This window comes from Bacillus sp. 22483 (genome assembly GCF_052044605.1).
Lineage (GTDB): Bacteria > Bacillota > Bacilli > Bacillales > Bacillaceae > Bacillus > Bacillus altitudinis.
Genome location: NZ_JBQENU010000016.1, coordinates 1 through 54,824 on the forward strand (window position 1 = coordinate 1; position 54,824 = coordinate 54,824).

The 54,824-nt window shown below is 41.6% G+C and carries 71 protein-coding genes, 1 pseudogene and 1 riboswitch (1 of these 73 running past the window's edge); of the genes and pseudogenes, 8 read left to right on the plus strand and 64 right to left on the minus strand.

All coding sequences use genetic code 11. The features are described 5' to 3' along the window. Positions 1-343: 343 nt before the first annotated feature. Positions 344-446, plus strand: a riboswitch (TPP riboswitch). 96 nt (positions 447-542) lie between these two features. After that, positions 543-1,118: an energy-coupled thiamine transporter ThiT gene (gene thiT / locus ACTJJQ_RS17570; RefSeq protein ID WP_060781330.1), complete on the plus strand. Its 576-nt coding sequence runs from the start codon at positions 543-545 to the stop codon at positions 1,116-1,118. A gap of 240 nt (positions 1,119-1,358) precedes the next feature. On the opposite strand, the gene ACTJJQ_RS17575 is transcribed toward thiT, so the two are convergent. After that, the gene (locus ACTJJQ_RS17575) at positions 1,359-1,913 is read right to left on the minus strand and encodes a GNAT family N-acetyltransferase (RefSeq protein ID WP_060781331.1); all 555 of its coding nucleotides are present in this window, start codon (positions 1,911-1,913) and stop codon (positions 1,359-1,361) included. 170 nt (positions 1,914-2,083) lie between these two features. Between ACTJJQ_RS17575 and ACTJJQ_RS17580 the strand changes: the two genes are divergently transcribed. The 3 genes from ACTJJQ_RS17580 to ftsW are packed head-to-tail and all read left to right on the plus strand — an operon-like array spanning position 2,084 to position 5,030. Beyond that, positions 2,084-2,722, plus strand: coding sequence for a DUF1232 domain-containing protein (locus tag ACTJJQ_RS17580; protein ID WP_169476055.1), 639 nt, complete (start codon positions 2,084-2,086; stop codon positions 2,720-2,722). Positions 2,723-2,736: 14 nt separating this feature from the next. Further along, positions 2,737-3,891: a rod shape-determining protein RodA gene (gene rodA, locus ACTJJQ_RS17585; RefSeq protein WP_050826536.1), complete on the plus strand. Its 1,155-nt coding sequence runs from the start codon at positions 2,737-2,739 to the stop codon at positions 3,889-3,891. A 5-nt stretch (positions 3,892-3,896) separates the two neighbouring features. Beyond that, positions 3,897-5,030, plus strand: a complete 1,134-nt coding sequence (gene ftsW, locus ACTJJQ_RS17590; RefSeq protein WP_440600449.1) for a putative lipid II flippase FtsW — start codon at positions 3,897-3,899, stop codon at positions 5,028-5,030. Between the two features lie 31 nt (positions 5,031-5,061). Here ftsW and ACTJJQ_RS17595 read toward each other — a convergent pair whose 3' ends face one another. Together ACTJJQ_RS17595 and ACTJJQ_RS17600 are read right to left on the minus strand one after the other, a co-directional pair. Further along, complete coding sequence (locus ACTJJQ_RS17595; RefSeq protein ID WP_008344044.1) at positions 5,062-6,609, minus strand: flotillin family protein; 1,548 nt, start codon at positions 6,607-6,609, stop codon at positions 5,062-5,064. Between the two features lie 11 nt (positions 6,610-6,620). Continuing rightward, complete coding sequence (locus ACTJJQ_RS17600; protein ID WP_440600450.1) at positions 6,621-7,151, minus strand: hypothetical protein; 531 nt, start codon at positions 7,149-7,151, stop codon at positions 6,621-6,623. Positions 7,152-7,356: 205 nt separating this feature from the next. Between ACTJJQ_RS17600 and ACTJJQ_RS17605 the strand changes: the two genes are divergently transcribed. Next, positions 7,357-7,836 (plus strand): DinB family protein, encoded by a 480-nt coding sequence (locus ACTJJQ_RS17605; RefSeq protein ID WP_327872274.1) that lies wholly within the window; start codon positions 7,357-7,359, stop codon positions 7,834-7,836. A 40-nt stretch (positions 7,837-7,876) separates the two neighbouring features. Here the strand turns inward: ACTJJQ_RS17605 and ACTJJQ_RS17610 are convergent, their stop codons facing one another. Together ACTJJQ_RS17610 and betB are read right to left on the minus strand one after the other, a co-directional pair. Further along, positions 7,877-9,085 carry an iron-containing alcohol dehydrogenase gene (locus tag ACTJJQ_RS17610; RefSeq protein WP_125589789.1) on the minus strand — a complete coding sequence of 403 codons (1,209 nt, stop codon included), beginning with the start codon at positions 9,083-9,085 and terminating at the stop codon, positions 7,877-7,879. A 27-nt stretch (positions 9,086-9,112) separates the two neighbouring features. Further along, positions 9,113-10,582: a betaine-aldehyde dehydrogenase gene (betB, locus tag ACTJJQ_RS17615; RefSeq protein ID WP_335364829.1), complete on the minus strand. Its 1,470-nt coding sequence runs from the start codon at positions 10,580-10,582 to the stop codon at positions 9,113-9,115. A 207-nt stretch (positions 10,583-10,789) separates the two neighbouring features. Between betB and cudC the strand changes: the two genes are divergently transcribed. Further along, positions 10,790-11,347 (plus strand): choline uptake/conversion transcriptional regulator CudC, encoded by a 558-nt coding sequence (gene cudC, locus ACTJJQ_RS17620; protein WP_045035275.1) that lies wholly within the window; start codon positions 10,790-10,792, stop codon positions 11,345-11,347. 553 nt (positions 11,348-11,900) lie between these two features. On the opposite strand, the gene ACTJJQ_RS17625 is transcribed toward cudC, so the two are convergent. Then, complete coding sequence (locus tag ACTJJQ_RS17625; RefSeq protein ID WP_216099057.1) at positions 11,901-13,007, minus strand: aspartate phosphatase; 1,107 nt, start codon at positions 13,005-13,007, stop codon at positions 11,901-11,903. 291 nt (positions 13,008-13,298) lie between these two features. Between ACTJJQ_RS17625 and ACTJJQ_RS17630 the strand changes: the two genes are divergently transcribed. After that, positions 13,299-13,634 carry a YolD-like family protein gene (locus tag ACTJJQ_RS17630; RefSeq protein ID WP_216099058.1) on the plus strand — a complete coding sequence of 112 codons (336 nt, stop codon included), beginning with the start codon at positions 13,299-13,301 and terminating at the stop codon, positions 13,632-13,634. Positions 13,635-13,672: 38 nt separating this feature from the next. Here ACTJJQ_RS17630 and ACTJJQ_RS17635 read toward each other — a convergent pair whose 3' ends face one another. From ACTJJQ_RS17635 to ACTJJQ_RS17715, 17 genes and pseudogenes are all read right to left on the minus strand, one after another. Then, positions 13,673-14,530, minus strand: coding sequence for a hypothetical protein (locus tag ACTJJQ_RS17635; protein ID WP_440600451.1), 858 nt, complete (start codon positions 14,528-14,530; stop codon positions 13,673-13,675). A 406-nt stretch (positions 14,531-14,936) separates the two neighbouring features. Further along, positions 14,937-15,743 (minus strand): peptidoglycan recognition protein family protein, encoded by an 807-nt coding sequence (locus tag ACTJJQ_RS17640; protein WP_216099060.1) that lies wholly within the window; start codon positions 15,741-15,743, stop codon positions 14,937-14,939. Between the two features lie 52 nt (positions 15,744-15,795). Then, positions 15,796-16,059 carry a phage holin gene (locus ACTJJQ_RS17645; protein WP_216099061.1) on the minus strand — a complete coding sequence of 88 codons (264 nt, stop codon included), beginning with the start codon at positions 16,057-16,059 and terminating at the stop codon, positions 15,796-15,798. 15 nt (positions 16,060-16,074) lie between these two features. Further along, entirely contained in the window at positions 16,075-16,287 is a 213-nt protein-coding gene (locus ACTJJQ_RS17650; RefSeq protein ID WP_034620157.1) for a BhlA/UviB family holin-like peptide, read from the minus strand. A 60-nt stretch (positions 16,288-16,347) separates the two neighbouring features. Continuing rightward, positions 16,348-16,491 carry an XkdX family protein gene (locus ACTJJQ_RS17655; protein ID WP_041506910.1) on the minus strand — a complete coding sequence of 48 codons (144 nt, stop codon included), beginning with the start codon at positions 16,489-16,491 and terminating at the stop codon, positions 16,348-16,350. Then, positions 16,488-16,862 carry a hypothetical protein gene (locus ACTJJQ_RS17660; protein ID WP_216099062.1) on the minus strand — a complete coding sequence of 125 codons (375 nt, stop codon included), beginning with the start codon at positions 16,860-16,862 and terminating at the stop codon, positions 16,488-16,490. Before ACTJJQ_RS17660 ends, ACTJJQ_RS17655 begins: the two co-directional genes overlap by 4 nt. 5 nt (positions 16,863-16,867) lie before the next feature. Further along, positions 16,868-17,998: a hypothetical protein gene (locus tag ACTJJQ_RS17665; RefSeq protein WP_046343273.1), complete on the minus strand. Its 1,131-nt coding sequence runs from the start codon at positions 17,996-17,998 to the stop codon at positions 16,868-16,870. A gap of 17 nt (positions 17,999-18,015) precedes the next feature. Beyond that, entirely contained in the window at positions 18,016-18,399 is a 384-nt protein-coding gene (locus tag ACTJJQ_RS17670) for a phage tail-collar fiber domain-containing protein (protein WP_046343271.1), read from the minus strand. 495 nt (positions 18,400-18,894) lie between these two features. Next, positions 18,895-19,335, minus strand: a pseudogene (locus ACTJJQ_RS17675) (YmfQ family protein); the annotation flags it as partial. Then, positions 19,322-20,368 (minus strand): baseplate J/gp47 family protein, encoded by a 1,047-nt coding sequence (locus ACTJJQ_RS17680; protein ID WP_336737376.1) that lies wholly within the window; start codon positions 20,366-20,368, stop codon positions 19,322-19,324. The gene ACTJJQ_RS17680 and the pseudogene ACTJJQ_RS17675, both read right to left, overlap by 14 nt. Next, entirely contained in the window at positions 20,361-20,789 is a 429-nt protein-coding gene (locus tag ACTJJQ_RS17685; RefSeq protein ID WP_336737638.1) for a DUF2634 domain-containing protein, read from the minus strand. Before ACTJJQ_RS17685 ends, ACTJJQ_RS17680 begins: the two co-directional genes overlap by 8 nt. Beyond that, positions 20,789-21,070 carry a DUF2577 family protein gene (locus ACTJJQ_RS17690; protein WP_212049104.1) on the minus strand — a complete coding sequence of 94 codons (282 nt, stop codon included), beginning with the start codon at positions 21,068-21,070 and terminating at the stop codon, positions 20,789-20,791. Before ACTJJQ_RS17690 ends, ACTJJQ_RS17685 begins: the two co-directional genes overlap by 1 nt. Continuing rightward, positions 21,067-22,164 (minus strand): XkdQ/YqbQ family protein, encoded by a 1,098-nt coding sequence (locus ACTJJQ_RS17695; protein ID WP_440600452.1) that lies wholly within the window; start codon positions 22,162-22,164, stop codon positions 21,067-21,069. The genes ACTJJQ_RS17690 and ACTJJQ_RS17695 overlap by 4 nt, the downstream gene beginning before the upstream one ends. Before the next feature lie 11 nt (positions 22,165-22,175). Further along, a complete protein-coding gene (locus ACTJJQ_RS17700; protein ID WP_410685460.1) occupies positions 22,176-22,838 on the minus strand; it encodes a LysM peptidoglycan-binding domain-containing protein in 663 nt (220 codons plus the stop codon). Next, on the minus strand, positions 22,831-27,795 hold the full coding sequence (locus ACTJJQ_RS17705) for a transglycosylase SLT domain-containing protein (protein WP_440600453.1): 4,965 nt from the start codon (positions 27,793-27,795) through the stop codon (positions 22,831-22,833). Before ACTJJQ_RS17705 ends, ACTJJQ_RS17700 begins: the two co-directional genes overlap by 8 nt. A gap of 3 nt (positions 27,796-27,798) precedes the next feature. Then, positions 27,799-27,945: a hypothetical protein gene (locus ACTJJQ_RS17710; RefSeq protein ID WP_106156954.1), complete on the minus strand. Its 147-nt coding sequence runs from the start codon at positions 27,943-27,945 to the stop codon at positions 27,799-27,801. Between the two features lie 29 nt (positions 27,946-27,974). Next, entirely contained in the window at positions 27,975-28,424 is a 450-nt protein-coding gene (locus ACTJJQ_RS17715) for a phage tail assembly chaperone (protein ID WP_106025143.1), read from the minus strand. Between the two features lie 164 nt (positions 28,425-28,588). Here ACTJJQ_RS17715 and ACTJJQ_RS17720 point away from each other — a divergent pair, with 164 nt between their 5' ends. After that, positions 28,589-28,696, plus strand: a complete 108-nt coding sequence (locus tag ACTJJQ_RS17720) for a putative holin-like toxin (RefSeq protein WP_235340267.1) — start codon at positions 28,589-28,591, stop codon at positions 28,694-28,696. Positions 28,697-28,937: 241 nt separating this feature from the next. Here ACTJJQ_RS17720 and ACTJJQ_RS17725 read toward each other — a convergent pair whose 3' ends face one another. The 41 genes from ACTJJQ_RS17725 to ACTJJQ_RS17925 all read right to left on the minus strand — a co-directional run. Next, a complete protein-coding gene (locus tag ACTJJQ_RS17725; protein ID WP_440600454.1) occupies positions 28,938-29,381 on the minus strand; it encodes a phage tail tube protein in 444 nt (147 codons plus the stop codon). Between the two features lies 1 nt (position 29,382). Further along, positions 29,383-30,729: a phage tail sheath family protein gene (locus ACTJJQ_RS17730; protein ID WP_046343258.1), complete on the minus strand. Its 1,347-nt coding sequence runs from the start codon at positions 30,727-30,729 to the stop codon at positions 29,383-29,385. 2 nt (positions 30,730-30,731) lie between these two features. Next, a complete protein-coding gene (locus ACTJJQ_RS17735) occupies positions 30,732-30,914 on the minus strand; it encodes a hypothetical protein (RefSeq protein ID WP_234833592.1) in 183 nt (60 codons plus the stop codon). 25 nt (positions 30,915-30,939) lie between these two features. Continuing rightward, a complete protein-coding gene (locus ACTJJQ_RS17740) occupies positions 30,940-31,395 on the minus strand; it encodes a phage tail terminator family protein (RefSeq protein WP_436483131.1) in 456 nt (151 codons plus the stop codon). A gap of 4 nt (positions 31,396-31,399) precedes the next feature. Further along, on the minus strand, positions 31,400-31,906 hold the full coding sequence (locus ACTJJQ_RS17745) for an HK97 gp10 family phage protein (protein WP_096881275.1): 507 nt from the start codon (positions 31,904-31,906) through the stop codon (positions 31,400-31,402). After that, the gene (locus tag ACTJJQ_RS17750; RefSeq protein ID WP_436483129.1) at positions 31,903-32,259 is read right to left on the minus strand and encodes a DUF3599 family protein; all 357 of its coding nucleotides are present in this window, start codon (positions 32,257-32,259) and stop codon (positions 31,903-31,905) included. Before ACTJJQ_RS17750 ends, ACTJJQ_RS17745 begins: the two co-directional genes overlap by 4 nt. After that, positions 32,256-32,648: a protein YqbG gene (gene yqbG / locus ACTJJQ_RS17755; RefSeq protein WP_436483127.1), complete on the minus strand. Its 393-nt coding sequence runs from the start codon at positions 32,646-32,648 to the stop codon at positions 32,256-32,258. The genes ACTJJQ_RS17750 and yqbG overlap by 4 nt, the downstream gene beginning before the upstream one ends. Positions 32,649-32,653: 5 nt before the next feature. Further along, the gene (locus ACTJJQ_RS17760; RefSeq protein WP_435028331.1) at positions 32,654-33,019 is read right to left on the minus strand and encodes a YqbF domain-containing protein; all 366 of its coding nucleotides are present in this window, start codon (positions 33,017-33,019) and stop codon (positions 32,654-32,656) included. A gap of 5 nt (positions 33,020-33,024) precedes the next feature. Beyond that, positions 33,025-33,948 (minus strand): phage major capsid protein, encoded by a 924-nt coding sequence (locus ACTJJQ_RS17765; protein ID WP_008361939.1) that lies wholly within the window; start codon positions 33,946-33,948, stop codon positions 33,025-33,027. A gap of 23 nt (positions 33,949-33,971) precedes the next feature. Further along, positions 33,972-35,135, minus strand: a complete 1,164-nt coding sequence (locus ACTJJQ_RS17770; RefSeq protein WP_440600455.1) for an XkdF-like putative serine protease domain-containing protein — start codon at positions 35,133-35,135, stop codon at positions 33,972-33,974. A 35-nt stretch (positions 35,136-35,170) separates the two neighbouring features. Further along, entirely contained in the window at positions 35,171-35,818 is a 648-nt protein-coding gene (locus tag ACTJJQ_RS17775) for a hypothetical protein (RefSeq protein ID WP_242730408.1), read from the minus strand. A gap of 42 nt (positions 35,819-35,860) precedes the next feature. Then, positions 35,861-36,778, minus strand: coding sequence for a phage minor head protein (locus ACTJJQ_RS17780; protein ID WP_330545924.1), 918 nt, complete (start codon positions 36,776-36,778; stop codon positions 35,861-35,863). After that, on the minus strand, positions 36,775-38,304 hold the full coding sequence (locus ACTJJQ_RS17785; RefSeq protein WP_440600456.1) for a phage portal protein: 1,530 nt from the start codon (positions 38,302-38,304) through the stop codon (positions 36,775-36,777). Before ACTJJQ_RS17785 ends, ACTJJQ_RS17780 begins: the two co-directional genes overlap by 4 nt. After that, on the minus strand, positions 38,301-39,605 hold the full coding sequence (locus ACTJJQ_RS17790; protein ID WP_440600477.1) for a PBSX family phage terminase large subunit: 1,305 nt from the start codon (positions 39,603-39,605) through the stop codon (positions 38,301-38,303). Before ACTJJQ_RS17790 ends, ACTJJQ_RS17785 begins: the two co-directional genes overlap by 4 nt. A gap of 11 nt (positions 39,606-39,616) precedes the next feature. Then, entirely contained in the window at positions 39,617-40,501 is an 885-nt protein-coding gene (terS, locus tag ACTJJQ_RS17795; RefSeq protein ID WP_440600457.1) for a phage terminase small subunit, read from the minus strand. A gap of 98 nt (positions 40,502-40,599) precedes the next feature. Next, positions 40,600-40,845: a hypothetical protein gene (locus ACTJJQ_RS17800; protein ID WP_216099076.1), complete on the minus strand. Its 246-nt coding sequence runs from the start codon at positions 40,843-40,845 to the stop codon at positions 40,600-40,602. Between the two features lie 91 nt (positions 40,846-40,936). Then, the gene (locus tag ACTJJQ_RS17805) at positions 40,937-41,179 is read right to left on the minus strand and encodes a hypothetical protein (RefSeq protein ID WP_216099077.1); all 243 of its coding nucleotides are present in this window, start codon (positions 41,177-41,179) and stop codon (positions 40,937-40,939) included. Between the two features lie 135 nt (positions 41,180-41,314). Continuing rightward, positions 41,315-42,337, minus strand: a complete 1,023-nt coding sequence (locus tag ACTJJQ_RS17810; RefSeq protein ID WP_440600458.1) for a DNA cytosine methyltransferase — start codon at positions 42,335-42,337, stop codon at positions 41,315-41,317. A 14-nt stretch (positions 42,338-42,351) separates the two neighbouring features. Continuing rightward, entirely contained in the window at positions 42,352-42,870 is a 519-nt protein-coding gene (locus ACTJJQ_RS17815; RefSeq protein WP_440600459.1) for a ParB N-terminal domain-containing protein, read from the minus strand. A gap of 55 nt (positions 42,871-42,925) precedes the next feature. Next, complete coding sequence (locus ACTJJQ_RS17820; protein WP_440600460.1) at positions 42,926-43,270, minus strand: structural protein; 345 nt, start codon at positions 43,268-43,270, stop codon at positions 42,926-42,928. 91 nt (positions 43,271-43,361) lie between these two features. Beyond that, positions 43,362-43,544, minus strand: coding sequence for a hypothetical protein (locus ACTJJQ_RS17825; protein ID WP_374998256.1), 183 nt, complete (start codon positions 43,542-43,544; stop codon positions 43,362-43,364). A gap of 456 nt (positions 43,545-44,000) precedes the next feature. Continuing rightward, positions 44,001-44,384: an ArpU family phage packaging/lysis transcriptional regulator gene (locus ACTJJQ_RS17830; RefSeq protein ID WP_269104337.1), complete on the minus strand. Its 384-nt coding sequence runs from the start codon at positions 44,382-44,384 to the stop codon at positions 44,001-44,003. Between the two features lie 70 nt (positions 44,385-44,454). Continuing rightward, positions 44,455-44,658 carry a hypothetical protein gene (locus tag ACTJJQ_RS17835; RefSeq protein WP_268396833.1) on the minus strand — a complete coding sequence of 68 codons (204 nt, stop codon included), beginning with the start codon at positions 44,656-44,658 and terminating at the stop codon, positions 44,455-44,457. Between the two features lie 154 nt (positions 44,659-44,812). Then, positions 44,813-45,223: a hypothetical protein gene (locus ACTJJQ_RS17840; RefSeq protein WP_440600461.1), complete on the minus strand. Its 411-nt coding sequence runs from the start codon at positions 45,221-45,223 to the stop codon at positions 44,813-44,815. 14 nt (positions 45,224-45,237) lie between these two features. Next, a complete protein-coding gene (locus tag ACTJJQ_RS17845; RefSeq protein WP_440600462.1) occupies positions 45,238-45,513 on the minus strand; it encodes a hypothetical protein in 276 nt (91 codons plus the stop codon). After that, on the minus strand, positions 45,510-45,965 hold the full coding sequence (locus ACTJJQ_RS17850) for a hypothetical protein (RefSeq protein WP_440600463.1): 456 nt from the start codon (positions 45,963-45,965) through the stop codon (positions 45,510-45,512). Before ACTJJQ_RS17850 ends, ACTJJQ_RS17845 begins: the two co-directional genes overlap by 4 nt. Then, positions 45,965-46,273 carry a hypothetical protein gene (locus ACTJJQ_RS17855; protein ID WP_264432449.1) on the minus strand — a complete coding sequence of 103 codons (309 nt, stop codon included), beginning with the start codon at positions 46,271-46,273 and terminating at the stop codon, positions 45,965-45,967. Before ACTJJQ_RS17855 ends, ACTJJQ_RS17850 begins: the two co-directional genes overlap by 1 nt. Before the next feature lies 1 nt (position 46,274). Continuing rightward, a complete protein-coding gene (locus tag ACTJJQ_RS17860; RefSeq protein ID WP_332277016.1) occupies positions 46,275-46,487 on the minus strand; it encodes a hypothetical protein in 213 nt (70 codons plus the stop codon). Positions 46,488-46,504: 17 nt separating this feature from the next. After that, complete coding sequence (locus ACTJJQ_RS17865; protein ID WP_440600464.1) at positions 46,505-47,764, minus strand: DNA cytosine methyltransferase; 1,260 nt, start codon at positions 47,762-47,764, stop codon at positions 46,505-46,507. Between the two features lie 103 nt (positions 47,765-47,867). After that, a complete protein-coding gene (locus tag ACTJJQ_RS17870; RefSeq protein WP_216099088.1) occupies positions 47,868-48,068 on the minus strand; it encodes a DUF6877 family protein in 201 nt (66 codons plus the stop codon). A gap of 208 nt (positions 48,069-48,276) precedes the next feature. Further along, complete coding sequence (locus ACTJJQ_RS17875) at positions 48,277-48,501, minus strand: hypothetical protein (RefSeq protein ID WP_440600465.1); 225 nt, start codon at positions 48,499-48,501, stop codon at positions 48,277-48,279. 32 nt (positions 48,502-48,533) lie between these two features. Continuing rightward, complete coding sequence (locus ACTJJQ_RS17880; RefSeq protein WP_138277977.1) at positions 48,534-48,737, minus strand: XtrA/YqaO family protein; 204 nt, start codon at positions 48,735-48,737, stop codon at positions 48,534-48,536. A gap of 73 nt (positions 48,738-48,810) precedes the next feature. Beyond that, a complete protein-coding gene (locus tag ACTJJQ_RS17885) occupies positions 48,811-49,092 on the minus strand; it encodes a hypothetical protein (RefSeq protein ID WP_440600466.1) in 282 nt (93 codons plus the stop codon). 287 nt (positions 49,093-49,379) lie between these two features. Next, positions 49,380-50,075 carry a hypothetical protein gene (locus ACTJJQ_RS17890; protein WP_440600467.1) on the minus strand — a complete coding sequence of 232 codons (696 nt, stop codon included), beginning with the start codon at positions 50,073-50,075 and terminating at the stop codon, positions 49,380-49,382. Next, positions 50,063-50,512, minus strand: a complete 450-nt coding sequence (locus tag ACTJJQ_RS17895; protein WP_008360797.1) for a RusA family crossover junction endodeoxyribonuclease — start codon at positions 50,510-50,512, stop codon at positions 50,063-50,065. Before ACTJJQ_RS17895 ends, ACTJJQ_RS17890 begins: the two co-directional genes overlap by 13 nt. 202 nt (positions 50,513-50,714) lie before the next feature. Continuing rightward, positions 50,715-52,007, minus strand: coding sequence for a replicative DNA helicase (gene dnaB, locus ACTJJQ_RS17900; RefSeq protein WP_440600468.1), 1,293 nt, complete (start codon positions 52,005-52,007; stop codon positions 50,715-50,717). Then, entirely contained in the window at positions 51,979-52,275 is a 297-nt protein-coding gene (locus ACTJJQ_RS17905; protein ID WP_440600469.1) for a replicative helicase loader/inhibitor, read from the minus strand. The genes dnaB and ACTJJQ_RS17905 overlap by 29 nt, the downstream gene beginning before the upstream one ends. 5 nt (positions 52,276-52,280) lie before the next feature. Next, positions 52,281-53,090, minus strand: coding sequence for a hypothetical protein (locus tag ACTJJQ_RS17910; protein ID WP_440600470.1), 810 nt, complete (start codon positions 53,088-53,090; stop codon positions 52,281-52,283). A gap of 201 nt (positions 53,091-53,291) precedes the next feature. Continuing rightward, entirely contained in the window at positions 53,292-53,996 is a 705-nt protein-coding gene (locus ACTJJQ_RS17915) for an MBL fold metallo-hydrolase (protein WP_440600471.1), read from the minus strand. After that, positions 53,993-54,739, minus strand: a complete 747-nt coding sequence (gene bet / locus ACTJJQ_RS17920) for a phage recombination protein Bet (RefSeq protein WP_008360781.1) — start codon at positions 54,737-54,739, stop codon at positions 53,993-53,995. Before bet ends, ACTJJQ_RS17915 begins: the two co-directional genes overlap by 4 nt. After that, on the minus strand, positions 54,732-54,824 hold the end of the coding sequence (locus ACTJJQ_RS17925) for a hypothetical protein (RefSeq protein WP_008360779.1). 153 nt of this gene lie beyond the right edge of the window; the window shows 93 of its 246 coding nt (coding positions 154-246); its start codon lies beyond the right edge, outside the window — the gene reads right to left on this strand; it ends in the stop codon at positions 54,732-54,734. Before ACTJJQ_RS17925 ends, bet begins: the two co-directional genes overlap by 8 nt.

Below are 54,824 nucleotides of genomic sequence, written 5' to 3' on the forward strand. Positions count from 1 at the left end.
GAAGTATCATAGGATTTTTTTATAAAAACTCGAATTAACAGGTACGTTTTGTCTTGTTTAGTTTTCAAAGATCATCTTCATTTTCGCTCAGAGGCGACTTTATTAATATAACATTCTATCAAGATGAAGTCAACAACTTTTTTCTTGAATGTTATTTCTCAACCGCGCTGTTTCAGCGGCGAATACAAATATAACACCTTTTAAAAGAAGAAACAAGTATTTTTTCTAAATAATTTATTTTTCCTGATCTCTTCCTATATATTCGTACAAAAAGGGCTTAACTCCATAATTCACTATTGTTGATCCTGTAGGTCTTTAGTATATTTATAATAGATTGAAATTTAATAACCGCAGGGGGAGCCTCGTGCTGAGAGTGAACAATTCGTTGTTCTGACCCTTTGAACCTGTCAGTTAATACTGAAGTAGGAATGTGGAATCACTTGCATACATGCATGTATGCAAGCCGATATGTTTTTCTATGAATCACATACTCATCCTGACATGGTCTCTCCTTGCACAATTCGTGAAAAGGGGATTTTTTTATGCAGCAATCAAATCAATTAGTACGACTGATGGAGATCGCCATCATGACTTCTCTTGCACTTGTTTTAGATTATTTATCAGGTCTCTTTTTAAGAATGCCAAACGGCGGGTCAATTGCACTGATCATGATTCCTGTCATCCTCATGTCCATTAGATGGGGCGTGTCTGCTGGATTTATCATCGGTGTGTTAATCGCAGGACTGCAGCTGATGAACAATCCTATTATTGCTACACCTGTACAAGGATTTCTCGATTACTTTGTCGCATCTGTTGTGATTTGTTTAAGCGGGCTATTCTCAGGATCAATTAAAAAAGCCATTCAGGATAAAAAGCGAAAGAAACAATTCTTCTATATTATCCTAGCTGTATTTGTCGCCAGTTTTTTCAGGCTGCTGACGTTCTTTATTTCAGGCGTAGTTTTCTTTTCTCAATATGCACCAAAAGGAACACCAGGATGGGTGTATTCATTAGTTTATAACAGCACATATATGGTTCCTTCATTTATCATTTGTAGTATTGTTCTTTGTTTACTCATCCCTAGTGCGTCTCGTTTGGTTTTCCCTCAACAAAAATAACCCAGCTGCTTCAGCGGGTTATTTTTTTATGCATAATTTGCTGCTCTATTGAATCTATTAATAGTAGAAGATTTCATGCTGGAGGTACGACAATGAATCCTTACTCCATTATGCTGTGCTGTTACATCCTCAGTCTCGCCTACTTTTTGGCAAGTTTCTATGAGGCATTAAAAATAGCAGGTGTGAAAGGGAAAGTAGAGGCTTCTCCTTTTATATCTTATATTTTACTCGCCACCCTTTTTACTTTTTTCTCTCATTATTATTGGAAGCTGACGATATAATTTGTTGAACATGATCACTTAGTACAGACAGTTCCCATCCATACCCTATTTCCTCATGTTTCTCACCAGCCATCTCGAACTGGCTGGTGACGGCAAAACTAGGTTGAAGCTTTTGATAAAATTGCTTTGCTGAATTTTGCTCAAATACCCAGAGCAGCATATTCTGATAGCCTTTCTCTATTAAATAATCCACACCTTTTGCAATCAAAGCCATACCCGCTCCTGATTTCTGTTTTCTCTGCAACAAATAGATGGCATAAAGCTCACCATCATATATTGAATATCTCTCATCACGCTGTTTTCCGAAGGAAGCAAAACCAAATACTCCGTCAGCATCCTCTGCGACAAACGTGCCTTCAAGCGACCTGCTTCTCCAGCTCTCTTCCCGCTCCTCTACATTCAAAGCATCTAAATACTCTTGTGAAATAATGCCGTGATAAGTCGTTTGCCAGCTCTTCACATGAATTTCGGCAATTTTAGGAATATCATTATGTACTGCATGTCTAACCTTCATCTGAACACCCCTTTTAGCAATTTCCTACTCTATGTTTCATATGATAAGTTGCTATTTTATAAAATTCAATCCCTAATGGATATTCGTTGACATTTTGTCAACACCCCTATATATTGGGTACGACTTCTTCTATTAAAGAGTTGAACTTTATGAAAAGGGTGAGGAAAGAGATGGAATTTAAAACAACTGAGCTTCGGCAGTTTTTAAAAGAACAACTGCAAATACGTTCTCTTTCATTAAGAGAACTGAGTACACAAACAGAAATTGATAAAGCCACACTGTCTAGAATCATGAACGGAAAAAGAAAACCGACTTTGAACCATTTACAGCGGCTTTCAGATGCTCTACACATTTCTTTAGATCATCTATTGATCACGGCTGGATTTTCAATTAAAAACGAAAGAGTTCACGGTGATACGTTCATTCAAGCGGTAGAAGAGATTGAGCGAACGCTGAAAGATCATGATGTCTATGACGGAACGTTCAGCGAGAATGAATTGAAACAGAAGTTAAATGAATATGAGACCTATAGTCAATCAGACGAGGGAAAAGAAACGATCTCAGCAAAGTTTGAAAAAAAGATAGACACGATAAGCGGTGTTGGGCCATTTCTTGATCAATTGAAAAGCATGTACAGCTCGTTCATGAGCGCACGGGGTACTTCTCGAGAATTGATGTTGATGGGAGGCGCATTACTTTACTTCATTATGCCCGTTGATTTAATACCAGATTATATTTTTCCGATCGGCTATATTGATGACGCTGCAGCGGTGCAGGTCGTATTAAACCAGCTGACAAATAGGTCATAGCAGGTGACGGAGACATGAAAAAACAGAACAGCATTGACTTCGCATTATTATTCACTGTCATTTGCTTCTTTGTGATCAGCCTGCTGGCTGTGTATAGCGGATCGGGACAGTATGAAACGCAAGATATGTTTTATTTCGTCAAAAGACAAGTTTTCTGGTATATCGTCGGTTTTGGCCTTATGGCGGCAGTTGCTTACTTTGATTATGAACTGCTTGAGCGTTTATCTTTTCGATTATTTGCAGGTGGTCTTTTCCTCATCATTCTCGTTCATTTTTTTGGCACGAATCAAAATGGCTCCCAAAGATGGATCAGCTTTGGGCCCATGAAAGTGCAACCATCAGAATTTATGAAAATTTTTGTCATTCTTCTGTTAGCGGCTATTTTAAATCGATACAAACATCAGCGCTTTGCGTTTAAAGAAAGCATGATTCCCACAATGAAAATCATATGCTGGACCGCTGTTCCTTTTTTCCTGATTTTAATTCAGCCAGATTTGGGAACGGCACTTGTGATCTTGTCTATAGCTTTTACACTGATGCTTGTGTCAGGCATTTCAAGTAAGATGATCGCTGCATTAATCGCTTCTTTTCTTGGGCTTCTTGCATTTTTGACCTACTTGCACAATGAACATTTTGAGCACTTTACAAAAGTGATTAAACCTCATCAGCTTGATCGCATTTATGGGTGGCTCTCCCCAGATGAATTTGATTCGACATATGGGTATCAACTGAAACAAGCAATGCTTGGCATTGGGTCAGGACAATTATCAGGAAGCGGTTATACAAAAGGAAATCAAGTACAAGGGGGAAATATCCCTGAAGCCCACACAGATTTTATATTTGCAGTTATTGGTGAGGAGTTTGGTTTTATCGGCGCCTCCCTATTGATCTGTTTATATCTTATGATGATCTATCGAATGATTCATGTGGCTATGCATGCGAATACCCTTTATGGGCTGTATATATGTGCTGGGGTGGTTGGACTGATCGTCTTTCAAGTCTTCCAAAACGTAGGGATGACAGTAGGGCTAATGCCCGTGACTGGTCTTGCCCTTCCTTTTATCAGCTATGGGGGCAGTGCGCTTTTAACCAATATGATCGCCATTGGCCTTGTGTTTAGTGTCAATCTGAGGTCCTCATCCTACATGTTTGGACGTAACTGGGATTGAAGGTGATGTCATTGATTCTTTCTCACCTAAAAAAAATCGACTACATTCTTGCTGGGACGATTGTTTGTCTTTGTTTCTTTGGATTACTGATGGTGTACAGTGCGAGTTATCCTTTAGGCGAAATAAAATATGGACAGGGCAGCTACTTCTTCATGAAACAGTGGCAATGGCTTTTGATTGGGTTCTTCTTTTTTATCGCTGCGGCCCTGGTTCCATATCAAGCTTACCGTAAATATATTCGGTGGCTTGTGATGCTGTCATTGTTATGTCTTCTCCTTGTCCTGCTTCCTGGAATTGGTGTTGTCAAAAACAATTCACAGCGATGGATTCAATTGGGCTCTCTGATCATCCAGCCGTCTGAGGCTGTGAAATTAGTGATGATCATCTATTTTGCCTATGTATATGCAAGGAAACAAGCGTACATTACATCCTTTAAAAAAGGAGTACTGCCTCCACTTCTTCTTTTAAGTCTAGCTTTTTTATTGATTTTAAAACAGCCAGATTTAGGTACAGCAGTTTCTATTTTATTGAGCTGCGGTATCGTCTTATTATGTGCTGGACTTAAAACACGCCACCTCATTCTACTAGGTTCGACGGCTGTGGCAGGGATCACTTTTTTTGCTGTGACCGCTCCTTATCGTTTGAAACGGATCACTTCTTTTCGTGATCCTTTCATGTATGAAGATGGAGATGGTTATCAGCTGATTCATTCTTATCTCGCCATGGATTCAGGAGGACTGACCGGGAATGGTTTAGGCGGAAGCATACAAAAACTAGGATTTCTTCCTGAAGCCCATACAGATTTTATTATGGCTATCATTAGTGAAGAGCTGGGAATCATGGGGCTGTTGTTTGTGATGGGTGCCTACCTACTCATCATGTATCGCGCCGTTCGAATCGTTCAAGGTTTACAAGATCCATTTGGAAAGCTATTAACGATCGGGCTTACTTTTCAAATTATGATTCAAGCAGCCTTTAATCTAGGAGCTGTCTTTGGGCTTCTCCCCATTACAGGCATTCCTCTTCCCTTTATTAGCTACGGCGGATCTTCATTGGTGTTCATGATGATATCTGCAGGCATTCTTGTGAATCTCTCTTCATCTATCAAAAGACACCGGCATGTGCCCCAAGTAAAATAGACACCCTCTATCAGAAGGTGTCTTTTGATTTTTATTCTTCTATTTGACGATCAGCGATTTCTTTTTTTCTTGGCTGTTTGATTTCATTCGTCAGTTCTTGGATGCTTTGTTTCACATTGCCTTTGCCAGAGAAATTCTCAATAATTTCTTTGACATCAATTCCAGAGGAAGCTTTCAGACTTTCTTGAAGACTGGACATAAGGTTTGTCGCATAGCCGGTCACTTTGTTGGCGCCGCTGCCTTCCCCGTTACCACCTGTATCAACAACTGTAATTTTATCAATGTTAGAAAGTGGAGCAGATACTTGTTTCGCATATTCAGGTAGCATTTTCACAATCATATCAAGAATCGCCGCTTGACCATACTGTTCGAATGCTTCTGCAATTTTCTCTTTCGCTTCTGCTTCCGCAAGTCCTTTCAACCTAATGACTTCTGCTTCTGTTTCCCCTTTTGCACGATCGGCTTCCGCTTTGGCAAGCCCGTCAATCCGAACTTTCTCTGCTTCTGCTTTTGCCATTGCTTCAATGCTGTATTTCTTCGCATCTGCTTCTGCAAGACGCTTCGCTTTTTCCGCCGCAGCCGACTGCTCAACAGCATAACGGTCCGCATCTGCTTTCTTTTTCACTTCAGAATCGTATTGACGCTCACGACGCTGGATCTCTTTTTCTTCTAATTCAATTTGCTTCTGACGTTCAATGATTTTGACTTGCATTTCTTGTTCAGTTACGTGCTGACGATTACGAGCTGTTTCAAGATCGTACGCTTGGTCAGCGCTTGCTTTTGCTGTATCTTGTTCACGTCTGAATTCTGCTCTTTTCAGCTCATTGATTTTTTCTGCTTCAGCGATTTCAGTTGCACGCTCAAGCTCAGATTTCTTCGCATCTTTATCTGCTTCTGCACGTTTGATACGTGTTTCTTTATCTGCTTCTGCTGTCGCAATATCTGCATCGCGTTTCACTTGAGCAATTCTAGGTTTACCTAGTGATTCTAAATAGCCATTTTTATCACGGACATCTTTGATTGTAAACGATACAATGACAAGACCCATTTTCGCTAGATCTTGAGAAGCGACACGCTGTACTTCTTGAGAAAATTTCTCTCTGTTTTTATAAATCTCTTCAACTGTCATTGACCCTAAAATGGAGCGAAGGTGTCCTTCTAGTACTTCTCTTGCTTCATTTTCACGATCTTCTTTTGTTTTCCCTAAAAACTGCTCTGCCGCAGTGGCGATTTCTTCAATTGATCCGCCAATTTTAATGATGGCCGTTCCATCCGCCATGACCGGTACACCCTGTTCAGTATAGACTTCAGGCGTTGAAACATCTAGCTTGCTAGATAGTAAGCTGAGCGGCTCTGCTTGTTGAAAAACAGGGAGTACAAAGGTACCTCCACCTCTTACAATCTTAATCTTGTTTCCACCTTCATCCACGTGGACATTTTTACTTCCGAGGTAACTTCCTGTGACGATTAATGCTTCATCTGGACCAGCTGTCCGGTATTTCGAAACAAATACACCAATAAGTGCAATGAGAATCACAAGCACAATTCCAATAATAATTAATATGGTTGTTCCTGGCATAGCATTCCCTCCTAGATTTCTTCATTTGGTATAACAGATAACACGCCTTTGTTCACTTCGACGACCAGCACCCGGGTTCCATATGGAATCTCCTCTTCTTCGAAACTGACGGCAGGCTTTGAGATTTTTCCGCTGTTACTAATTAACAGCACTTCTCCAAACCCATCTTTTGGTACAGATACAATGATCTCCCCAGTTCTTCCTTTTAGGTCGGCCTCCGTATATGAAAGAGATTCTTCAGCAGAGGAAAGCGGGACTAAGACAAATACATGTAAACAAGTAACGAGAACCACTGCGAGGATGGCAGATATTACGGCGCCAAGTCCACTTCCTACAATTACTGTTTTTTCAGAGATAAATCCTCCAGCCGAGAAAAAGGTAAGAAATGCGAGGATCAATGTTGGTTGAAGGAACGGGACAGGAATCGCTTCAAACAATCCATCAAATACATCGCCAAAAAAGACGAAAACAAGCGTCAGGATTCCTGATACCATCAATATGTATAAGTACAGCGTCTGAAGAGGCAGCCCAAACACATCCATCTTCCTCACCCTTTCTTTATGAAATGAGCAGCCTTTCATTCATTTAGACCATGCTCACATCCAAGTGTATTCCTTCTAACAGGTAATACGAACCACTTTTGTAAAGGTTTCATTTTTCATCACAATTCATTAAAGGATTTCTCGGATAGCTAAAGAATGATTGTCTTGTACCAGTATGATAAAATTTGATCTTGAGGTGAGAGAAATGAGTTTATTACATGAAGCAAGACAAGAATTGTGGCAAGAGCTGCAAGGATTGAACGAAGAACAATTAAATCAAAAATTATCTGATGATACTTGGAGTATTCAAGAAGTTGCAGATCATTTAAAGAAGATGGACCTAGTTGCAGCAAAACATCTAGCTGCCGAGGGGAAAAAAGCACCGATTAAAGAATATGAGCCAAAGCCGGTGGAAATGGCAGAGGATCGTTCAAAAAAAGCCATCGCGCCTAGTATTGTTGAGCCAGAGCGCAAGCATGTGACACCTACACATTTAAAAGATGAGCTTGATACAGCTCGTGAGAAATTAAATCAAATTTTATCAACGTTTACAGAGGAAGATTTCAAACGCGTGATTGCACATCCTGTATTTGAAGAACTTTCATTAAAGCAATACCTTGATTTTATCGGCGCACATGAAAAGCGCCATATTCATCAAATTAAAGAAATTAAAGAACAGCTATAAGATGTAAAAAAGACTCCCTTTTGGGAGCCTTTTTTCATTGTTACACTGTTTTAGGTGTTAAATCAAAGCAGCGAGCGTAAATCCAGTTGTATGCTTTTTCGTTGAGGTCTCTTGGGTTTCCAACTGTTTGCGGATCTTTCATTGCTTCTTTAGATAAACGGTCGATCATATCTTTTGGTACACCTTGTTCTTCTAATGAAGGAACTTCTAGGTCTTCCACTAAATCATACATCCAATTCACTGCTGCTTTTGCAGCTTCCTCTGTTGTCATTCTGCTTGTATCAATACCGAATGCTTGCGCAATTCGAGCGAATTTCTCTGGGTACCCTTTCCAGTTATATTCCATGACAGGTCCCATCATTGCCGCTACACATTGACCATGTGCGACTGGAATAATGCCCCCAAGCGTTTGGCTCATCGCATGGGCTGCGCCAGCTGATTCACTGCCATAGGAAAGTCCGGCAAGCATCGCAGCTTGTGCCATGCCATATCTTGCTTCCAAATCCTCTCCATCGGCAAAGGCACGGCGAATATAATGAGCAGCATATTCAATGGCCATGAGTGCTACCGCATCTGTAATTGGCTGAGCAAACTTCATCGTATAGCATTCGATCGCGTGCGCAAGCGCATCGATACCCGTCATTGCCGTCACATGCGGCGGCATAGATACATGAAGCTCAGGATCAATCACTGTTAGGTGAGCTGCAATGAGCGGTCCACCTGTGTTGAATTTGAATTCCCTTTCTTCGTCAGTGATCACTGCCCACTGCGTGACCTCTGAACCTGTACCAGCCGTTGTCGGAATTGTGGTTAACGGAGGGATTCTATTTTCAAGCGGTTTTTTCCCCTCAGCCGCTTCGTAATCAAGGACTGAGCCTTCATGAGTTGCCTCTACTCCGATTGCCTTTGCTGTATCCATTGAACTGCCGCCGCCTACTGCGACTAAACCATTACAGCCTTCTTTTTCATATAACGCAGATCCTTCATTCACTAAACGGACTGGCGGGTTTGGCTCTACTTTATTAAATAGAACCACATCAACTTGTGCTTCATTTAATGAAGCAATCACTGGATCTACAACACCTGCTTGATAAATACCAGGATCTGTCACAAGCAATACCTTTGAAACGCCGTATGCTTTCACTTCTTTCCCAACATGTTTCACTGCCCCAATGCCATGCTTGATTACAGTCGGAATTTCAAACGTATGGAATTTTTGCATGCTTTCAATTTTCATATTTAACGTCATATAGAATCTCCTCCAGATAAGTGATATTTATTTAAACCAATGAACCGCTTCTGGTTTTGTATTTCGATATAAATGTTTTAGTTCCGTATATTCTTCAAGGCCCGTACGTCCTAATTCACGTCCAAGACCTGATTGTTTATATCCGCCCCACGGTGCTTGGGCAAAATAAGGATGGAAGTCGTTGATCCATACCGTGCCTAATCTTAATTGACGAGCCACTCGTTCGGCTTTGCCGATATCAGAAGACCACACCGCTCCTGCTAAACCATAAATCGTGTCATTTGCCAGCTCGATGACTTCTTCCTCTGATCGGAAGGATTCGACAGTGAGGACTGGTCCAAACACTTCTTCCTGTACAATTCGCATCTCTGATGTACAGCCTGAGAAAATCGTCGGCAAGTAGAAGAATCCTTTTTGAAGCTCCTCTGCATCAGGTCGTTTCCCACCTGTTTCTAATGTTGCGCCTTCGTCTAAACCGATGCTGACGTATTTTTCTACTTTTTCTCGATGCTCAGCTGAGATGAGCGGTCCGCTCTGGGTTCCTTCATCAAAGCCGTTGCCTAGCTTGATTTTTTTCGTACGCTTCACCAGTTCTTCTAAAAATTCATCGTGAATGGACTCTTCCACTAACAAGCGTGAACCTGCTGAACACACTTGCCCTGCATGGAAAAACACAGCATTCATTGCCTGGTCAACCGCTACGTCTAAATCAGCATCTTGAAAGACGATATTCGGGTTTTTCCCGCCGAGCTCAAGGGCGATTTTCTTCACATTCCCGCTGGCTCCCTGCATGATTTTCTTACCTGTTTCAATACCGCCTGTGAATGAAATTAAATCGACTTGGTCATTGACAGCCAGCTCATCGCCAACAGTTGCTCCAGGTCCAAGCACTAAGTTGGCAACGCCTGCTGGAACACCCGCTTCTTCCATAAGTTTGAAAACTTTGATCGTGGTTAATGGTGTAATTTCACTTGGTTTTAGTACGATTGTATTTCCAGCTGCAAGGGCAGGAGCGATTTTCCAGCTCGCTTGAAGCAATGGATAGTTCCAAGGAGTGATTTGACCGCATACACCGACAGGTTCTCGGACTAATTCGCTTTTTGAGTTTGGAATAGGAGATGCAATGATTTCCCCGCCATCCTTATCAGCAAGACCTGCATAATATTGAAATACATTCGCAATATCGTCCATATCTGCTTTGCTTTCCTCTAATGTTTTACCCGTATCAAGTGATTCTAATTTGGCTAATTCATCAAGGTCTCGTCTAATCAATTCCGCAATTTTGAACACAATATTTCCTCTTTCAAGTCCAGGCAGGTTTGCCCAGTCCCCTTGATCGAAGGCTTTTCTTGCTGCCTTAATGGCTAACTGTGCGTCATTTCTTGATCCTTCACTGACTGTCGCGATCACTTCTTGATTAAATGGATTGATGATATCTCTTGTGTCGCCACTCTTAGCGCCAACCCATTGTCCATCGATAAATAGTGTTTGACTCATAGAAGGAACCTCCTCTGATTCTCTTTGGTAAGTTTGTTAAATAAAAATTTAACGTTTTGAACATAATTAACTTAACATGTTCAAATTTTTCTGTCAAAGGGTGGATATGCTTCTTTTATTTTGACATTTTGCATTCTTTCGTTAACATATAGTCCATAAAGATTTTTTTGAACGTATTGAATTCACTTAATAGAAAGCAGGGACAAGATGAAAAAGCAGGAACAGCCACAAGCAGAAGAACGCATTTTAGCTGCTAAAGATCTCGTCATTGATTCCATCGCTGAAACAATGGATCTCTATGGCATTACTAGAAGTGCGGGTATTTTATATGGAACGATGTATTTAAATGAGGAAATGACGCTGGATGAAATGCGTGAAGAGCTGCAAATGAGTAAGCCTAGTATGAGTACGGGTGTGAAAAAACTGCAAGACATGAATATTGTCAAAAAGACCTTTCACCGTGGCCGAAGAAAACACAGCTTTGTTGCTGAGAAAGACTTTTTTAAGTTTTTCATGAACTTCTTCCCGCAAAAATGGGAACGAGAGGTTGAGGTCAATCTAGCAGCGATTGAAGAAGCGCAAGAACGCCTTCAAGATGTAGCTCGTGATGATCAGGCGGAGGAACATGAAAAAGAGGAAGCGAAACAGCTCATTGAACAGCTTGAAAGCTCAAAAGCCTATTATGATTGGCTTAGACGATTAGCCCACTCGGTTCATTCGGGAGAAATCTTTGACTATATTCCGATTGATCAGAAAGAAAAATAGCCGGGGTGTTTGTGTTTTACAGCTTGAATTTTACAGGAGGATTGATTATAATAAGTTATGTCGTAATACTTCGGGGCATTAGCTCAGCTGGGAGAGCGCTACGCTGGCAGGGTGAACGACATAACCCGAAGCAAACAGACGTTCTCTGATAAAGACTGATTTAATAAGATTCTATGATGAGCCTTTCTGAATAAATATTTTCATTTCTGAACAAAACTGAAAGGGTTGGTCCCCAATCCGTCCCCATAAAAAAACAGACCATGCAGGGTCTGTTTTAATTTTGCCTATACGTTTAGAGAAGTTGTGTTTCGATCGATTGCAGCAGCAATGAAAGCAGCAGAAGCAAAATTAAAAGAAATGTAGATGCTGAAAATAATGTTCAAATATAATAAGCCCTTTTCGGGGCTTTTTATTTTATAATAGTCTACTTCTCCTAATGCTTAACCAAAGTAGCCGTTTTCTGCGGTTTGAAAATCATTTGAGGAATTTATATGTACAGTGGTTGTGATCCCCATTAATAAGGTAAGGCTTAATATCATAACTTTCAGTTGCTTCATTCAGCTTCCTCCTCCATCCATGTCAATTTTTTGGCCTGTGATTCCAAACCTTCATCAAAGTATTTTGATGCCAGTTTGTAATTATCCTGCTTTTTATAAAATCTTGCTGCCATAATTGACAATTCTGCGGCATCCGTCCAAAGTTTTTGAGATTTCAGTACATTCAAGGCCACATCGAGCTTGTTTTCATCAACAGTTACATATATTGAATGTATGATGTTTAACTTAGCAATATACGCATTGTCAGATAGTTCATTCGCTAACATTAGAGACTCATTGTACACATCCAATCCTTCAGCTGTTTTATCTAACTGGAAGAGGGCACGTGCTAACATGTACTTTGTTCTCATATGCAAAGTCTTGTGTGGCTTTTTTAGTTCAATAGACAAGACATTATGGAAAGAGTCCATTGCTTGCTGAAGCTTTCCTTGGCGCTCATAGCATATACCTAAATTGAGATATCCTAGTGCTTGTGGAAAATCAAGGTTAGAAGCTGCTGCTAAATTGATAGCATCCTTATAAGTGGATTCAGCTTTGACAAATTGGTTTAAATCCATTTTGTTTGAAGCAATCACCATTAGAGTAGTCGCTACCCGACTCTCTTGTAAATCTGCTGATTTAAAGCTTTCTAAAGCTTTTTTGGCATGGTTAATGGAGAAATGATTTTGTGCTATTTCATAATATGCAATTGCCAGCTGATAGTTAAATTCAGCACGTTCTAACTCATCCAGGACATTTCTCAGACGAGTTTCTGCAATATGATAATAGTTGATAGCATCTGAAAATCGCTTTTTATAGAATTCATACATACCATTGAAGAAGAAGTAATAATAATGAATCATGTCATCCGTTTTTTGCTTCTCTTCAATGTCTATTTGCTTCAACAGCTCTTTTGATCCCTCAAACTCCTGCACCATCATTTTGTATCTAGCATCAATCAAGTTAAAATATAATAAGACATTTTGGTCTTCTTCCATATTTTCGCAAGCTTGTACTATCTCGTTTCTCATTGTTTCAGCTTTTAGGATATCTTGTTTTTTTATAAATCCGTACCAATCACCGATCATTTTAGCTACAATTGGGCTTGCTACTTTTTCTCCCAAACAAACCTCCCCCTATCCCTTCCTTTATTTTCCCTATAATTACATATATTATCATCCATTTGAATATCCCACACCGAAAAGAAACCGCAAAAAAGAGCAAAAAAAAGAGCTCCTGTAAAGGAGCCATGTGAGTAATACATGAGTAATAGTGGTTTGATAAAGAAGTAAATCATTGAAATATACGAATTTTTTAAATCCCCGTTTCCGCGGGTAAACCGTATATAAATTTATTATAACTCAAACTTAGACACAGAACAAACATTCGGTTATAATTCGAATGAGGTGTATGAAATGTGGAATGAGGAGAAAGATCAAAACAGGTGGAAGATGAAATTCATCTTGCCCGAACATAATGAAGCACTAAGGCAACTTAATCTTGCAAAACATAAGATTGAGCGGCCAACATTAAGCCCAGAACAGATTGAGGAATTTGAATATACAATTGCCACAGCAATGAGTGAAGACTTGCCGCTGGACTTTGAGTTATATGATAACGGCTTTGTTCGCAAAGTAAGTGGGTGCGTTGTATACGTGGATCATCTACGAAAGGAATTTCGTGTGAAGGATGATCGTGGCGATACAAATTTCATTAAGTTTTCAGATATACTAAATGTAAAAACACCCTAACTATGAGTAAGGGTGTTTTTTAGCGAGGTATTTATTATTTATATTTTCTTTTGCCCTCCATAAACTGCTCCATTTGAACCAGCACCAACAAAAACTTCAAATGTACCTGAATTTACTACTACCCCCGCCCATTTAAAGCCAAGAATACCTTCTACATATACTCTTGAAAAAACTTCTTTATATACATATCCTCCATGACTTGCATCTCTTGCTTCTCCAAGAGCTCGAGGAGTAATACTAAAAACTGTTCCAGAAAAATGGCGATTAACATCACCGTCTTTGTGAACCACTTTAACGGTTTTCTTTTTCTTATTGTAATCGAACCTACCCTCAGCCCACAGAGTAAAAATTTTACCCCCACCGACCACTGCATAAGCAATAGTAACTGACTTCTCAGTTTTAGTCACAGCTTGGGTGCTCGCATCTGCAGAAGTGACTTTTGAAGTATTTTGATGAACTTGAATGTCTCCAAGTTTACCCAACATCACTTTAGTCACTTCATCATCATTTTTAAATGTATAAACCTTTTCGAATGGATCGGTGTTGACAGGTTCTGAATAAGGAAACTTGGTGCCTGTCTCTCGAATATTAAATGTTTCGTACTTTTGTTTAAGTTCTGGGAATACTTCGAATGCATCTAATGATGTGTTTGTATATTTCTGAGGAGTTGGATATGCAGCAAAGTGCTTTTCAATCGTAGTATTAACTTGATCTGAATTTGTATTTTGGGGAAGATTGTCTAGTGTCATTTTTAATAAGGCTACATTTGTTTCGACATAATTTCTGATTTGAGATTTTTCGTCATTCGGTTCTGATTTGGCTGCTGCTGGTTTTATAAAACCCGTTGCACCGAACAACATAGCGACACCTAGTATTACACTTAAAACTTTTTTCAATTTAAAACCTCCATTGCCTTCTAAACCCTCGCTTATATATGGGCTTCTACTTACCTATGGAGATTCCTTCTTTTTTTCAATACTAAATGATATATGATATTTCCAAGACAAAAAATAAGACCTACGATAGCAAGGATATAAATTGGCCATGCTAAGAAAGGTAAGAAATTAGCCACAATTGCTAACACTGCGATTGTTATCATATATAAACTTATCAATCTCAATAAAACCATAAAAACACTCCTCTCTTCATTTGCATTCCCATTTTAACAGATACCACCAAATAATTCATGAGGATATTATCATCTTGTATCACAAAAATAATGAAATCATATTCACGTTTGAATAAATTTGAATTTGTTAATCTTTTAATAATCCCCCATCCTACAAAGGACAGGGGATTTACTTATTTCAATGCTTTTTGAAGAGCTGCTTTTGTCTTTGGACCATAGATGCCATCTGGTGTTAACCCATGCATCATTTGAAATCGAGACACTGCATTCGCAGTTTTTTTCCCATAGTAGCCATCAATCCCGTTGTTTTTTGCTCCTTTATCGGGATAGTAATACACAGCAGCCAGAGCCTCCTGCAATGCTTTTACTCCAGCGCCCTTTGTCAAAGGTTTGGTCACTTTAATGATGCCAGATGGTAAGTTAAACGACTTTTTAGGCTTACTCGCTTTTGGCTTGGATGGTGTGTTTTTTACAGGTGTCGCCGGCTTCGCTGTTGCCTTTTCCCCTGTATGAGCGGTTGCAATCCCCGCCTTGAAGCTGTCCCAGCGATTAAGCAACTTTCGTGGGCATTCTTTGCCGCTCCATCTCTTATGTGGCACAACGTTGGCCAATGGAATGCCTTGCTCAGTCATCAGCTGACGAATTAGCCATTGAGCGTTCTCAACTGCCTTTTCAAAGTCCCCATCAGCATTCTCACAAATTTCGATACCAATTGATCTCATATTGCCGGTTCCCCGACCATCTCCCGCATGCCAACCGTTTTCGTTTAGCGGCAAATGCTGATAAATGACACTATCATCCACAGTGTAGTGCCAGCTTGTAGCTGTATTAGGTTTTTTTACATAATTGACATGACGCAAGGCATTTGCTCCTTGGTCAGTGTTAGCTGTGTTATGGACCGTAATATACAAAGGCTTCATATAGTTGCCTGGTCTGTTGCGGTTACCCTTTGGAATAAAGTCTTTAATGATTTTTACCACGTTCATCGTCTCCTTTTCGGTATATTAAAAAGAGCCACCTCATGGCAGCTCCTTATTTCGCTAATCCTTTTTGTTTTAGGACTTCTTTCTGTAACTTTCCTTTATCGGTCACATAGTTATTTTTAAACCATGCGACAAGGGTTGTTACGATTGTAAAGATCATTGAGCCAGCAAGGTACAATGTCTCAGCCAACGAAGTGACTTGATCCTCACTGATCGGCAAGATTGGCTTGCCAAATAGAATTAACGTTTGGTTGATCAATGCCATAAATAGAAGCACCGTGCGGATCACCGTGCCTTTGTCGAAGTTTTTCATAAATGTTCCCTCCTATTATTTTAAATTCCGTTCAATTTTATCGAGCTTGTCGATCACGACATCATACTTCTCACTAAACTTTGCTAACACATCATTTTGCGCTTCGATTTGTTCATTGAGCTTGTTTTCTCTTTCCTTTGTTGTGTTGAGAACATAAAACAATACCCAACAAAAAAGAACCGCAAATGGTCCTTGTGTCATCAAATATTGAGCCAAATCCATTTCCACCATACTCACCTACTCCCTCACTTGATCACCCCCTTAAAGAAGGCAAAATAAAAAGCCCCTCTAGGCTTCGTACTGTTCTCCCGTTATTTCTTGATAGTCTTCTTTGTTAATCCAACCGATTTCTACATAAAAGGCAATGTCTTCAGGACCGTAACACTTCCACTCCCAAAACTGCTTTATATCTGCAACTGTTGGATATATCATGATTTTTCACCACCCTTCAACTCCTGAATCTCAGTCATGAGTTGGGCCAATTGTTTCGCCATTTGTGCTTCGCGCAGTTTGGCTGCAGCTGCTTCCTTTGACAGTTCAGTCAATTGTTTAGTTAAGACCGCATTTTGCTGCTTTAGTAACTCAATATCATACGGCGGTTGCTCTGTTTGTAAGCTATCAATGTATTCTTGGGTTGCCGACTCACTCCATGTCTTACTTGAAGGATTGTATTTTGCGATGTACAACCCTTCTTGCGGTTGAACATCTGTAAAACCCTCTGGAATTTCAGCATCATCGGGTATTTCTTTATCTCCACCAGGTATATACTTAAATTCCTCATCGTACGCGTATATTGGCTTCATATGATTTATCCCTCCTTTGCCTTAAACATACAATTCACAACAATAAACTCAGTATTGCTGCTTGTGCTTTGTATGCAAAAACGGCCATCAGTTGCGATATATTGTCTACTATATTGAGGTCCTTTAAAACCACCGGTACTTGAAGCGACTCCAAGATTGTAGAAAGGAGCAACTGGTTCACATCCTTCTGGTAACATAAAGGCAGGTACATCACCTAATGTCCCTCCGGCAATTGCTCCCTTAACAGTAACAGTTCCAAGCGCATCTTTTGCAACACGTACCCGATAATCATTATTGACCTCAGACTGATATGTTTTCCAACCGTTGCCGATCGTAGGATACTTCCAATTGAGCTTTGCATCTTTTTCAGTCAGCATTCGTTCCCAGCCTTTAAATGAACCGTCTGTGTGTACTGTTCCATACCAATGCACATTATCAACACTTCTTATGACGTGGAAATTTTTTCGAGTGCCCGCTCTTTCAACATCAATGTTGAACCATGACGAATCGTTTGTGATCGGCATGTTTGTAAGATATTGACCAGCTGCATAATAACGGCCAGGGGGTAAAGACAATACATCCGTTCCATTCAAAACAGTTGGAAGCGGCTTACGATCACCCGAATCTTGAGTGATTTTATACAGTTGGCCACTATTCCATTTATCTTTTTCAGCTGATGTCGGAAGCTGCGTCCAAGTGATTGATATATGGCTAGAATTATAGTAGAAGTAATACGCATTACCTGACGTATCTACCGCAAAACCAGTTCCGATATTGTTTTGGCCAACAGTCTGTATCCCTCTCAAATAGGCATTGCTGGGCGCTGGGGAATCTTCTACGCCTGGGGATGCAATGAAAGTACAGGTCCCTTTGTCTTTTATTGCATCATAAATATTTTTGTCAGCTGGAACAGATATCAAGTATTTGCCGTCATCAGCTGTGATCTTATATAACTGCGATTCATTCCATTTCTTTTTCTCCGCTTCAGATGCATGCGGCTTAGTATCGCCAATATGGCCACCAAGTTGATCTAACAGTCCAGTATCATTTTCAAGCAACACTTTAACCATGTCATTGAACAGATCCGCATGAGCCTTGTCACTTGTTTCAAACACTTTAGGAGATTTAATATCCATCGATGAGCACTCCTTTCCTAGTAAATATCATCAATCTCAAAGATGAATTCAATGTCACCATCTTTTTGCTTGTCTGTCATGGTGCGGATCGCCGTAAACTTTCCATCTTCATCAACAAGAGCCAATTCATTGATGATTTCCCCAGCAAGCTCTCCTTCAGCGATGGTGCACGTGTACCGGATTTTTGCCGGCTCCATAAACTCATATGAATCAATGTCCTTTTGAACAAGTTCACTCTTTAACTCTTGTTCTGTTCCATCCAGAGAGATTGGTTTTCCGTCTTTCGTTCCACCTTTTCCGAAAGCCATCTTGACCACTTTAGTTAGCCTTGTTCCCTCTGCTCTAGCCTTCGCCATTTGTTGGCGAGCATAAAGCGTTGTAACGGTTAATTGATCAGCCATAATGATCCTCCTTTATAAATCTATTTGTTTGGACGTGGCAGCTAGATATTTTGAACCGTCGAGCGGTACCGATCCATCAAGCGTCCAATATTTCTGCTTAATGATTACACTTCCGCTTTGCTCATTTGATACATGAGCAGCCATGCGGAATGTCATTTTCTTTTTTTCTTTCCTAACATGATTGAAGCGTGATCGAAGCGTAAGAGCAGCTTGTTGATCCGTTTCATGTTTGGCTCCTACCAAGACATATCTTGTCCGTCCAAGAACTTGCTTTTCTTTTTTGAGCTTCATGGCCAATTTTAAAGACTGCCTAAACCGAACAGGAATGTCAGTAGAATTGCGCGATCCGCTCAAATAAAAAGTTCCATTCAGTAAAAACTCTCCATTGAGTAGGATCGGAATGTGATCAAAGAAGCCCACTCTGCTGCGCAGTGTGAGCCGGTTATGATAATCTTTTATTTCGTTAACGTCTGTGTGATGAACGCTTGTGAATTTGTAAGCCAAGTGTGCAGGCTTTAAGTTTTCAAGTGTCTCTACAATGTATCTGGTGTTCTGCAGGTCATCCAAATTAACACGAAGGGAGAAATGATAGCGGCCTGTCGTTAGACGAACCACTGCGCTAGGGTTCTTCAAGAACCGGTTCACTGCTCTTTCTAGTGATGCATACGTGATCGGTGGAATGTTTGACATGAGATTCAATACACGTGCCCTGCGCAGCTCAATAGAATCACCTGACTCCCGCTGCACCTTCAGCATCCTTTCCCATCGATCCAATCCCCATGTTGCTGTGACCGGAAACAATTGATCAGTCATATCAAAAATAGAATCGTCTAGCCTTTCCATCTCGGGAGCTTCGGATTTCATGAGCTCATCAAAATCTGTGATCTCTGTGAGATAAGCAGGAAGGTAAGCTTTCATTTCATCAAGCTTGCTCAATGACGTTCACCTGCCCTAGACGCGGAATTTCAATGTCTTGGAGCGGCAAGTTTTTGGCTTCACCATTGATCAAGACATCCGCATAATCAGAGACACTATCCGCATGATACAAAATGTCATTGATCGCTGACATTCTGATCACATTTTCTTCAAAGGCAAGTGATTTTAGAAGAGCCTTGATCTTCTCCTCTATTTCTTGTTGAGCATCTTCAAGTGAATAGTCCATTTTAAGCTCCACCGATACGGACACCTCAACATCTTTCCACTTGGCGCTTTCGACAGTGGCAGTAGCCCCGATTGGTGCTTGGCCTTCCCCTTCTCCCGGTACAGGGTCAATATACTCTTGGACCTTATTGACGAGCAGATCCGTCGCCACATCAAAATTCCCGTCAGTGATGACAACTTTTACTGTGCCTTCACCATTCCAAAGTGGGAACACCTTCGCCCTGCCAACTCCTTCAACTTCTTCAGCCCACTTTTTATAGTGAGCTTTGTTGGCACTGACAGCCTCCCGCCTTGCCCTCATCAAGTACCGTTCATACAGCGCTTCATCGTCTTCTTCTTCTTGACCAGGTATTTTCAGCTCCTCAAAAATGACTGATTCTAAACCTGGTATGTTATCGAGTGATAAGAGCGGCAGCTCTGCAAAATTCCCATTGCCTACAGCACCAGTTGTTTCACACTTCAGCGTGCCGTCAGATTGATACTGGAAGTACAAATTGTCGATATAAAACCTTGATTCCGTTGGTATTCTGATACCTTCAGGTGAGACTTCAATGGACCATACAGCACTTGTGGCCGCTTTACGAGTGATCCCCACTTCTGCTGCTCGTCGATCTAAAAATTCCCCCTGCGCTGTATCTGCAAAGACAAGATCGAATACCTGATCTAGCCATATATAAGATTGAGCAAGTTCGGCAGCTGCAGGGGCCAACGCATTCCATATCACGCTGTTTTCACGTTTATCAATATCATCGGGTATACGTTCCAGCATTCGCTCCATGATGGCTTCATAAGACTGATCTTCAAACATCTTCGCCAATCACCTCCTCGATCTCCAAGGTTCCTTCATCTGTCACAACATCAAAGACCACCTTAAAGGCTGCACCCTCTTTAGTGATCTCAAAATCTTGAACACTTTCGATTCTTTCATCTACTAAAAGAGCTTCTTCAATGAGCCGCGGGATCTCCATTTCCTTGTATTCGTCCGTTGATTCTTCATCAGACACAGCTTCTTGAACCTCACATCCTACATCATGGCTATAAACAGCATGCGAATATCGTTCCGTTCTTAAGGCCATATAGACGAATTGGCGAATCGCATCAAGACCATTGATCTTTACATTGGTTAGACGTCCTGACTCGAAGTCGATACGGTAGGTGGTCGAAGGTTCAACAATATCCTCTTCGTCCTCATTCAAATCCTCAATCTCTTCTTCTGGAGAGAGTGCCATCATGAACCACCTCCTACTACTTTATCTAAGATGTAAAATATCTGGCCACCTGTCATCGCAATGACCATGACACTATCGCCTTCTTCGAGTGCATCATCTTCATCTTCGTCCAATCGAGCTGGCCACATTAACAGATCTTCCGGAATGATAAGTTTGTCATTTTCGTTCAGCCTGACATTAAGAGGGGAAACGGAGACAACATCACCAAGTATCAATTCCATTGGTGATTGTGCATCAACAGCATTGACGGCCAATCGCTTAATTGCCTCACTTAGTTTCATGTCTGGTTCCCCGTTGGGATTGTATTCTTTTCAACGACATCAATTGTCATGGTGTGTTTGGTTCCCTTAAATTCATGGCTGTCTTGATCAATCCAATACGTTTTCTTGATGCCGATATCCGAAATGATGATCCGGACAGGCATGCCGCTTTGCAGCTCAGGAATACCTAGAGCTTGGATACTTTTGAGTTCTTTTTTCACGCCCTTTTTCTGTGAGAGACGAACATCAGCCCTCTTTTGCAGCTGTGCCTGATTGATTTCCCCTGACACTCTTTCGACGTGCTGCAGGATGCCGTATTTACTTCTAGCAGCACTATCATTCGCCACAGCCAGCATCTCAATCTCTTTCTTTTGCGTAACAGTTTTCGGCTTGGTAGGTTTGGTCGTTTTCTTATCTTTTTCTTTATCTTTGTCAGTAGTCTTAGATTTCTTTTTTTCCTTCTTCAGCACCTTAATTTTTTCCACATGTGTCGCTCTCATCTTTACACGTGTGGCTGTTTCCTCAATCGAGGTGCTGTACTGATAATCAATGAGATTCACGCCTGATTCAATGACCCATACTTCGGACGGATCAGGCCACGCTCTTAGCCCCATCTTTCCTTTAGCAGAATAGATTTGATAGTTACGCCCTGTTTGCTTCTTTGTTTCTTTTAACGCCTGCAGGATGATGTCATAAAGGCTTGTATCGTTTTTGAATACAAGTGATTTAATGACATGGCCAGTGTTAGCGATCGACGTCATCGGGATCTGAAAATCTTGACCAAGCCGCTTCATTATCTGATCAGCTCTCTTATTGGAAAAGACATAGACATCCTGGTTCTTCACCAAATACTGAAGCATGTCGTAAGCAGTAAAAGTGATCTTTTCATCTTTGGGCGTTCTTGCAAATACTGTTCCTCTGAAAAGCTCTTTTCCCTTCCATTTGAAAAGAACCGTGTCACCCTCTTTGATGCTGTAATACTTTTGAGAACCCTGTTTTGTCACGATATTTGCTTGTATTGATCGGGGAGCTTGATACCTTTGACCACGAAGCGTGACGCTCTCTGTCACCAGCTCATACATGGTCCCGCTCCGCACTGCAAAGAGTTCTATCAATCAGATCACCCCTATTGTGGTATTTTTAATTTTTGACCAGGGAAAATCCAATGCCCTGGTTGTCTAATATTGCGTCTACTTCGTTTGATCATCGCAGCTTTATTCGCATTCCAAATACGCCGCCATTTTGTGCTGTCACCATAGAAACGGCCAGAAATATCCCACAAGGTATCACCCTTTTTAACGGTGTACACTTTAGGTGCGCTTTTTGAGCTGCGTTTTTTGCTGCTCTTTTTGGCTTTCCTTTTAATTTTTCTAGGTGATGCAGTTTTATATTCTTTAAGCTGCAGCGTGAATTCTCGATCACCAACATCATAAGTACCTTCATTGTGATTGAAGCTTTCTATGCTGCATTGCATATTTATTTTTGTCCCTGTGACAATAAAGCGTACAGGCTTTTTTGATTTCATGAATCGCTCTATTTTGGCGATCGCATTCTCTGGTGAAGGAATGCTTTTATATTCGGCAATTGGCGAATATTTCTTAGGAAAAAACGTTGTAAATGAAATTTGGCGAGCCCCTGGTACATCCAAAAATGTAAGCTCGCCAAATTTTGATACTTTGATAGATTCATTTTGTACGTTGTTGTTCAGTTCAAGTTTTTCAGGAAGGACAGGGAATCGTAATTTGTCCTTCCCTTGCGAAATCCAAAGTTGATATTTTGATTTAGCCATCGATCACGACTCCCTTCGTTCCTGTGTTGATTTCATTCTCTAACTCATCAATCAACATCTGTTTGATCTTCTCTGCAAGCCCTTCTGCATCTTGGCCATTATGATAATGCTGCTCACCATTAAAATTAATGATGATCTGTTTTGATCCACCAGAAGCAGAAGGTGCATTCGCTGTGCCAGCTGTTACTGTTTGCACCTGCCCTTGTGAAAGCTCAGATGATGCAGTGTTGGCCGGATCATATACGTCCATTCCTAAAGCCTGTGCAGCTTGAGCCAACAAGTAGCGACCACGTATGCCTCGTTCTTCAGGAATAATCCATTCACGCTTGTTTCCTTCACCGACTCTAGCTATCTGTTCCTGAGTGATCAGTCCCCCGTTTGCATAACCCTTATATGGTCCACCGTTTCTGATACTTCTCAATCCAGGCGTATTGTACACATTCCCATATCTGCCTTTGATGTAATTGATAGCAGCTGCAGCATTATGAATCGGGTTCCAGATGTCGTTCATGCCGCTTGCCTTATTAGAATTAAAGGTCGGATCAATGGTCTGCATCAATCCTTTAGATGGCGTTCCTCTTTTGGCGTTTGAATCCCATAGGTTGATCGCTTTCGGGTTTCCACGTGACTCATGCTGCGCGATCGTCATCAAACCAGGTAACCAGCTCATAGATGTACCGGTTGCCATCAGAGCTGCCATAAGCCATTGTTGAACACTCAGATTAGATGCGCCCATTCCACTAAATGCAGCAATTAAGGAACCGGCTTGATTCTCTGCGAATTTCTTTACATCAACTGAATCAAGACCTTTGACGACACCGATTGATGCGAATTTCCCAAGACTCATCATGACACGTGAAGGAGAATGAATATCTAATTCTTCTCTAAACGCCTGTTCTACTTTCTTCGCCATGTCCTTGGCCGCTTGTGTCACTTCGCTTCCTTTTGACCTCATACCGCTGTTGAATGAGTCAATCAGTCCACCGCCCCATGTAGGTGACTCTTGGCGAGCGGATAAGAAAGGTTGTCTTACATTTTGATCTAAGAATTGACCTGTGCCAGTTGGTGTCATGTTTTGACCTGCAGCAAAGCCGGTGACAGTTTGTGCTCCATACTGCGGAGTCGCTGCCTGAATTTGAGTAAATGGCTGCTTGATATTAGCTTGTTTCCACTGTTCAAGTGAAACCACTTTGCTGTTTAACCCTTTTTCAAATTCAGTGCTAAACTGTTCCCCATATTTTGATGCGTTGCCGGTCTCTCCAATTGATACTGATCCACTTGCAGAAGTGGAAACTGCTGAAGCAGCTGCCGGTCTCATAGGAGATGATGAGCTTGCTGGAGAGGTTGGTGATGCACCGTTTGGCACAACAGACATTCCAAGGTGAGAAGCAGCCTGAGCAAGCAACATCTTTCCTCGACCTTTATTGTTTTCAGTCGGGATGACAAACTCTTTCCCAGCCTCACCGATCCATGAAAGTGTTGGCTTTGTGATATAACCACCGGTGGCGTTATTTGCTGTTTTCTCTTTCTTTTTCAGGCCTGTTTTTTCTTCTCCTTTTTTCTCAAAGATATGAAATACATTTCCACTAATTTCTTTAACTTTACCAACTACATTCCCAACAATGTCAAATAAGCCTTTCCATGTGCTCGTTAACCTTTCAGCATGGTCTTTTAGCGGATTAAAAACATATTTTTCAAACCATGTACTCACTGTCTTCCAGATACCTTTGATAATTCTCCAGGCATCTTGGAATTTCTCCCACACAAAGGAAATCGCTGGTTCTGCATATTTTTTATATGGTTGCCATACATTTTCATCAAACCAAGTAGAGAGTTTTTCCCACGTAGTTTTAATCCAATTCCACGTGTTTTTAAATAGATTCCAAACGAATATAATGGCTGGCAAAGCGTAAGTTTTAAACGGCTGCCATACATACTCATCAAACCAAGTTGCAAGTATCACCCATGTTGTTTTAATCCAGTTCCATGTACCTTTGAATAGATTCCAGATAAACATGATTGCTGGAATGGCATATGTCTTAAATGGTGTCCACACATATTCATTAAACCATTCAGACAATACTCCCCATGTCTCTTTGATCCAATTCCATGTATCAACAAGTTTATTCCATACCCATCCAATGGCTTCTACTGCATATTTACCATATGGTTTCCACACTTTTTCCATAAACCAAGTTGATGCAACCCCCCATATGGTTTTAATAATGTTCCAAGCAACGGTGAAAACACCAACCACAAAGTTGATGATTGGTACGACAAAGTTATAAATAGGTATGAATACTTTTTCCATGAACCAGTTAGAGACTTTCTCCCAAGTGGTTTTAATTTTTGTCCATGCTTTTTCAAAAAAACCACCAATTGGTTCAGCAACGTTGTCATTGAACCAAGTAGAAATATCTTTCCAAGTATCTTTAATCCACTTGATTGCATCCTCTGACCATTTGACGATCTCATCCCATTTTTTCTTGATGGTACCGTTATCGAACATCTTTCCAATCCATTTGCCAAGATCACCGCCAAAGATGCTTCCTAAGATTCCACCGATAGCTGTTCCGATACCAGGTGCGATCATTGTTCCGATTGCGGCTCCACCAATACCGCCACCTAGATTCCCCATGAATCCACCGATCTTTTCGCCTTTGTTGTCATTATTCATGCCAATTAATTCGGTGGCGGCAATCAGCGTACCGAGGATAGGAATTCGCTTCCCAATGCTCTTTGCGCCCTTACCGATATTCCCTAAGAATCCACCGCCACGCCCTTGGTTTGGCGTTGTTGGACGTACCGGCTCCCCTCTATTGATCCAAGGCTGACGATATTCAGGAGGTCGTTGGTTCCTTGGCGGTCGCCCTGCTCCTCCAGAACCTCCAATTACACCACCGCTCGTTCCTGCTCCCATTCCTCCTCTTAAACCTTTGCCCCATTTGTAGGCAGCAAAAGCGCCAGAAAGAATGGATTTGAGCGGCTTTAATAACGTGGCCACTTTTCCGAGGAATGCGAGTGCAAATGCATTGGCAATCAAAGCACCAGCAATTGATCCTTCTCCTGTTAGGGCATTCCAGTTGATCTCGCCAATCTTCTTGGCGATCCGAATACCTAATTGCACAGGATCAAGAGCTTCAAGAAACGATTCAATGAATATCTTTCCTGCCTTTGCTCCTGCATCAGTGAAACTGTCCTCAGATGATTTGTCATCAATACCAAGTAGACCGTTGATAACACCGTTTATGATGCCGCCGTAAGTCTTCCCGACATTCTCGGCCATTTTGAAAAGACCAGGCTTTCCTGTCTTTTCCCACCATTGGCCAAAAACGTCTTTCGTATTATCAAGAACTAGCTTCCACCGAGTTTCAAAGCCCATTTTTCTGTATTTTTCTAGTTGTTCAAAGTGCTTCTTCAGCTTAGGGTTGTCCTTAAATTTCACTTTGAGTTCTTGTGTCTGCTTTTTGGTTAACTTCTCACCAGGAAACAGAATTTTAAATTGATCACCAATGAATCCGAAAACACTCTTTGTCGGATCAAGGAAGCTGTTAGCAAATTTCTTGCCCGCTTTTTCAGCTTTGTTTGAAAGATCGGTCAGTACAAAGGAATATTCTCCTCGCCACGTTCTGAAAGCTTCAAGAGCAGGCTGAAATGCAGCTGCAAGTCCTTTACCCCAAGGCATAAGGATGCTGTTGTTGATGAATGATTTGACACCAAGGAATAAGTTGGCAAGGTTGTCGGACATTTTGATCATCATGTCGTTGTATTTGCCAAATTCCTTCGTGACTTCTGGCCACGTTTTATTTATGTCTTTGCCGCTCTTTGCAAGTTTTTCGAGCTTACCTCTGGCATCACCAGAGATCGCCCCCATTTCTTGAAGAGCAGCCGTTGCGTCACCGATAGGACGCCCCGATTTAATGCCGTCATATAAACGCCCCATCCATAGCGCAACTTCTGAGAACGGCCGTTGAACACCTGCAGCAACGTCCCCGACTAGCTTCATGCCTTCTGTAGTCGATAGAGCGTTCCCTGTGAAAACTTGGAGGACACGAGATGACTCGAATATCTCATCACGAGTAAATGGCGTTTGACCAGCAAAGGCCGTCAGCTCGTCCAGACGTGCATCTGCTTTTCCTCTGCTGCCGAGCAGTGTTTCAAAAGCTGTGGTCATGTTCTGTCGATCCGCCACCATTTTGAGCGGCACAACAATACCGCCTGTTGCGCCGGCACCCACTCCAAGCAAACCAAGTGTGCTGGTGACAGCTGACACAATCCCCCGTAATGGTTTTGTGATAAGATCAAGGACCTTAATTGTGGTTGTGTAAGTCCGTCCCAAATGGGTATTTGCAAATGAGACAGCCCCACGTACTGGAGCGGTGAAACGATCAATCGCATTAATCGCCACCCTGTACTCAGTACCGAGTGTATTTCGAGTATAAGAAGCTATACGGCTTACCGTGCGCCGGACCATATCAACGGCTCTAATTGTATAGCTGTAGCCCCGACCAAGCTGACGCGCTGCGTATGATGCAATACGTCTGATCCCTGCGGTTGCACGATCATGAACCGTTATGGCAAATCGTTCTACTTTGCCAAATTTCCGATCGATGTAACGACGCAGCCGGACAAGTCCTGGTGTTGCCTGATCTTTAATACGCATCAACACGCTATGAGTACGCGGCATCTTGCGTTGTATGAAGCCATTGAACTTTCGTAGTGCTTTTGTGGCCAGATCATTTACATCAAGCGTCAGCTGATAAGTTCGAGCAAGGTCACGCAATACGAAACGCTGCACACGTCTTAATGCGATTGTGGCATTGTCTCTGATTCTTAAAGTGATTGGCCGCTCTGATCTGCGGCGCAATCTATCAAGGCGTTCTAGGTCCCCTCTGATCAAACGCAACTTACGCGTGATCCGGTCTTGTAATTCAAACCGAGCGGTTAAACGAGCCATGTCTTATCCTCCTTTCTTCGATTCCTTTTCAAGCACTTCTAATTTATGGGCTATTAACCCAAACAAAAAGGCCTTGAATTGCCTCGGCGCCTCATAGACCTCTAAGAGTTCAGACGGGGAGTAATGAAGCTCATGCATGCAGTAGTACAGATACACAGCCTCTTTGTTCCCGTCTTTTATTAGTTTTTTGCTTCTGTTTCAAGGTCCTCAATTTCATCTTCAAACCCGTTGACCTCAATTGCTTTGTTTAACCAGTTCGCATATTCACCGCCGACAGACAGGACACGCTTTGCCACTTCCACTGGATCTTGTGTGCTGTATGCTTCGCGCAGTTCTTTTGATTTGAAATCAGGGTAAATGGTTGATTCAACCGCAATACGTGCGTAAAAACGTTGAGAATCTAAGTCTTTCACACGTCCACGACCTTTAACATTTTTGAAAGTCGTGTTTTCTTTCTCCAGTTCATCGATGCGCTCTGTTGTGATCGCTTTGAATACGAATGGAATCACTTCACCCTTTTTATCAACAAAGCGCTTTGAAATGATTGATTTGATTTCTTCTGTCTCAGCTGTTTGTCCTGGCATAAAGAATGAAAGATCATATACGTTGTTTGTTTGTTTTTCGCTCATGTTTAAAAACTCCCTTTGATTTGTTTTTTTGAATACAAAAAAGCACATCCATTTTTTGAATGTGCTTTCCAATCTTTTCATGTATAATAGAGATCGTACAATTTAATTGAACGGCTTACTCAAGGGCGGTCTGGCTCATCCCTGTAAGAAAGGGGGTGAGGCTTATGTCAGCATTTGAAGCGATTAGTTTGATGATTGCTTTTGGGATTTTTACCGTAAGCATTCTGACTTTCGTCGTGACACTGTTGGCACTGTTAAAAAAGAAAAAATAGACCACCCTTGAGCTCCGCTAAAAGTTAAAGGGTAAGGTCTATTTTCAAAAAGATTTCTCTGCCTTAGGATTAAGCCAGCCCACTTGATGGGCCAAAAATTGTACACTCTGTTCAAAAGCTAGGATGTTTACGCATCCTGTCTTCTTTTTATTCTACGCAAGTTGCGATTTAGATAAACCAACCGCAACAAATAATTATATATTGATTATATATTCGATTCTCCTATAAATCAAACTCGAAGTTAAAAAGTATCCTTCAGCTTCTCAGGAAGATCAAAGTCCTCAAACGTGAAAGGAACCTCTTCCTCCAGCGCTTCCGAATCCACATCAAGACCCGCGATCTTTGCAGAATCAAAGTTCACATCAAACAATGTGACACGCTCAGTGCCACGAGCGGATGATTTGTCATCCAGAACAGCTTGAATAGTGAAGTATGGGTCTTCCCCTTTCTTCACATAGTTGAGCATGAGCTGAACGAAACGTGATGTGACTTTATAGAAAGTCGCTGTGCCAGTACCATTCGCACCGGTTGTCTTGTGACCGGTCATACGACGGCCCATGACATTGACCTCTGATTTGTTTTTCTCCACGTTCGCTTCAAATGTTTTAATAAACGCCAATTCCTCACCATCGAGGAAAAGACGCCCTTCCTTACCTGAAATGGTATTTTGAGCTTTAAAAGCCATCTTATTTCACCTCTACATTGAAATAGAATTTTTCAGCTGCATCAACTGGTTGAACAGCTAGATCAATCAAGAAACCGTCACGATCTTCATTCAAGCTGATCGTAATATCTGTTTCAGAATCAAAGCCAGTGATTCCAGATCCATCTTGGAGCTGCGTGAGATATTGCGTGATGAGTGTTTTCACCAGCTGCAGCCCATCATCCGATGCCGGAATATCGTTCCCATTTGCTTTGCGTAACTTAATCAAATCCTTCAATTCACGTGTCAGATCGTTGTTGATCGCATCAAGCACACGAATGATCTTGTTTTTAGCAAATGTCTTGTTCTTCTCGGTTGTGTAAGTCGTTAAGGAGTTGATATCCTTCTCAACGCTTACTGTGCGATCTCTCGCATCAAACGTGAACAAGAATTCGCCTTGTGATAAGCGATATTCCACTTGATCATTATCAAGACGCTCTAACGTATCAACAGCCCCTTCATATTCAACGAATGTCAGTGACTGATTGAAGTTTGCTCCTGCAGATGCACCGGCCACCCATGCAGTTGCTTTGGCTGGTGTGATCTCTGTGCCGTCTTCTAGCAACACACCGCTTGTGACATTGATAATTCCTTCATGATCAGCCGGATAGTTTGCCAAAACTCCTTGCACCTTACGCCCTTGATCATCACGCAGCCGCTTGATGAAAGCCACAAATGTCGCTTTTAACTGCTCGCTAGTGTTATTAGGCAGCGCGATCACGTCAAAGTATTCTGTTTCAGCTGCTTCCAGGAATGCTGTGTAATCTGCCACGCTTGGAACACCATTTTTCCCACCGCTTAGTGTGACACCAGCGGTGATTGTCACTTCACCTTCACCAGAGAACGAAACATATTTGTTCTGCTTCAGCTCTTTGACATCAGTGACAACCTGCTTATCAACAATGTCTGTACCAACGTAAGTCACCACATCACGCTTGGAGCTATCCAATACGTTTTCAGTGACTTGGATCGTGACCTCATTCCCTTTCTGTCCACCATAATTAGCAAGAACGTTGAAATTCTCGCTGATCTGAGCCTTTGCAGGTTCACCCTCATTCAAGCGATATAAAAGAACCGTCTGTGCTTTTTTCTTCGCTTCTCGGAAAAGAAGAAGCGACTTGTCATCGATGTTTAATCCGACTTTTTTATTTAAGTCCTCGATGCCTGAGATAGAGATAAACGTCTTTGGCTCTCCCCAACTCATTGTGATTGGGAGCGCAACGGTTCCGCGATCACCTAACGTGATACGTTGCTGTGCTGTGGTTTTGAAATTGAAGTAGATACCAGGACGCTTTTTCTCTGTACCTGGTGTAAAAGTACCTCCATTCATGCTTAAACCTCCTTAGACAAAAAAGCATCAATCTGCTTCTTTGCTTCTGTTTTTGTAATTGGTTGATCTTTGATATAAAAAAGAGCACCTTCAAGGATTTCAGGCTTTACGCCAAACAATTCCTTGCTGTGCTCCTTTAAGGCTTCAAATGAAAAGCCAGGTTCCTTTGGAATAACCGGTGTCACTTTTTCTTCTTTCACCGGCTCGTTTTTATTCTTGGCCACTTTTTATCACCCCATCTGAAAAATTTATGTCATCAAGGCTTGGCTGCTCATCTCGGTTGTACCAATAGGCACTATCCCATGTGAGGACAATTGTTGCCACGCCTTGATCACCATTCCTAGTTTCTGCCCTCTTAATGCGAACATATTGATCGACCGGTTCACCTTCTACACTGACCATCTGGATGATATTCCGATCAGCTGACAAGGCATCTACAATCGATTCAGCTGCATCATGAGCCTGCTCAGAGTCCTTGTGAAACACTTTAATATGCAGCGTGTATGTTTTGAGGAACGTTGAAACAGTATCGTTTCTTGTATTGACCCATGCTGCTGGAAAGTACATGGATGGGACCTGAAATTGTTCAGGAATTTTCTTTTCGTAAACCTTCACCGGAAACTGCTTGTAACAATAATTCATGATGGCGCCGACTTCTTGATTCATCTAATCACCGCCCAAATTTTTCATCGATCCATTGCTGCAGCTTGCGATCTAGTGATTGTTCAAACATCTGCCCGAAGATGCTTAGAGCATTATCCCAATAGCCGCTGCCCTCAACCCACTGGAACTTTAGAAGCATTCCTGTTTCAGCGTTTGGATCGTATTCAAAACGATCACCAACCCATCTGCCAGGAACCCATCGTCTATCCTGATTCTTGGAGGGATCAATGGTAAAGTGGCCATCGTTTGTGTAAGATGCATATTCCAAGTTGGTCCCTACATCCAGGGTGAGACCACCGCTGCTCATAGAAAATACGTTTTCTTGGTCTCCCTTTTGAAATGAGTTAAGCAAGCGACGAGCATCTACCGTTTTTGTACGAATGACCTCATCCTGAACAATATCTAGGAACTCATAACCCATTCCTTCAAGCCACTCTTCATACTCTGCTTGCAAGCCGCCATTCACCGCAGCATTCAAGTCCTCAATGAATTGATCAAGACCATCAATCCTCATAGGCTTTCACTCCTCATCGCTACCACCTCAATATGATGGTTTTTGATCCGTCTGGGCTTTTGCAGTTTCAAAGTAATGCCTTCCCATACTACTTTGTCATTTAGACGAACATCAGCAGTAATAGGAAAATGAACAAGGTACGATTGATGAATGGTTGCGTTTGGCTCCTGCTGTGTGATGGATTGGTTTTTCTCCGTAAAATAACATGGCTGCGCAACTTGATCAGGCTCATCAGGATATGAAAAGAGCGGCTGCGCATCTTGGACAGGTATTCCATAGCGATCTTTTGACAGCTGCTCTGTTTGCAAGTGATATATATCGCATCGATCCGTTAATAACGATTGATAGCTCATAGCGATCTCAACCTTAATTTGACGCTGCCTGGATCTTCTGGCGGTTCTCCCGGCTCAATGAAATCTATCAACAGGTTATACACATCTGGCTTTGTAACGGCGTTCCCGTCTGCCAGTGTGTAAGAGTAGTCGCCAATCTTTTCTGACTTATACCCTTTGATGATTGATTCATCACCGTTGATCAACGCGAAGAACTGCGCCATTTTAATCAATGCGATCTTTGCCTTTTCAGGAAGCGGCTGATATTTTTCACTTGTGAACTCATGACCTACGATCTTAAATACCTCAGCTTCAGCTTCGATGATGTCACATTCCAATAGTTCATCCGAGCGGTTTTTCACGCTCTCGAATACGGTATACGCCCTAACATCTTCAGGAGAGATCAGCATCAGCCTTACTCTCCTGTTTTTTCTTGTTGCTGTTGATGCTCAAGGATGAAGGCAATTCTTTCACTCTTATCTTTGAGCTGAGTCGGATCGCCGCCAAGATCAATAACAATGGCTTCTTGTTCAGTTTTGTTCATGCCCTTCAGTTCTGTTTCAGTGTAAATTTTTACTTCTTGTGCCGGTTCTTCTTCCTCTTTCACCGGCTCATCCGTTTTTGGATCATCAGCAGGAGCTTTTACTTCCTTACAAGCAAAAAACTCATTGCCATCGAGATATTGAAATACCTTTTTCTCAATCTCTTTCTCCTGATTTAAATGAAAGACATGCCCCATCACAGAGTATGTCTTTCCTTTGATCAAAACCGCTGTATACATGTTGATCACTCCTTGACCTTAATGATCTTAGCAACAGCATCCTCTTCCTCAAATTTGCTGTCCAGCTTCGCAGTCAACACAATGATGAATTTACGATTACGGATGTCTTTATCTACCTCAATACGGATATTACGAGAGAAGCCTAAGATGATGTTTTTTGGATGAGTCAATAAAATGTCTGAAACATCTGTGCCGTCCGCATCATACGGTTGCATATTTGCAATTCCTTTGACTGGAACACCGAATGCAGAAGAAAGCCCACCTTGTACTGCTGCATCTCCTAAATTTGTTTGACGATCGGCCACTTTGTCTTTCCATTCGACCTCTTGCCCTGGGGAAGAATAGAAACGGAACTCTTGTGGGACTCGCAAATATTTTGGTGGAACAGCTTTGTATCCTTGTTTGAATACTTGGCGTGTAAGTGGTTCACCAGCAACATCTACGATATGAGATGTCGCTTGCTTGCGGATACCATCAAGCTGCGCAAGGTAAGTATCAGATGACGATGTATCACCATTTAAGATCAATTCTTCAATATCTACTGCAGCTCGTTCAGCCAGCATTTGCATGATGGTGTTTTGCAAAGCATCGCCCTCGATGTTGTTTTCAAGTGTGTCATACGTAATATTCACTTCTGCAATGACTTCTTTTGCATTAAGCTCCACAGTGCTTGTTGTTGGTGCAACTCGATCACTTGCTGGAACTGCTTTTCCTTCCACACCAGGACGAAGAATCCGCTGACCAAAACCGATTTTTTCGATTTTTTGTGCATCGCCATCCATCGGAATGACACGTGCATCTTGCAGCAATGTTGGTGCATTTTGCACCATACGAATAAATGTGCTAGATTGGGTTGGATTCATTAGACCGCCTGTTTTTAACGTCCCAAGCGTCACTTCCGCTTTGTTAATTACCTCTTGATTTCTCACTCTAGTTCCTCCTTTTTCTCGGCTTAAAGCAAGCCGCCCCATACCGTTTCAGATTTTTGTAAGTCTTGTTGTTGTTGATCTCCTACTCCATTACCTTGCGGACGTGCTTTTTCAAGCGCTTCGACTCTATCGACCACTGGTGCCAATGCCTTTTCTACAGCTGCGGCCATTTCTTTTGCAACAGCTTCATCCGGCTGATTTTCTTGCGGATCAGGTTGCTGCTCGTTTTTGCCTTTTTCAAGGTCATCCAGACGCTTTACAACCGGTGCAATTGTGTCATCTAGCATCTTTTGCAAATCTTCTTTTTTCACGTCTTCTTCCTCCTCCTTCTCTTCCGCTTGACTTAGTAAGTTGTCAATAGCGGCTCTTGCATTTTTCAGTTCAGTTAAGTTAGCAGCTGAAAACTTTCGGCCAGCTTTTACGACTTCTTCAGCTGGATCAGTTTGGATCCCAGCCAAGTCATCAGTAAGCAGAATCTCTTGTGTGATTTCAACAAAGTCTTCCAGTGCTGACCTAACCTTTTCAGGATCAGTCTCCAAGTCTTCATCGTCGTAAGAATCCCATTTATACAAAACGGAATTCAGCGCATCTTGTGCCGCCCAAAACTCACGACGCATGCGGCCTTTGTCGTATCTGTTCTTTACTTCTCCTTTTGATAAAAAGAAGTTTTTGAGCAAAGAAAAAAGCCCCTTCTCTTCAGAAGCGGGCTCACGCTCTTCTTTTCCTATGTCTGCTGTTCCGGCCATTGAATATCCGGTGATCTCGCCCTTTTGAATCTGGTTCCAAATATCTTCGGAAGCCTTTGTCACAAGGACCCAGGACCCTTTTTGAATCAGCTCTCCGCCCATTTCAAAGTCGGAAGGAGCGATATAAGATTCAACGACTTCCCCGACACCGCTTTGGAAATCATGCTGCTTGTCGATCTCACGTGCGTCCTTCAGGAACCCATGAGCGGCTTTTTCGATTTCCGCCGGTGTCATGTAATCTCCATGCGCATCTTCCACATGAGGCTCATATACAATACCGTATACAAGCCGCTGCGCATCATCAGCTTTGGCAATGACCTTGATTTCTTTCTCAAAATCATTTTCTTTTTCTGATTTCATAAAAAAGAACTGCTTTTGATTAGCAGCCTTGTCCACGTATGAAACGTGTGTGATTTTTGCATTTATCAATTCACGTGGCAATTCATTCACCTCCTTTCAAAAGAAAAAACTGTCTTTTAATCAGACAGTTTTTCACCACTCATATAATAATCGCCAGTAATTTCTTTTAGAGCTTTAATTAATTTGAATACTATTGTTAAGTACCTGATAGCTTCTTCAGTATCAAGAGATACTGCATCTGGGTTTTTAACAAGATCATTCCTTAAATGCCAAGTCCCAAGAATACTATTTGCCATCGGAGCTGATATATAGTCATTAAAAAGAAGATCTTTCACTATCTGCGGTATATCCTCCATTGTTTCCTTGTTTAACCTAACTAGTGAATATCTTAGTTCTTTCTCGAGTTCTAACCAAGCTGAATAGACAGCTTGCTCAGGGGATTTTTTGGCCAAATTCTCATAAAACCTTTGATTTTTGATTTCATGTTCATTAGTTTTAGCTTCAGTATTTACATGTTCATTCATATTAAATTGATGTTCTTCATCATTTTGCCTGGTTTCAATTTCTTTAGTTGCTAGTTCAAGATTAATTAAATCTTCCTTAAACTCAACTTGTACAACATCTTTATATTTAAAGCTCAGTAAGCTACCAACTTTATTAAGAATACCGCTTAATGGCTCTTTGAAAATACTAATCACTATAACCAAAACTGATGGCCAAACCATAGAATCTATAATCTTAGAAACGAACTCCAACCAATTCATATATTCCCCTCATTCCCAAAGTAATGAGGATATTATACTATTTCATTCCATGTTTTGTAAGACTCTTCTTCTAATCTCTTCTTTTTCCTCAGCTGACAATCCTAGAATAACAGGATCAACCACAGGACCAACAGCACAATGACAGTTCACTCGCTCTTTGGGAGAAAGCTTGGTATCTCTCGGAAACATGCACCGCTCTCCGCTGCCTGGTATCTCAAATTCTTCATCGAGAGGGATGATTGTTCCATCCAGCTGCACATGACTATCCCTCGACTGATTCTTTTTCCCTCCGCTGTGCTTCCACTTCTTCCCCGTTACTGCCGGGGATTGGACATAGGATTCATGTTGTGCAACAGAAGAAGCGGTCAACACTTCTGTGACAGCTGTGACACGTGCGCGCTTCCGGTTGAATTCAGGAAGGTCCTTCAGCTCAAGTTCAACCTCCTGGATAGAGCGGCCTTCTTTTATCCCCTCTTTCAGCGTTTGCTCAATGGACGTATGAGTATTCAGCTGCATCAGCTGCGCCAATTCCTGTGACCATGATTCAATCCACTCTTCGGTTCTTTCAGATAAGACCTTGAATGGAATATCAGCATCGATGGAATGCATAATCTTCTCGGCCAGTTGCGTGACCGTCAGCGTCAAGAAAATGGCCGTTTCTTTTCCAAACAGCTCCGCAAATTCATCAGCTGCAAACAAGTCATTTTGGAAGAATGCTAGAATTGATTCTAACGTCTCCGAATCGTCCTTGGATATAAAACCATTCAGAGCATTTAAAAACGTCCTGCGTTGCAATCTGAGAAGTTTTGCGGTGGTTTTCTCGTACTCTTCCACCAAAGAGGGAACGTCCTTCAGTTCAGGGAAATCAGCTACAGCTGCTTCTAGTTCTTCAACCTCATCCGATTCCGCTTTTTGCACAAAGGTATTGATGTTTTTTATCAGCTGATCGATCTTGCTCATTTGCTGATCTCCTCTAGTTCATCCCTAACATCTTTTAAGAGATGGACCAGTTCTTCCTGAGAACCTGCTGACTTTTGAAAAACCGTATCAAGCAAGCTAGTTGATGCCTTTGGCTTCGCCTCAATTGGTCGGTGATACTCTTCCTCTGGCCATTCTTCAAGTGTCTTACCAAGAATACGGCCAGCCAGATCACGCAGATCATTCGGTGAAACCGCTCCTGCCTGAATAAACGGTGTAAGAACCTTTGCAATTTCGAGCGGATCACGAAAGTCTGGACCATTTAATATAAGCCGCACATGCCAGAGATCAAGATCAGGAAGAAAGAGTGTATTGAGCTTGCCAGTGATGATCATTCGCTCTGGCTGAAATACCTGTTCCTCAGTCGTCTTACGAGCGGTGTCAGCTGTGGCCTTGTTATAATCCTGTGATTCGCCTGTGTAGATCGGCGGCAGACGGAAAGAAGAACGTATCTTGTTTCTCGTCTTCTCGTCGTATTCAAGGAACAGCGCATCCTCCTGGAGAATCTCGGCCAGTGATTTTATTTCAACTTTAACAGGTGCTGGGTCTTCATCATTGCTTACTTCGTCCTTTTTCTTTTTAGGAATCCCTTCGACTTCAAGCAAAAGAAACTTATGTGCATTGTCTGAACCTTCAATGCCGTTCATGTACTCTTGCAGCTGTTCGTATGATGCTTCAGACAGCATGCCATTTTCCACTGTAATTGCAGCCGGCACATGACGACCTTGTTTAAAGTACAGATAGTTCAGCTCTTCAGCTTTACGCGCACCGTACATATTGACGATGTTACCAATCCAACGAGGAACACCATATGTACCGCTGCCGATCTTGAAGTGAATGACTTCGCTTGCTACAAGTTCAGGGGGGGTTTTTTCGCTATATTCTCCTGTAGATGCATTCATTGTTCTTGGATCTCCGTATTCCTTAAAGAAAACTTTTTTAGTGTTGACCTGCTGCACATACTTTCTGAACCGCTTCATTCTTTTGAGAGATTTGACTTGACCCTGATCGGTATATTTAAAGTCAATTTCGACAGGATCGCCTATCTTACATATTCGCATGTGTTGAGCATCCAAATACTCGATCCCAGCTGGTTGCCCTGTACCATTACGTAACACTTCAAGAAAGCCATTCCCTGTCCGCTCTCGATCTTCTATCACATACCCTAGAACCACTTCGGCTGATTCATCATAGTTCATGTATCGGACAAGCTCCTCAAGCCTCGTCCATTCTTTTTCAGCAGCGGATTTTTTTGCTTCTGGTGCATCCTCAGCGTTAAAGTCGAAAGTGTATTCAACTCCCAATCCGAATCCAAGAATATTCGTTTTATATGCATCGATGCATTGCTGAAGAATGGTAGAATACTCAGCTATTTGTTTGAGCTCTGTGATATTGTACGGTGGCTCGATCAATCCATCAGCTCCATAGTTAAAACTATCATCATGAATTTGTTTCGTAGTTTGAGAGATGTCTGCTTTAAACACAGTAGCTTTCACATGTTTTGTCATAGCCTTCTCATCGACCTCCTATCTCTGTTCGGACGTGTCCGCTCTTTAGGCTGCTCTTTCAGATCGGTGACCTCATAATCATCTAACGCATACCAGATGGCTGAAAAAGTATGAGGGTCAATCTGAAACTCGTCCTCTATGATATTGCCGCGCTTGTCTGTCTTGTACGTGAGCGGCTGAAGCTCATAGATCGTGTTTTTGCATGAGTCAGAACATATGATTTTCTTGAACCGCTTGATCTTCTTGGTGTACTGCAAGCGTGATCCTTGGAACTTATGAGCGGCCACCATGTTGTATCCCATCTTGCGGAAATATGCGATTGTCTTCTGCTCATTATCAGCCTTGATCAGCTCTTTAGTTTCGACGAACTCTTTCAAGTCCTCGACAGTTACGTCATCAGTTTTGCCGCGATCGTAATACTCCCAATAGATATATAGATACTTCTTCTCGTGATCCACAGCCAACCTGACAACTGCGTTATATGAATCAACGAAACCAAAGTCCATGCCCGCTCTAAGCAAAGGACGATTAATATTTGAAATGGCCAACATCACATCTTCATGCGGCTGCACCTCGAATTGTGGCAGCACACGAATTCCGTTAATGCCAAAATGACCTTTTCGAGCTATGCGATAAAGGTCGGGATCGTATTCTTTTAGTTCATCCAGCTGCTTGATATAGCTCACAGGTAGAAACAGGTTATCTTCTGCCGTTGAGTGGTGATAGTACGTATCGTTGATAGCGATCGTTCGCTCTTTGTATAACCTTTCATCATCCAGGATGAAGCGATTGTTTTGATCATCCTTAAAGAAATGTCTGTACGTCCAATTATCCTGGCCGACAGGGTTCGTCGATAGGATCATGTGCAGCTGTAACGTTGGATGACGCAAACGACCAAGCAGCTCCTTGAATCCCTCATACTTCACTTCTGAACATTCCTCAATCCAAATGATCGAGATATTGTTGATCGACTTCAGCTTGGTAGGCTTGTCCAGACCTTTGAAAATGATCCGGCTGCCGTTGTGAAATTTAAGCATGAGCGGTGATGTCCTGCACTGAATGACATGATCGAGTCCAAGATCATTCACGATCTCTTCAAATAAAGAAAACGTTGAATCTCTGTGTGTGTCATAGACTTCACGAATCACAAGAGCGGTTCGCTTTTCATCTAGTAATTTCAGAATGAGCTTCAGGGCAATATGATAGCTTTTGGAGGAGCCGTAACCGCCCACCAAGAATTGAAACTTCTGATCCCAATCAAAGAGAAAATCTTCAAAGTGTGGATTGACTTCCTTCTCCATCATTTGAACCATCAGCCATCACCTTTATTCTTCCGCTTAATCGTTATTTGTACAGAATCATCGACAGGTCGAGCGGTGATCCGCTCCAGCTCTGCCTCCCTCGTTCGGTTTGCAAGATCAAGGCCACGAAGCCTCAATTCATATTCAGACATTGTTTTCATTATGTCGACTTTCTGCCTAATGGCTTTATCACGTTGTGCGGTCACACGTGTCAGAGCATCTTCTATGCTCAATATCTTCTCCAGCAGCGGTGAATCTGTCTCCTCAATCTGGACCACTGCTAGACGTTCATTAGTTATTGGAACAGCTTTAATCAGACCATTTTTATCTGGAGCCTGTACAACGTCTTTCATCTTCCTCATTTGTTGCAAGACTGTCCGCTGCTTATCAGTCAATCCATTCTCATATTTAGTGATCAAGCGCATCATTCTTGTTTCACGAACGCTCAATAATCGTATTGATAGATCAATTTGGTACAAAGGATCAGTCTCAATCTCAGTAAAAAGCTTCTGTTCCTTTTCATCCATGTACTCAAACATGATCGTTTCATATTCACCGGTTTTGAATGAATTCTTGTTCCCTTTAGGAGCTGCGCCACCCCTATTGCCTTTAGCATTTTTATTACCAGGTGGCGCTTTCCCCCCTTTATTACCTCTGGCGTTTTTACTCCCTTTCGGAGCGCCAGGGCGTTTAGTAACGTTACCATTGGATTTCCCTTTTGGTTTAGTAACGTTACCATTCAATTTCTCATCCCATGAGTCTTGGTTCTTCCATTTGCGGATAAGTGTTTGAGAACACTCTAATTCTTCAGCAATGTCTTTCAGTAAGCGGGTTCCATTGCTTTCATTCCACAATTGGAATGCCTGATCTCTTTTAGGATTTCTCGGTCTAGCCATTACATATCACCCACCTCCGAGCTACTGAATTAAGTTTGAGTTTGTTTCATAAAAAAACAGTTCTTTTAATTAAAAAGAACTGTTAGGAAACGAGATATTTACACGTTAACGTGTTTACAAACCTTATACTCACCATAACCAACACATACCTCTATACAACCTAGTGCTTCTACAGGTTTGACAGTGATTTCTGCATCTACCTTAAATTCTGGTACTGGAACCGCAGAAGTTTGGTTGATTACTTCATGTAGAATATTCGATTCTAACGCTCTAGCAAACGAATCATAAGTGTGAACTTGAGACAAATGCTGATGAATGTAATCCTTTGTTAAATTTTGTGGCATTAGAAAACAGCTCCTTAATTTTTGTATTGGCCAATCGACATTAGATTACTCTTCCCTATCAAAACATATAACTAGAAATTTCTAGAAAATCCTATTCATGCTTCTGAAGATCGATGTCGAGTTCTATGAGCTTCTTCAGATCTTCTACTGAAGACAATTTGATGTTACCTTCTTTAAAATCCCTCACCCATTGAGAGATGCAAGCCTGTGCAATTTTTCGGTAGTTCTCTTTTGATTTATCTATACCTTCAGCCTGTTCAGCTTGAAGGATCATAAGCATTTCCGTCTTTTCTTCGTCAGAAAGGGAACGTGTGTTTGTATTCTCTATTGTCATTCTCCCTTGCCTCCATTACAATAGTGGATGAGAGCGTGATATTTCCTACAAACGCGGCCGCGTCTTGATCACGCTCTTAGGCAGGGAGTTTCTTTCTGTCTTTGAAAGGGAGGGTGTTGTCAGCACCCTCTTTTTTTATTTAAACCATTGCAAATGTATCTGCTCCGCTATTCTCTTCATCATCACTGGAGGCACACTCATGCCGCAGACATACTGCACTGAAGCATCCATAAAGTCATAATCCAGTGGGAAAGATTGCATCAGAATAATATCCCTTTCAGAGATATAATAAGGTTCATCGTATCTAATGAAGACAGAACCGCTTGCCAGTGTTGGTGGAACTAAACTGTTTTTAACTAATACTGTATTGAAATTCCGCTCTTTACCTTCTGTTCGTTTAGTGATGTCTCCAATGTTGCCATCGGACGGACGCCGCTTAATCCATCTTTTATATGTTTTACTTGATTCATTCAGCCTTGATCCATGTCCACTTCTAAACTCTCCATATGTGACGGGTGGTTCATTGAAAGCCAATTTCAACGGTGGCAGGTTCAGGTCCTTTCTGCGGCCAATGAAAAAGACCCGCTCTCTTCTTTGCGGGACTCCCATTGTGGCAGCGTTCAGTAGGAACAGCTGAACGTCATACCCTATTTCTTTTGCACGCTCTATGACAAGTTTCACATACCCTTTAGCTTTTCCTTTGATCATGCCGCTTACGTTCTCAGCTACAAAAGTTTTAGGCTTCAAACGTTCCACAGCATCCAGGTAATGAAAGAACAGATCGTCTAGTTTTTGGACAGCTTGTCCCTCTCTGAACGCCTTTTCTCTTCCCCAATCCTCTTCCCTTTTACCTGCAGTTGAAAATACACTACATGGTGGCGATCCATCGAATACATCAAGATTCATGAGTTCTTCAGGAAGATCGGAGAGCGGGATCTGGTTAAACTCTCGAATGTCCATGAGATAAGGATATTTCGGTTTGTGATTCTTTTTGTATATTTTCATCATCTGCGGATCGATCTCGCAGTTTCCCAGCAATTCAAACCCTGCTAATTTGTAGCCCATTGAGGAGCCACCACCGCACGAGAATGTACTGAACACTTTCAAATCGTTGGAAGGGATGTTTTTAAGATCACTCAATTTCCATCTGTAATTCATGTTCACGCTGCCACCTACTCATTAAAAGAGAATCCGCACTTAGGACATGTATGCTCAAATTGGTCATCTCCATATTCATCAAGATCGATCTCATGACTCTCAGATACTGCTCCACCTTGACCTGTGTGTTCCAAATCATTCAGAACATCCTCTAATTCTGCGTCACTGAATCCCGTTAAGCTTAGATCATATCCTGATACCTCTAAATCCTTCAGCAGTTCAGTAAGTTTATACTCATCCCATTCACCGTCTATCTTATTCAATGCGATATTCAGTGCTTTTTCATCTTGTTCATTAAGCGATACAACTGATACAGGAATTTCACTTGGATTTTCCTCCATCAATACTTTGAAACGTTGATGACCTCCTACGAGATGACCAGTCCGTTCATTCCAGATGAGCGGATCAACGTATCCAAACTTTTCTATAGATTGTTTTAGTGAATCGTACTCGGGATCTCCCGGCTGCAGATCGATGCGGGGGTTATATGGTGATGGGTTAATTTTATGTACGGGAATTGTTTTGATATTCATCGCTGTTTCCTCCTATAAAAACAAATGATGCCGCCCTGAAGGCGGCATCAGCTGCTTACTTGATGTAAAATTCCGATGTGTAGAATGTTCCAAGGGTTGCAACATGATTTCCCTTTTTGTCGTAGCGTTCTACATCCACCCTAAAGCGATAAGTGCCTTTTTTGTTACCAAATGACTCTTTGATATCGAATTCATCGTACTGTTTTTCGCCTGGATTAAGCGGGTTAGGTGAATTCGTCTTGATTGTAACCCATTTCCCTTCTACTTTTCGTTGAGGAATAAGGTTTGGACCAGCACTAAAGTCGTTGTGGTTTTGCACCGCAATTCGTACGACCTTATCCTCTCCGATTTTGTGATTTGCTTTTGTTGGATTCGCAGATACGCCAAATCCTGATGCCATGCTCATCATCTCCCTTTTTAAATTTTTGCGCTCCTATCCCTCACCAAAGCACCTGCAGCCATACACCCAAAAGACGACTGTTCCCATTAGGTTATTGTTTTCTCCGGATACGGCCGCCTAGTCGTTGGTAAGTTTCGCGTCTCGTTCCCATGATTTCTTCCCAATCTCGCTTTGTTATCGGATCAGCATTGCTCTTCTTCTTTCGATTAGAACCAGGAGCAATGCGCTTTAATTGCTTCGTTGTTTCTACAGATAAAGAATCTCTGATCTTCATGTTCATACTCCCCTTGCCGAATAAGCACCACCTTACGCTATTCGCTTAAATAGATTTTGAAATGATGACTACACTCCGAGAGGATGCCAAGTACAGTCAATCATCAAATAAAATGAAAAACTGTCCTCGATACGGCCGCCGCAGACCAGCTGCTATCCAGGCTCAGAATGTCCCTCTCGTATGGCCACATTCCTCAACACCTTTGTTCCGTATCCAGATACGCCATTGATAAGGGAAAGGCGCGTCTCCCAATAAAAAAAGCGGACACCAATCAAGGCACTTAGAGTGCTCAATGATCAGCGTCCGCAGGTTCTTCCTTCTGGACAAAATATTCACGTTCGTTTTGCTTGTCTCTATCATACGATGATCCACTTAGGAAAAAAGGTCCCCTTTTTATCCCCCTTTTTGTCGGCTTTTTATCGGTTTTTTATCGGCAATGTAAATAAAAAACAGCACTCATATGATTCCGAGTGCTGTCGAAAGGTTAAACGTCGCTTGCTTCTTCAATTTATAATACCGGTCTTTCTTCAGACCCAGTTCTTCACACACCTCCAAATCCTTTACCACACGTGATGTCAGGTATTTCATCCGGATGATGTCTTGCTCTATTTCGTCTAGGCTGTTTTCTAGCGCTCTTTCTATCTGCCGGACCTTCAGTTCATTTAAAACTTCCTGGTTCCTGAGAGAAGGAAAAAGGCCTGTTGCGCCGTTTGCCTCCTGTTCCTTTCTGTTTTCCTCCAACACCTTCAGGGCTCTATAGACCTTCAGCTCTTTGATAAGAGCATTTCTGACTTGTTTCTCATCGATCCCTGGCAGTAAGGACAATTGTTCAGCTCCCATTTCCTCAACCTCCTATAAACAATGAAAGACATAGACCAGGGCAATTTTGCACTGATCTATGTCGTATGATTTATTCTTCTATTGGAAAAACCCTGATCTCAAACGCATTCTCCAACGGCAGATATATAGCTGACTCGTATTTATATTTATCTCCATCTAAATCAGCAATCCCATACTTAGCAACTAAACGAATCAAGTTATCAACCTTTTTAATATCAATCGGTTGAATAGATATTTCTTTATAATTGTCATCAACAATTCGTACATTCATCATTTCTTGACCTCCTCGGCATATTCTTGCAGCTGCCTTTCAATAGTTTCCACAGGTACAAGAGGAAAAGCAGTTTTTTCCCACAAGATAAATTCACATCGCTTATCATCAGCGTCAGGGAAATACTTTTTTATTAAGTCATTCCATGTTCTGATTGTCATTTCCGCACCTCGAAAGCGGGCGTGTAGATATTACCTTTGACGCCTGTCCAATTTTTATTTCGGTAGATTGTCATCTTAATCCGGTGCGTGCCAGATGTATGATTTACCGTGTAAAATTCCTTTGCTGGTGTGGCGTTCTTAAATGATCCGACCAAGCTGAACCGCTGATCTTTCCATTTACCATTCAGCTTCTTTTGAAGCGTGAAACGATAATAGACCGTTTCACTTCCTGTTTTGCGTGCTGTCACGTCGATTGACCTAGCGCGAGGAGTGTATGAATTTGCATCCGTTGATACGCTGATTGTGTGTCCGGCCACTGTTTTATATCCGCTCGTTACAGCTGCGGCTGACGGCGCACAAAGCACCGCAGCCACAATGATAGATAGTGTGATTAGTAGTTTTTTCATAATGTTACCCTTCCTCATATCAAACTTCCATCAAAGATCAGAGTCATTTCTTCTTCGTTTGTTATATCCTCAAGCACTTCTTCTACTGGTATTATTTTGTTGTCCTCGCCTTTGGCTCGGCTGTATCTGATTGCTGCATATGTTTCCGTAACTTCGGTAATATTTTTTGATAAGCTACCATCATCATCTGCGATTTCTTCTTTATATATTTTCAGTGCATTTTCTTTGGTTTTCGCTTTAATAAGCGCAATATATGGATCGTTTACTTTGTAAAATTTCATTTCTTTCATTCACCCTCCGTTTTTAACAGTTCCGGATTTTTATAGATGTTTCCGATGCGTTGATAGTAATCAAGCTCAATCATTGAGTTTTGAACGAGATAGTCAGGTACAACTTCAAAGCCATCTTCATCAGTGACTTTTGGGTTTACCGCTTCCGCATAAAAACCTACACATTTTGAAGGCTCGTACTCATCGCCGCTCCCATCCTGTTCATATTTTCCTAATTTCACAACCGCCACATATCCACCAGAAAAATGGGAAACTTTGATTAAATCACCTACAAAAATATCTTTCTCTTCATCTGCACAAAGGTTCCGTGCGATTAACTCATATTCTGTTTCATCAAAGCAGGGTGTCAGATTCTTCGCTGGCTGCACTTCTAATTGGCTGATTGAAAATACCTTAGTTTCAATGATTCCAGTGGCTCGGTGTTTAAAGACGTATCTCACGAGAATGTCCATCAATACTCCTCCTCATGTCTTGCCTTGATCCTTTCAAATTCTTCGATTGTATAATCAACATGAGCAGGATCGTAACAGTTTTTGAGATCGTTAATATCAAGAGGAGCATTGTGTTGAGACACCATGTTGTAAAAATCGGTTAAATCTTGATCACTTGGCTTCTCACGATCTTTTCTAATGAGACACAACGCATCTGTAATTTCTTTTACATCTCCGTTAGGATCGGTTAAATCCATAAAATCAGGTCCATAGCTTAGGTAGCGTTCAGTATGTTTATTTTTAAATACAATCGCTGGCACAGTTTTCATATCAGAGACCCTCCTGCAGATCTTGTATATCGCCTTGATAAAACGTGTTCTGCTTAATGACTTCAAAAATAATTGGCCGTTCTCCTAATTTAGTACACGATCCATACATATCAATTAATGCGTTTCGCATTTCGTCCTCACTAGGATAGTGATCCCATCCTCCCAAAAGTCGTATGCCTTGTACGTTTAAATAAAAAATGCTTCTCAGTTTCATAATGATCTTCCTCTCTATTAATTAGCTTTCTTATGATATTTATTAAGATGACTTGGTACGCACATCTCAGGGAGGTTAGCCCGAACGAGCTGCTCTGCGAATTGAGGTGGAACACTATTCCCCACCCTGCGTATTTGGTCGGATTTATTACCAATGTTGAATGTATATCCAGGTGGGAACCCCTGCCCTGCAAATAGTTCGTTTGGTTGCAACATACGCAATCCAATGTCTGCGATCCTCTGACCATTAGTGCAAACTGTTGTTAATGCGAAACGATCTTTGGTTGTAATGGTATGCAATGGCTCGTCTAGTCGCTGGCCTACGCCTTGACCGTAATACTTAGTCAAAAATGCAACGGTCACTAATCCGAATCTATTGCCGCCAGCTGTGATTGTGTGTAATGGTCGATCAAGCGAAAGACCTCTTACATCCTTTTCTGATTTCTCTGTGTAATAGCTAATCAAGAAAGCAGCTTTGCTCTTATCCGGTACCAATACAGGAGTTGGATTGTTTACGATGAACTTATCAATGCCTCTTTTGATTCGTTTCATCGTATTTTCAACTAGCGGCCGCTTTCTGCTGAATATACTAGGAACCCCTATGGACCAATCTATAATCTCGTAAGACGATCGCCACGGCTTGAGCTTTCCCGTTTGAACAAGAAGACTTTCAGGATCACCATGAGTTGGCTTTGGCCATACGATTTCTTTTCCGTCACATCTAGCAACCATGAAGAATCTTTTTCGTATGGTTGGCGCTCCATAGTTGCAAGCCGTTAATTCTCTAAACTGCACTTCATATCCGAGTGATTTGAGCGCTTTTACAAATGATTGAAATGTCTGCCCCTTTTTCTCTTTGATGGGTTTACCTTCGTTAGAGATAGGACCCCAGTCTTTAAATTCCTCAACGTTTTCAAGGATGATGACGCGTGGCTTAACAGCTATCGCCCATCTGACAGCGATCCACGCAAGCCCTCTGATGCTCTGTTTTACAGGCTTGCCGCCTTTTGCCTTTGAATGGTGAGTACAGTCAGGGGAAAACCACGCTAGACCGACTTTCCGCCCCTTAACTGCTTGTTTAGGATCAACATCCCACACAGATTCACAATAATGTTCTGTGTCAGGATGGTTAGCCTCATGCATTGCAATGGCAGCAGGATCGTGATTGATAGCTATATCTACTGATAAGCCTGTGGCAAGCTCGATACCTGTACTCGCTCCCCCGCCTCCTGCAAAATTGTCCACTATGATTTCTCTAAATAGATCAATCTGTTTCATTGGATCAACCCAGCAACAAAAATGATCGCTATGATAGCCAACAGTGTGAATATGACAGGCCCGTTCGACTCATGCTTCTCCATCAATAATCCCTCTCTTTTTTTCATTCTGCTTGCTTGGCTTGTTGATCAAATCGGCGCAGCAGCTCATCTTTAATTGTTTCAGCTTTTTTTCTTTGTCCTTTGATGTAAGGGCTATTGATGCGATCACCAGACAGCACCGCATCCCCTATACGCCGTTTGATGTCATCCAGAGCCATCCAAAGCCCTTCATATGACATGTTTTCAGATGGTTTAAACTCCATATGATCCTCCCTCAGAACAGTGTCAGCTGTTCCTGATGTTGTTCTTTTTGCTTTATTGAAAAATGCCTGGCTTCAAATGCTCCATAGTGTGAACCAGGACTATCAAATTTTGATACATAATAATGAGCGGCACCGAGAGGAAAGAGAAAGTACTCTACACCCTTTTCTAGCGGTGTAAACTTATCAGTGAGACATATTCCCTTCAAAGTCATGCCACGCTTTCCCACGGCAACCGCTCGACCCTTTTCATACTTCCGGCACAGCCGATTTTCCCAAGATTCCGGCGTGCTGCTGGATAGGATTGATATGTGTCATACTCGCTCCATTTCCCGTTTGCTAATAGAGTAGAACGCCAATAGGCAACATATCCGCTCGCTGTATTGACGATACAAAATTCAGCGTGAGGAGATTTTGAATACCAGATTTCTTTCATTTTGACTGCCTCCCTGCAGGAGGAAGCTCCTGCTATTTTATTTTGTGTGAACTCGAATAATTTAAATTTGTGAATTGGCCGTCACGTGTAGTGATTTCGGTTTTCCCGTAAATAGGTGCTTCCACCAAGAACACTTCATCGGAATGGCCATCTAGGATAATGACTTTCACTTCTCCTTTGGTCATAAAGTTATCAATGGAGATGTTAGAGTCTATATGTTTGTAAGGATTATTCATGCGCACAAGGCCTCCCATGTTATAATGAATTGTCGAGATTCATTAGAGCCGGAGCCTTGTGCTTTGGTTCTTTTTATTTGCCCTGAAGAGCTTGTAAATCACGTACACACATTCTAAATAGGTCTTCGTCATTTAAGTCTAAGGACAAGTCAATAAGAGCTTTCAAATCATCTTCAGTAATTGTTACATCCAAGTTTTTAGCCCAATGTTTAGGAACAGCTGTAGACTTACCCTTAAGCGGCTTCACTAAAATATTTTTGTCAGTAACTTTAATTACGTAACCAGATATATGAAACATTTTGCGTGCAACTTCACCCAAAGCTTCCACCCAATCGCCTTCTACAATCTGTTTCATTTCCTGAAGCTCCTTCCACACTTCGAGCAGTAAGGACCATTAAAAACCCGTGTGCTAAATTCCAACCAATAACCACGCTGCACCGAAACTATATTTCTACATTTGAAGCAAAAGAAGTGCTTATGTTTGAAGAAAAACTTGATTTTATTAATCATCTGACAACCCTCCATCCTTTCCTGATCCGACTGTGTAGTTCATATTTTTTAAGTGGTTCGTAGAGGTGGACACGCTGTCCATCCTCTTCGCGATAAAGCAAGAACCACCGTTTTGAGCGTTTGCGTGCCATCTTATGCAGCCCCGTCTTCCTCATCTTTTTGATCATCTTTAGGAAGATCGTATTCATCTGGAACACTATCTTCTGAACCCTTTTCGTCTTCAGCTGCTTCTTCATTCTTGGTTTGCATCGGTCCAGCTTCGTTGGCTTGATCCTGCTTCCAGTCCCACCATGTTTCAGCGAGCGGAGCAACCGCTGCTCGGTAGTCATTGATCAGATCAACGATTGCACCGGAGGACATTTCAAGCTCAGTGGCCAACTTCCGGTATGATTCACCTTCAATGCGACGCTTCGCGATCTCTGACATATTTTCAGGAAAACCGTCCAGTTCTGGAGCCATACCTTCAACGATGAATTGATCCACCACTTCACGTTTAATCTCCATCGGTTTTTCTTCAATTTTTGGTTTTTCTGCAGGTAAGCCCAATTCTGCCTCTAACTGTTCCGGCTCAGGATCAGCTATGTGAACCACGCCGCTCTGGTCTACTTGATAATTTACGATCGGTCGCTCAGTGTTCGCATTGATTTGAACGTTATAGCGGACAATGTCACTTTCAATCTCCACTTTCACGTCCTTATCAATCATTTCTGCAAGGTTTTGAATTCTGTTACCTAGCTCCTTTGTTGGCACTTCCAACACTAATTCTGTAATCCCTTTAGGCTTGTGATTCATTTTTTTAACTTTTCCATTGAAATTTATAAAAGACATATTTGTTCCTCCTCGTGGGTTGGTGTAAGAGTAGATACTTCGACTTCAATTCTTGGTGTGCTGCTGTAGAACTTACTTACATGCAGATCAACAATTTGACTATCATCCTGCCAAATCACTTTATTCAGGCCATCTTTTATCCCTTTGATGTAGTTATCAACATCTGGCTTCTTAGCTGGTCTCAGCTCGCCTCTTTCAGCTTCTGCGGCCCTTTTCTTGCTGAAACTTTTTAGTAGGGATTTGTAAACTTTAACCCTCAATTCCAGAGGACCTGTAAGGAGTTGTTCTGGACGATGATCACTTGCAGCCAGCTTCACGTAAGACTTAAAATCTCTTGATTTTTTCGGATCATACAGCCTTGTCATCCCATTCCTGTGTGCAGCCCTCGGTCTTCCTTGTGCAACTGGCTCAGCGTAAATGGTGAATGCTATTTTCATTCGAATGCCTCCATCCTCGCGTTATATGTTAAAACCTTATTTCCTCGCTCACCCTTGACTGAAATGACTAGCATTTCGAGATCATAGAGTGATAGCTTTTCGAGATTTTCATTCTCACTTGGTTTATATCCAACGCGCTTCAATTCTTTGCGCAAGAACTGTTTGCGCTGTTTGCTATTGATTGACATATTCATTCCTCATTTCACATAGCGGCTTCCATTTGCCGCGATAGATTTACAAATTTGCCGTACTCTTTCGCAAATGCTAAATTTACTGTTCCTGTCGCACCATTACGATGTTTAGCAAAAATGATTTCAATAATATTTTTAGATTCGCTTTGCTTGTCATAATAGTCGTCACGATAGAGGAACGTAACAATATCAGCATCCTGCTCGATGCTTCCAGAATCACGCAGATCGGACAACATCGGACGCTTATCTTGTCGCTGTTCTACTCCACGTGAAAGCTGAGATAACAGAACAATTGGAACCTCAAAATGCCTGGCCATAAGCTTTAATTCTCGTGTTATTTCCGCAACTTCATGGTTTTTACTTTCTGGTTTCCCGATAGGAGTGATCAACTGTAAATAGTCAATAATCACCAAATGATCTTGATCAGGGTGTTCATTCTTGGTTTTTCTAATTCTAGAACGAATATCAGCAACGGTTTGAGATGGCTTATCATGAATATGAATATCTAGTTTTTCATATACGCCCATTGCTTTACTGGAGTTCTCATGATCTTCCGCACTAAAGAATTTTTTTGGATTTCTCCACTTAGTGTTCTCGATTCTTCCGATGTTGCTTAACATCCGATGTGTCAATTGTGTATCAGACATCTCAAGGGAAAAAATATCAGTTACACCTTTTTTATAAGCATTGTTAATAGCTAGATTTAGTGCAAAAGCGGTTTTCCCCACTGATGGCCGCGCAGCCACAATGATCAAATCACTTTTTTGCAAACCTCCAGTCATAGCATTAAGATCTGCTAGACCAGTGTCTACTCCAGTGACATCACCCTTTTCTTCTTCCAAACTCATGAAGATTTCTGTTAAAACATCTGTTTTCGTTCGAGTCTCTTGAACGCCTACTTCTTGAGCTTCAATCGTTTTTTGATACAACTCGACGATACCTTCATCAGTTGGGGAACTGGCAAATGCTAAAGCAGCACTTTGCAAATCTCTAAGTCTAAAAGCCTCGTAAATTAATGTTTCATAGGTTTCAAATGAATGAGTAGATGGAACAGCACTTGCTAGGTTAGTTAAGTATTCAAATCCCCCAACAGCTGCTAAGGCTTCGCCCAAGGAAGCTGATATATTTGCTAGTTCAACCTGTCTGCCTAGCTTGTCCACTTCCCTCATCGCTTTAAAAATCTGTTTATGTCGTTCCTCAGCAAAATGTTTGGGCTCAAGTGTAGTTTCTTTGATAAGGTCGCCCTCAATGATGATACAACCCAATAAAAACTGTTCAGCCTCTACGTTTCGCAAATTTTGCATTTCTTACCCACTCTTCCTGCTTCTCTAGAAATTCATTTTTCTCTGGTTGGTTGACCTGTATCTCAGCAATGACAGGTGGGAATCGTTTTTCAGCGATATGCTGATTGATCTTTTTTAAAACAGGTTCATACGGCAGTGCAGTTAAATGCTCTAACCAAATCTTGATTCTTTCTTTTCCGATCGCATCTGTAGAGAGTTCAAATCTAGGATAGGCAGCAGCTATCCTTGTTAAGATAGCCATCGCTTGTTCTTCGGTCATGCTATTCATGCTAATCATCCTCCTCCAAACTTAATGCCTTTTTCTTTGGCGTATTGAGCTAATGCTGATAAGTTGTCTTGTTGTTTCTTAGGTTTAAATTCAGATATGTTGTTCGGTGGATTGTTTTTGGCATGCCATCGATCAAGAATGCCCTTCTCCAGGTAAGTAAACGATTTTATGCCATCTGCTCTATGTCTTGGTCGGTATTGATCGAATATCTCGTCGATCCACTTCATTATGTCTTCAAGTGGTATTTTTTCATGAATAACTCTTTCGATGGCCTGTGCATCAGCAGGAGTTATCATCAATCCACCTTTTCGAGACAAGTATTTATCTTCGATTTGTTGGAAAGGAGAATCATTTCCTACTGGCGACTTCTCCTCTTCTTCTTTTAATTCTTTATTTCTTAAATTCTTTACATTCTTGTTTGTGTCTGCAATCGGTCTATGATCGGTCTGCTCGTGGTCTGCTTGCGGTCTAACTTTGGTTTCTTTTTCTTGATAAACGCTGTAATTACAAATGGTTATGGTGGTTTTCTTGCGGTCTGATTTTTTAATAATCATCTCGTCGTTTTCGAGAAGTTTCAGAAAGTTTCTAGTCTTGGCTTTCCCCCACTTCCACCGATCCATTAGTTTCAATTCTGAGGTGATTAAACTTCCTTCAGGAACATGAATTATTTCCAGTCCGAGCTTCACCTTTGCGTCTTTATGATTTGCCATCATTAAAAGGTCGAGCCATGCCTCATATCTTGAAAAAGTTCTATCTTCTTCATAGAGCCAGTGATTTCTAATTGCTCTATGTAATTTAATCCATCCAGTAGACAAACAAATTCCTCCTTCCCAACTATTTGCGTTTGAGTCTACAAATAGCGTATTTGCCTTTGATGTCGATCAATTCGAGATGCGGTTCATACTTGGCCATATATGTCGTGATATACATCATTAATACCTTTTTCCGCATCTGCGGAGCGGCTGACATCGCCAACGTAATAAAACAATAGGGATAAGCTGTTTTAAAAAGCTCGCTCATTTTGGTATATAGACAACCTTTCCTGTTTGTTTTGCTATTTCTTCTTTAAACAACCGCTCATCACTGTTTGTGTCAGATAGATGCAATAACCATATTTCCTGCACTTTTGACAAGTCATTTGCGGCTAGGAATGTCTTTACATTCTCAAGGCTGAAATGCGACTGTATGAGCCGATTACGCATACTTTTGTGAATGCTTCCATTTTCGATATTTGCATCCAAAATGGACTCTGCGTAATTGCACTCAACCATGATGTGCGTGAGTCCAGGAAACTTGTATTTGATGTAATAGGTGTCAGTGGCAAAGAGGAGCTTGTCTCCATCCTCATTAGCCAATAGGAAGCCATACGGCTCTGATACGTCGTGTTGCACATCAAAGGGCATAATAAGCCACGTGCCGATCCTAAACGTCTGTCGGGCTTTTACAAGATTGATTCTGTGATGATTTTCCACTCCGAGAGCTTGTGCCGTTCCAGAAGACATATAACAGTCGATTCCTGCACGCAAAACATCTTTCAATGCCTTGCAGTGATCACCATGTTCATGAGTGATGAGACAACCAGCGAAACTTATATCGAAATCAAAAGCACGTTGCATCTCTTTGAAAGTGATACCACACTCCAAAAGGAGCGGGGTTTTACCATCAGTCACCCGATAGCAATTCCCCTTACTGCTTGACGATATAGCTTTGATCTCAATCAAAATGGTGGCTCCTCGGTTAAAGCTGAAGGTTTTGAGTCAGATGGCTGTTGCTTCTCTTCTGGCTCCTTTATCGGTTCTTCTGGAACGGTATAATCCATATCAATAGTTTCTGAATTCGCATTTTCATTTACTTCACGAGCAACTGTTTCAGTTGTGTCCGGTGTTTGTGTTTCTTCGTCCGTATACATGTTTCCAAGAGAATTAGGAAAGGCTTCCCTTAAAGCATTAACAATGGCTGTTTTGCGGATCATGTTCATCGGCATCGTTTTCCAAGTTGATTGACCTTTGCTGAACTCATCAAAACTTATCCGAACCGGTGTAGGTGTTTCACGATCTTTTCGATAAACGGTGGCCCATCCACCTAACAATTTGTCATTTGGTAGTTTAATAGCACCCTCTATATCCACCATTTCACCGTCCCGTTCAACAATAATTCCTGCACGTATTCCGGCGAATTCTTCATTGTTTTCAGCACGCTTCATAAATGCTTCTTTTCCAACAATAATTTGTGCTGGCGATCCCTTAAATTTCACCAGATATGCCTCATTCAAAAATGGATTGAGTTTCTGGTATTTGCATAGGTTGATAAACATGACCACTTCTTGATCCGTTACATCTGCATTACCACGTACTAAGTAGGTTTTCACCGTATTCCCTGTGAGTTTTACCTCTTCTCCATTCACAGCAAATACTGAAGGTTTTTCCATCAATTTTGTGTTTGGATTTGATTGTTGATTACTCATCCGTATCCTCCTCATAAATAAATCTGACCTTTTTGCCTTTATGCTCTCTTAGAAAGGTCTTTAGCATTTCAGCAAAATCCGATGG

Excerpts from the sequence above, each read along its gene's own strand:
- thiT (WP_060781330.1), top strand. The coding sequence starts at position 543 with ATGCAGCAATCAAATCAATTAGTACGACTGATGGAGATCGCCATCATG.
- ACTJJQ_RS17575 (WP_060781331.1), bottom strand. The coding sequence starts at position 1,913 with ATGAAGGTTAGACATGCAGTACATAATGATATTCCTAAAATTGCCGAA.
- ACTJJQ_RS17580 (WP_169476055.1), top strand. The coding sequence starts at position 2,084 with ATGGAATTTAAAACAACTGAGCTTCGGCAGTTTTTAAAAGAACAACTG.
- rodA (WP_050826536.1), top strand. The coding sequence starts at position 2,737 with ATGAAAAAACAGAACAGCATTGACTTCGCATTATTATTCACTGTCATT.
- ftsW (WP_440600449.1), top strand. The coding sequence starts at position 3,897 with ATGTCATTGATTCTTTCTCACCTAAAAAAAATCGACTACATTCTTGCT.
- ACTJJQ_RS17595 (WP_008344044.1), bottom strand. The coding sequence starts at position 6,609 with ATGCCAGGAACAACCATATTAATTATTATTGGAATTGTGCTTGTGATT.
- ACTJJQ_RS17600 (WP_440600450.1), bottom strand. The coding sequence starts at position 7,151 with ATGGATGTGTTTGGGCTGCCTCTTCAGACGCTGTACTTATACATATTG.
- ACTJJQ_RS17605 (WP_327872274.1), top strand. The coding sequence starts at position 7,357 with ATGAGTTTATTACATGAAGCAAGACAAGAATTGTGGCAAGAGCTGCAA.
- ACTJJQ_RS17610 (WP_125589789.1), bottom strand. The coding sequence starts at position 9,085 with ATGACGTTAAATATGAAAATTGAAAGCATGCAAAAATTCCATACGTTT.
- betB (WP_335364829.1), bottom strand. The coding sequence starts at position 10,582 with ATGAGTCAAACACTATTTATCGATGGACAATGGGTTGGCGCTAAGAGT.
- cudC (WP_045035275.1), top strand. The coding sequence starts at position 10,790 with ATGAAAAAGCAGGAACAGCCACAAGCAGAAGAACGCATTTTAGCTGCT.
- ACTJJQ_RS17630 (WP_216099058.1), top strand. The coding sequence starts at position 13,299 with ATGTGGAATGAGGAGAAAGATCAAAACAGGTGGAAGATGAAATTCATC.
- ACTJJQ_RS17645 (WP_216099061.1), bottom strand. The coding sequence starts at position 16,059 with ATGAAAAACTTCGACAAAGGCACGGTGATCCGCACGGTGCTTCTATTT.
- ACTJJQ_RS17655 (WP_041506910.1), bottom strand. The coding sequence starts at position 16,491 with ATGATATATCCAACAGTTGCAGATATAAAGCAGTTTTGGGAGTGGAAG.
- ACTJJQ_RS17660 (WP_216099062.1), bottom strand. The coding sequence starts at position 16,862 with ATGAAGCCAATATACGCGTACGATGAGGAATTTAAGTATATACCTGGT.
- ACTJJQ_RS17665 (WP_046343273.1), bottom strand. The coding sequence starts at position 17,998 with ATGGATATTAAATCTCCTAAAGTGTTTGAAACAAGTGACAAGGCTCAT.
- ACTJJQ_RS17670 (WP_046343271.1), bottom strand. The coding sequence starts at position 18,399 with ATGGCTGATCAATTAACCGTTACAACGCTTTATGCTCGCCAACAAATG.
- ACTJJQ_RS17680 (WP_336737376.1), bottom strand. The coding sequence starts at position 20,368 with ATGTTTGAAGATCAGTCTTATGAAGCCATCATGGAGCGAATGCTGGAA.
- ACTJJQ_RS17685 (WP_336737638.1), bottom strand. The coding sequence starts at position 20,789 with ATGGCACTCTCTCCAGAAGAAGAGATTGAGGATTTGAATGAGGACGAA.
- ACTJJQ_RS17690 (WP_212049104.1), bottom strand. The coding sequence starts at position 21,070 with ATGAAACTAAGTGAGGCAATTAAGCGATTGGCCGTCAATGCTGTTGAT.
- ACTJJQ_RS17700 (WP_410685460.1), bottom strand. The coding sequence starts at position 22,838 with ATGGCTAAATCAAAATATCAACTTTGGATTTCGCAAGGGAAGGACAAA.
- ACTJJQ_RS17705 (WP_440600453.1), bottom strand. The coding sequence starts at position 27,795 with ATGGCTCGTTTAACCGCTCGGTTTGAATTACAAGACCGGATCACGCGT.
- ACTJJQ_RS17715 (WP_106025143.1), bottom strand. The coding sequence starts at position 28,424 with ATGAGCGAAAAACAAACAAACAACGTATATGATCTTTCATTCTTTATG.
- ACTJJQ_RS17720 (WP_235340267.1), top strand. The coding sequence starts at position 28,589 with ATGTCAGCATTTGAAGCGATTAGTTTGATGATTGCTTTTGGGATTTTT.
- ACTJJQ_RS17725 (WP_440600454.1), bottom strand. The coding sequence starts at position 29,381 with ATGGCTTTTAAAGCTCAAAATACCATTTCAGGTAAGGAAGGGCGTCTT.
- ACTJJQ_RS17730 (WP_046343258.1), bottom strand. The coding sequence starts at position 30,729 with ATGAATGGAGGTACTTTTACACCAGGTACAGAGAAAAAGCGTCCTGGT.
- ACTJJQ_RS17740 (WP_436483131.1), bottom strand. The coding sequence starts at position 31,395 with ATGAATCAAGAAGTCGGCGCCATCATGAATTATTGTTACAAGCAGTTT.
- ACTJJQ_RS17745 (WP_096881275.1), bottom strand. The coding sequence starts at position 31,906 with ATGAGGATTGATGGTCTTGATCAATTCATTGAGGACTTGAATGCTGCG.
- ACTJJQ_RS17750 (WP_436483129.1), bottom strand. The coding sequence starts at position 32,259 with ATGAGCTATCAATCGTTATTAACGGATCGATGCGATATATATCACTTG.
- yqbG (WP_436483127.1), bottom strand. The coding sequence starts at position 32,648 with ATGCTGATCTCTCCTGAAGATGTTAGGGCGTATACCGTATTCGAGAGC.
- ACTJJQ_RS17760 (WP_435028331.1), bottom strand. The coding sequence starts at position 33,019 with ATGTATACAGCGGTTTTGATCAAAGGAAAGACATACTCTGTGATGGGG.
- ACTJJQ_RS17775 (WP_242730408.1), bottom strand. The coding sequence starts at position 35,818 with ATGAATTGGTTGGAGTTCGTTTCTAAGATTATAGATTCTATGGTTTGG.
- ACTJJQ_RS17780 (WP_330545924.1), bottom strand. The coding sequence starts at position 36,778 with ATGAGCAAGATCGATCAGCTGATAAAAAACATCAATACCTTTGTGCAA.
- ACTJJQ_RS17785 (WP_440600456.1), bottom strand. The coding sequence starts at position 38,304 with ATGACAAAACATGTGAAAGCTACTGTGTTTAAAGCAGACATCTCTCAA.
- ACTJJQ_RS17790 (WP_440600477.1), bottom strand. The coding sequence starts at position 39,605 with ATGGAGAAGGAAGTCAATCCACACTTTGAAGATTTTCTCTTTGATTGG.
- terS (WP_440600457.1), bottom strand. The coding sequence starts at position 40,501 with ATGGCTAGACCGAGAAATCCTAAAAGAGATCAGGCATTCCAATTGTGG.
- ACTJJQ_RS17800 (WP_216099076.1), bottom strand. The coding sequence starts at position 40,845 with ATGCCACAAAATTTAACAAAGGATTACATTCATCAGCATTTGTCTCAA.
- ACTJJQ_RS17805 (WP_216099077.1), bottom strand. The coding sequence starts at position 41,179 with ATGACAATAGAGAATACAAACACACGTTCCCTTTCTGACGAAGAAAAG.
- ACTJJQ_RS17810 (WP_440600458.1), bottom strand. The coding sequence starts at position 42,337 with ATGAATTACAGATGGAAATTGAGTGATCTTAAAAACATCCCTTCCAAC.
- ACTJJQ_RS17815 (WP_440600459.1), bottom strand. The coding sequence starts at position 42,870 with ATGAATATCAAAACAATTCCCGTACATAAAATTAACCCATCACCATAT.
- ACTJJQ_RS17820 (WP_440600460.1), bottom strand. The coding sequence starts at position 43,270 with ATGGCATCAGGATTTGGCGTATCTGCGAATCCAACAAAAGCAAATCAC.
- ACTJJQ_RS17825 (WP_374998256.1), bottom strand. The coding sequence starts at position 43,544 with ATGAAGATCAGAGATTCTTTATCTGTAGAAACAACGAAGCAATTAAAG.
- ACTJJQ_RS17830 (WP_269104337.1), bottom strand. The coding sequence starts at position 44,384 with ATGGGAGCTGAACAATTGTCCTTACTGCCAGGGATCGATGAGAAACAA.
- ACTJJQ_RS17835 (WP_268396833.1), bottom strand. The coding sequence starts at position 44,658 with ATGATGAATGTACGAATTGTTGATGACAATTATAAAGAAATATCTATT.
- ACTJJQ_RS17840 (WP_440600461.1), bottom strand. The coding sequence starts at position 45,223 with ATGAAAAAACTACTAATCACACTATCTATCATTGTGGCTGCGGTGCTT.
- ACTJJQ_RS17845 (WP_440600462.1), bottom strand. The coding sequence starts at position 45,513 with ATGAAAGAAATGAAATTTTACAAAGTAAACGATCCATATATTGCGCTT.
- ACTJJQ_RS17850 (WP_440600463.1), bottom strand. The coding sequence starts at position 45,965 with ATGGACATTCTCGTGAGATACGTCTTTAAACACCGAGCCACTGGAATC.
- ACTJJQ_RS17855 (WP_264432449.1), bottom strand. The coding sequence starts at position 46,273 with ATGAAAACTGTGCCAGCGATTGTATTTAAAAATAAACATACTGAACGC.
- ACTJJQ_RS17860 (WP_332277016.1), bottom strand. The coding sequence starts at position 46,487 with ATGAAACTGAGAAGCATTTTTTATTTAAACGTACAAGGCATACGACTT.
- ACTJJQ_RS17865 (WP_440600464.1), bottom strand. The coding sequence starts at position 47,764 with ATGAAACAGATTGATCTATTTAGAGAAATCATAGTGGACAATTTTGCA.
- ACTJJQ_RS17870 (WP_216099088.1), bottom strand. The coding sequence starts at position 48,068 with ATGGAGTTTAAACCATCTGAAAACATGTCATATGAAGGGCTTTGGATG.
- ACTJJQ_RS17875 (WP_440600465.1), bottom strand. The coding sequence starts at position 48,501 with ATGAAAGAAATCTGGTATTCAAAATCTCCTCACGCTGAATTTTGTATC.
- ACTJJQ_RS17880 (WP_138277977.1), bottom strand. The coding sequence starts at position 48,737 with ATGAATAATCCTTACAAACATATAGACTCTAACATCTCCATTGATAAC.
- ACTJJQ_RS17885 (WP_440600466.1), bottom strand. The coding sequence starts at position 49,092 with ATGAAACAGATTGTAGAAGGCGATTGGGTGGAAGCTTTGGGTGAAGTT.
- ACTJJQ_RS17890 (WP_440600467.1), bottom strand. The coding sequence starts at position 50,075 with ATGTCTTTTATAAATTTCAATGGAAAAGTTAAAAAAATGAATCACAAG.
- ACTJJQ_RS17895 (WP_008360797.1), bottom strand. The coding sequence starts at position 50,512 with ATGAAAATAGCATTCACCATTTACGCTGAGCCAGTTGCACAAGGAAGA.
- dnaB (WP_440600468.1), bottom strand. The coding sequence starts at position 52,007 with ATGCAAAATTTGCGAAACGTAGAGGCTGAACAGTTTTTATTGGGTTGT.
- ACTJJQ_RS17905 (WP_440600469.1), bottom strand. The coding sequence starts at position 52,275 with ATGAATAGCATGACCGAAGAACAAGCGATGGCTATCTTAACAAGGATA.
- bet (WP_008360781.1), bottom strand. The coding sequence starts at position 54,739 with ATGAGTAATCAACAATCAAATCCAAACACAAAATTGATGGAAAAACCT.